This is a genomic window from Acinetobacter sp. SwsAc5 (assembly GCF_013391485.1).
Taxonomy (GTDB): domain Bacteria; phylum Pseudomonadota; class Gammaproteobacteria; order Pseudomonadales; family Moraxellaceae; genus Acinetobacter; species Acinetobacter towneri.
In genome coordinates this window covers 173,014-230,684 of the sequence record NZ_JACAXD010000002.1, presented here as the reverse complement: position 1 = coordinate 230,684, position 57,671 = coordinate 173,014, and the positions used below count along the sequence as shown (strand labels likewise).

General features: G+C 39.4%; 55 protein-coding genes (1 of these 55 running past the window's edge). 36 read left to right on the top strand and 19 right to left on the bottom strand.

Annotation, left to right across the window (positions count from 1 at the left end):
- From HYG89_RS02235 to HYG89_RS02210, 6 genes are all read left to right on the top strand, one after another.
- A protein-coding gene (locus HYG89_RS02235) for an HsdR family type I site-specific deoxyribonuclease (RefSeq protein ID WP_178865870.1) crosses the window boundary here: on the top strand, positions 1-987 show its end. Its footprint begins 2,313 nt before the window's first position; 987 of the gene's 3,300 nt are visible here — the last part of the coding sequence; its start codon lies off the left edge, out of view; the stop codon is at positions 985-987.
- A complete protein-coding gene (locus HYG89_RS02230; protein WP_178865868.1) occupies positions 987-1,685 on the top strand; it encodes a M48 family metallopeptidase in 699 nt (232 codons plus the stop codon). The genes HYG89_RS02235 and HYG89_RS02230 overlap by 1 nt, the downstream gene beginning before the upstream one ends.
- Before the next feature lie 93 nt (positions 1,686-1,778).
- Positions 1,779-3,164 carry a hypothetical protein gene (locus tag HYG89_RS02225; protein WP_178865866.1) on the top strand — a complete coding sequence of 462 codons (1,386 nt, stop codon included), beginning with the start codon at positions 1,779-1,781 and terminating at the stop codon, positions 3,162-3,164.
- Position 3,165: 1 nt separating this feature from the next.
- Positions 3,166-4,161: a hypothetical protein gene (locus HYG89_RS02220; protein WP_178865864.1), complete on the top strand. Its 996-nt coding sequence runs from the start codon at positions 3,166-3,168 to the stop codon at positions 4,159-4,161.
- Positions 4,162-4,424: 263 nt separating this feature from the next.
- Complete coding sequence (locus HYG89_RS02215; RefSeq protein WP_178865862.1) at positions 4,425-5,525, top strand: hypothetical protein; 1,101 nt, start codon at positions 4,425-4,427, stop codon at positions 5,523-5,525.
- Positions 5,526-7,229, top strand: coding sequence for a LeoA/HP0731 family dynamin-like GTPase (locus HYG89_RS02210; RefSeq protein ID WP_178865860.1), 1,704 nt, complete (start codon positions 5,526-5,528; stop codon positions 7,227-7,229).
- Positions 7,230-7,971: 742 nt separating this feature from the next.
- On the opposite strand, the gene HYG89_RS02205 is transcribed toward HYG89_RS02210, so the two are convergent.
- Entirely contained in the window at positions 7,972-8,703 is a 732-nt protein-coding gene (locus HYG89_RS02205) for a Fic family protein (RefSeq protein ID WP_178865858.1), read from the bottom strand.
- Between the two features lie 551 nt (positions 8,704-9,254).
- Between HYG89_RS02205 and HYG89_RS02200 the strand changes: the two genes are divergently transcribed.
- Positions 9,255-9,452, top strand: coding sequence for a hypothetical protein (locus HYG89_RS02200; protein ID WP_004972905.1), 198 nt, complete (start codon positions 9,255-9,257; stop codon positions 9,450-9,452).
- 533 nt (positions 9,453-9,985) lie between these two features.
- Entirely contained in the window at positions 9,986-10,204 is a 219-nt protein-coding gene (locus HYG89_RS02195; protein WP_004972907.1) for a hypothetical protein, read from the top strand.
- A 114-nt stretch (positions 10,205-10,318) separates the two neighbouring features.
- Here HYG89_RS02195 and HYG89_RS02190 read toward each other — a convergent pair whose 3' ends face one another.
- The 3 genes from HYG89_RS02190 to HYG89_RS02180 all read right to left on the bottom strand — a co-directional run bounded on the left by HYG89_RS02190 (position 10,319) and on the right by HYG89_RS02180 (position 12,440).
- Positions 10,319-10,687, bottom strand: coding sequence for a hypothetical protein (locus HYG89_RS02190; RefSeq protein ID WP_371971679.1), 369 nt, complete (start codon positions 10,685-10,687; stop codon positions 10,319-10,321).
- A gap of 229 nt (positions 10,688-10,916) precedes the next feature.
- Entirely contained in the window at positions 10,917-11,633 is a 717-nt protein-coding gene (locus HYG89_RS02185; RefSeq protein ID WP_178318921.1) for a hypothetical protein, read from the bottom strand.
- A 117-nt stretch (positions 11,634-11,750) separates the two neighbouring features.
- Positions 11,751-12,440: an exonuclease domain-containing protein gene (locus HYG89_RS02180; RefSeq protein ID WP_178865892.1), complete on the bottom strand. Its 690-nt coding sequence runs from the start codon at positions 12,438-12,440 to the stop codon at positions 11,751-11,753.
- Positions 12,441-12,691: 251 nt separating this feature from the next.
- On the opposite strand from HYG89_RS02180, the gene HYG89_RS02175 reads away from it, so the two are divergent.
- The 7 genes from HYG89_RS02175 to ahpF all read left to right on the top strand — a co-directional run bounded on the left by HYG89_RS02175 (position 12,692) and on the right by ahpF (position 20,872).
- Positions 12,692-13,954 carry an alpha/beta fold hydrolase gene (locus tag HYG89_RS02175; protein ID WP_178865856.1) on the top strand — a complete coding sequence of 421 codons (1,263 nt, stop codon included), beginning with the start codon at positions 12,692-12,694 and terminating at the stop codon, positions 13,952-13,954.
- Between the two features lie 177 nt (positions 13,955-14,131).
- Positions 14,132-15,385 carry a serine hydroxymethyltransferase gene (glyA, locus tag HYG89_RS02170; protein ID WP_178318923.1) on the top strand — a complete coding sequence of 418 codons (1,254 nt, stop codon included), beginning with the start codon at positions 14,132-14,134 and terminating at the stop codon, positions 15,383-15,385.
- A 163-nt stretch (positions 15,386-15,548) separates the two neighbouring features.
- Complete coding sequence (gene rnk / locus HYG89_RS02165; RefSeq protein WP_004972920.1) at positions 15,549-15,953, top strand: nucleoside diphosphate kinase regulator; 405 nt, start codon at positions 15,549-15,551, stop codon at positions 15,951-15,953.
- Positions 15,954-16,166: 213 nt separating this feature from the next.
- On the top strand, positions 16,167-16,958 hold the full coding sequence (locus HYG89_RS02160) for a tellurium resistance protein (protein ID WP_178318924.1): 792 nt from the start codon (positions 16,167-16,169) through the stop codon (positions 16,956-16,958).
- A 30-nt stretch (positions 16,959-16,988) separates the two neighbouring features.
- Entirely contained in the window at positions 16,989-18,116 is a 1,128-nt protein-coding gene (locus HYG89_RS02155) for a toxic anion resistance protein (protein WP_178865854.1), read from the top strand.
- Positions 18,117-18,172: 56 nt separating this feature from the next.
- On the top strand, positions 18,173-19,090 hold the full coding sequence (locus HYG89_RS02150; protein ID WP_131261786.1) for a hypothetical protein: 918 nt from the start codon (positions 18,173-18,175) through the stop codon (positions 19,088-19,090).
- A gap of 216 nt (positions 19,091-19,306) precedes the next feature.
- Complete coding sequence (gene ahpF / locus HYG89_RS02145) at positions 19,307-20,872, top strand: alkyl hydroperoxide reductase subunit F (protein WP_178865852.1); 1,566 nt, start codon at positions 19,307-19,309, stop codon at positions 20,870-20,872.
- Between the two features lie 237 nt (positions 20,873-21,109).
- Here the strand turns inward: ahpF and HYG89_RS02140 are convergent, their stop codons facing one another.
- The 3 genes from HYG89_RS02140 to arsC form a co-directional block, all read right to left on the bottom strand.
- Positions 21,110-21,379 carry a YfhL family 4Fe-4S dicluster ferredoxin gene (locus HYG89_RS02140; protein ID WP_178865851.1) on the bottom strand — a complete coding sequence of 90 codons (270 nt, stop codon included), beginning with the start codon at positions 21,377-21,379 and terminating at the stop codon, positions 21,110-21,112.
- A gap of 27 nt (positions 21,380-21,406) precedes the next feature.
- Entirely contained in the window at positions 21,407-22,789 is a 1,383-nt protein-coding gene (gene yegQ / locus HYG89_RS02135; RefSeq protein ID WP_178865850.1) for a tRNA 5-hydroxyuridine modification protein YegQ, read from the bottom strand.
- Positions 22,790-23,012: 223 nt separating this feature from the next.
- Positions 23,013-23,441 carry an arsenate reductase (glutaredoxin) gene (arsC, locus tag HYG89_RS02130; protein WP_154320582.1) on the bottom strand — a complete coding sequence of 143 codons (429 nt, stop codon included), beginning with the start codon at positions 23,439-23,441 and terminating at the stop codon, positions 23,013-23,015.
- A gap of 98 nt (positions 23,442-23,539) precedes the next feature.
- Between arsC and HYG89_RS02125 the strand changes: the two genes are divergently transcribed.
- From HYG89_RS02125 to arsH, 3 genes are all read left to right on the top strand, one after another.
- Positions 23,540-23,857 (top strand): metalloregulator ArsR/SmtB family transcription factor, encoded by a 318-nt coding sequence (locus HYG89_RS02125; RefSeq protein WP_178865849.1) that lies wholly within the window; start codon positions 23,540-23,542, stop codon positions 23,855-23,857.
- Positions 23,858-23,861: 4 nt separating this feature from the next.
- Positions 23,862-24,920 (top strand): ACR3 family arsenite efflux transporter, encoded by a 1,059-nt coding sequence (arsB, locus tag HYG89_RS02120; RefSeq protein WP_004972938.1) that lies wholly within the window; start codon positions 23,862-23,864, stop codon positions 24,918-24,920.
- Between the two features lie 72 nt (positions 24,921-24,992).
- Positions 24,993-25,694 carry an arsenical resistance protein ArsH gene (arsH, locus tag HYG89_RS02115; protein WP_178865848.1) on the top strand — a complete coding sequence of 234 codons (702 nt, stop codon included), beginning with the start codon at positions 24,993-24,995 and terminating at the stop codon, positions 25,692-25,694.
- Between the two features lie 51 nt (positions 25,695-25,745).
- Here arsH and HYG89_RS02110 read toward each other — a convergent pair whose 3' ends face one another.
- Positions 25,746-26,147, bottom strand: coding sequence for a MerR family transcriptional regulator (locus tag HYG89_RS02110; protein ID WP_178865847.1), 402 nt, complete (start codon positions 26,145-26,147; stop codon positions 25,746-25,748).
- A 75-nt stretch (positions 26,148-26,222) separates the two neighbouring features.
- Here HYG89_RS02110 and HYG89_RS02105 point away from each other — a divergent pair, with 75 nt between their 5' ends.
- The 3 genes from HYG89_RS02105 to HYG89_RS02095 all read left to right on the top strand — a co-directional run bounded on the left by HYG89_RS02105 (position 26,223) and on the right by HYG89_RS02095 (position 27,530).
- Complete coding sequence (locus tag HYG89_RS02105; RefSeq protein WP_178318927.1) at positions 26,223-26,843, top strand: cation transporter; 621 nt, start codon at positions 26,223-26,225, stop codon at positions 26,841-26,843.
- A 226-nt stretch (positions 26,844-27,069) separates the two neighbouring features.
- Positions 27,070-27,324, top strand: a complete 255-nt coding sequence (locus tag HYG89_RS02100; RefSeq protein ID WP_004972946.1) for a hypothetical protein — start codon at positions 27,070-27,072, stop codon at positions 27,322-27,324.
- A 20-nt stretch (positions 27,325-27,344) separates the two neighbouring features.
- A complete protein-coding gene (locus HYG89_RS02095; RefSeq protein WP_004972947.1) occupies positions 27,345-27,530 on the top strand; it encodes a hypothetical protein in 186 nt (61 codons plus the stop codon).
- A 59-nt stretch (positions 27,531-27,589) separates the two neighbouring features.
- Here HYG89_RS02095 and HYG89_RS02090 read toward each other — a convergent pair whose 3' ends face one another.
- On the bottom strand, positions 27,590-28,369 hold the full coding sequence (locus HYG89_RS02090; RefSeq protein ID WP_004972950.1) for a ferredoxin--NADP reductase: 780 nt from the start codon (positions 28,367-28,369) through the stop codon (positions 27,590-27,592).
- 120 nt (positions 28,370-28,489) lie between these two features.
- Here HYG89_RS02090 and tsaA point away from each other — a divergent pair, with 120 nt between their 5' ends.
- Positions 28,490-29,227, top strand: a complete 738-nt coding sequence (gene tsaA / locus HYG89_RS02085; RefSeq protein WP_218644899.1) for a tRNA (N6-threonylcarbamoyladenosine(37)-N6)-methyltransferase TrmO — start codon at positions 28,490-28,492, stop codon at positions 29,225-29,227.
- On the opposite strand, the gene HYG89_RS02080 is transcribed toward tsaA, so the two are convergent.
- Positions 29,224-30,426: a DUF4010 domain-containing protein gene (locus tag HYG89_RS02080; protein WP_178865891.1), complete on the bottom strand. Its 1,203-nt coding sequence runs from the start codon at positions 30,424-30,426 to the stop codon at positions 29,224-29,226. The two genes, tsaA and HYG89_RS02080, sit on opposite strands and share 4 nt — an antisense overlap.
- A 248-nt stretch (positions 30,427-30,674) precedes the next feature.
- Between HYG89_RS02080 and HYG89_RS02075 the strand changes: the two genes are divergently transcribed.
- The 4 genes from HYG89_RS02075 to HYG89_RS02060 all read left to right on the top strand — a co-directional run bounded on the left by HYG89_RS02075 (position 30,675) and on the right by HYG89_RS02060 (position 35,062).
- Positions 30,675-32,432 (top strand): GspE/PulE family protein, encoded by a 1,758-nt coding sequence (locus HYG89_RS02075; protein ID WP_178865845.1) that lies wholly within the window; start codon positions 30,675-30,677, stop codon positions 32,430-32,432.
- A 112-nt stretch (positions 32,433-32,544) separates the two neighbouring features.
- A complete protein-coding gene (locus HYG89_RS02070; protein ID WP_178865843.1) occupies positions 32,545-32,901 on the top strand; it encodes a NirD/YgiW/YdeI family stress tolerance protein in 357 nt (118 codons plus the stop codon).
- A gap of 131 nt (positions 32,902-33,032) precedes the next feature.
- Positions 33,033-33,695: a response regulator transcription factor gene (locus tag HYG89_RS02065; RefSeq protein WP_004972960.1), complete on the top strand. Its 663-nt coding sequence runs from the start codon at positions 33,033-33,035 to the stop codon at positions 33,693-33,695.
- Between the two features lie 17 nt (positions 33,696-33,712).
- Positions 33,713-35,062 carry a HAMP domain-containing sensor histidine kinase gene (locus HYG89_RS02060; RefSeq protein WP_178865841.1) on the top strand — a complete coding sequence of 450 codons (1,350 nt, stop codon included), beginning with the start codon at positions 33,713-33,715 and terminating at the stop codon, positions 35,060-35,062.
- A gap of 111 nt (positions 35,063-35,173) precedes the next feature.
- On the opposite strand, the gene hemP is transcribed toward HYG89_RS02060, so the two are convergent.
- Positions 35,174-35,344 carry a hemin uptake protein HemP gene (gene hemP, locus HYG89_RS02055; RefSeq protein ID WP_004972965.1) on the bottom strand — a complete coding sequence of 57 codons (171 nt, stop codon included), beginning with the start codon at positions 35,342-35,344 and terminating at the stop codon, positions 35,174-35,176.
- Positions 35,345-35,482: 138 nt separating this feature from the next.
- Between hemP and HYG89_RS02050 the strand changes: the two genes are divergently transcribed.
- A complete protein-coding gene (locus HYG89_RS02050) occupies positions 35,483-36,382 on the top strand; it encodes an NUDIX domain-containing protein (protein ID WP_096901851.1) in 900 nt (299 codons plus the stop codon).
- A 78-nt stretch (positions 36,383-36,460) separates the two neighbouring features.
- On the opposite strand, the gene HYG89_RS02045 is transcribed toward HYG89_RS02050, so the two are convergent.
- The 3 genes from HYG89_RS02045 to HYG89_RS02035 form a co-directional block, all read right to left on the bottom strand.
- Positions 36,461-36,979 carry a hypothetical protein gene (locus HYG89_RS02045; protein ID WP_096901888.1) on the bottom strand — a complete coding sequence of 173 codons (519 nt, stop codon included), beginning with the start codon at positions 36,977-36,979 and terminating at the stop codon, positions 36,461-36,463.
- Positions 36,980-37,051: 72 nt separating this feature from the next.
- Positions 37,052-39,445: a penicillin-binding protein 1B gene (gene mrcB / locus HYG89_RS02040; RefSeq protein ID WP_178865838.1), complete on the bottom strand. Its 2,394-nt coding sequence runs from the start codon at positions 39,443-39,445 to the stop codon at positions 37,052-37,054.
- 103 nt (positions 39,446-39,548) lie between these two features.
- Positions 39,549-40,079 carry a hypothetical protein gene (locus HYG89_RS02035; RefSeq protein WP_167846107.1) on the bottom strand — a complete coding sequence of 177 codons (531 nt, stop codon included), beginning with the start codon at positions 40,077-40,079 and terminating at the stop codon, positions 39,549-39,551.
- A gap of 289 nt (positions 40,080-40,368) precedes the next feature.
- Between HYG89_RS02035 and HYG89_RS02030 the strand changes: the two genes are divergently transcribed.
- Entirely contained in the window at positions 40,369-41,286 is a 918-nt protein-coding gene (locus HYG89_RS02030) for an NAD(+) kinase (RefSeq protein ID WP_207973958.1), read from the top strand.
- Positions 41,286-41,555 (top strand): YeaC family protein, encoded by a 270-nt coding sequence (locus HYG89_RS02025; protein WP_004972971.1) that lies wholly within the window; start codon positions 41,286-41,288, stop codon positions 41,553-41,555. Before HYG89_RS02030 ends, HYG89_RS02025 begins: the two co-directional genes overlap by 1 nt.
- A gap of 84 nt (positions 41,556-41,639) precedes the next feature.
- Here the strand turns inward: HYG89_RS02025 and HYG89_RS02020 are convergent, their stop codons facing one another.
- On the bottom strand, positions 41,640-42,650 hold the full coding sequence (locus HYG89_RS02020) for a glycosyl transferase family protein (protein WP_096901857.1): 1,011 nt from the start codon (positions 42,648-42,650) through the stop codon (positions 41,640-41,642).
- A 240-nt stretch (positions 42,651-42,890) separates the two neighbouring features.
- Between HYG89_RS02020 and HYG89_RS02015 the strand changes: the two genes are divergently transcribed.
- From HYG89_RS02015 to yaaA, 6 genes are all read left to right on the top strand, one after another.
- Positions 42,891-44,033, top strand: coding sequence for an acyl-CoA dehydrogenase family protein (locus HYG89_RS02015; protein WP_096901859.1), 1,143 nt, complete (start codon positions 42,891-42,893; stop codon positions 44,031-44,033).
- A 351-nt stretch (positions 44,034-44,384) separates the two neighbouring features.
- The gene (gene pheA / locus HYG89_RS02010; RefSeq protein ID WP_131261775.1) at positions 44,385-45,494 is read left to right on the top strand and encodes a prephenate dehydratase; all 1,110 of its coding nucleotides are present in this window, start codon (positions 44,385-44,387) and stop codon (positions 45,492-45,494) included.
- A 73-nt stretch (positions 45,495-45,567) separates the two neighbouring features.
- Complete coding sequence (hisC, locus tag HYG89_RS02005; protein ID WP_004972978.1) at positions 45,568-46,659, top strand: histidinol-phosphate transaminase; 1,092 nt, start codon at positions 45,568-45,570, stop codon at positions 46,657-46,659.
- A 3-nt stretch (positions 46,660-46,662) separates the two neighbouring features.
- The gene (locus HYG89_RS02000; protein ID WP_136144523.1) at positions 46,663-48,909 is read left to right on the top strand and encodes a bifunctional prephenate dehydrogenase/3-phosphoshikimate 1-carboxyvinyltransferase; all 2,247 of its coding nucleotides are present in this window, start codon (positions 46,663-46,665) and stop codon (positions 48,907-48,909) included.
- Between the two features lie 135 nt (positions 48,910-49,044).
- Positions 49,045-49,410 (top strand): hypothetical protein, encoded by a 366-nt coding sequence (locus HYG89_RS01995; RefSeq protein WP_178865836.1) that lies wholly within the window; start codon positions 49,045-49,047, stop codon positions 49,408-49,410.
- A gap of 423 nt (positions 49,411-49,833) precedes the next feature.
- On the top strand, positions 49,834-50,613 hold the full coding sequence (yaaA, locus tag HYG89_RS01990; protein WP_178865834.1) for a peroxide stress protein YaaA: 780 nt from the start codon (positions 49,834-49,836) through the stop codon (positions 50,611-50,613).
- A gap of 82 nt (positions 50,614-50,695) precedes the next feature.
- Here yaaA and HYG89_RS01985 read toward each other — a convergent pair whose 3' ends face one another.
- The 3 genes from HYG89_RS01985 to HYG89_RS01975 all read right to left on the bottom strand — a co-directional run bounded on the left by HYG89_RS01985 (position 50,696) and on the right by HYG89_RS01975 (position 54,468).
- Positions 50,696-52,138 (bottom strand): deoxyribodipyrimidine photo-lyase, encoded by a 1,443-nt coding sequence (locus HYG89_RS01985; protein WP_178865832.1) that lies wholly within the window; start codon positions 52,136-52,138, stop codon positions 50,696-50,698.
- 253 nt (positions 52,139-52,391) lie between these two features.
- A complete protein-coding gene (gene slyD / locus HYG89_RS01980; RefSeq protein ID WP_004972992.1) occupies positions 52,392-52,874 on the bottom strand; it encodes a peptidylprolyl isomerase in 483 nt (160 codons plus the stop codon).
- A 283-nt stretch (positions 52,875-53,157) separates the two neighbouring features.
- A complete protein-coding gene (locus tag HYG89_RS01975) occupies positions 53,158-54,468 on the bottom strand; it encodes a D-alanyl-D-alanine carboxypeptidase family protein (RefSeq protein WP_178865830.1) in 1,311 nt (436 codons plus the stop codon).
- 204 nt (positions 54,469-54,672) lie between these two features.
- Between HYG89_RS01975 and HYG89_RS01970 the strand changes: the two genes are divergently transcribed.
- Positions 54,673-56,376, top strand: coding sequence for a M61 family metallopeptidase (locus HYG89_RS01970; RefSeq protein WP_178865828.1), 1,704 nt, complete (start codon positions 54,673-54,675; stop codon positions 56,374-56,376).
- A 95-nt stretch (positions 56,377-56,471) separates the two neighbouring features.
- On the opposite strand, the gene HYG89_RS01965 is transcribed toward HYG89_RS01970, so the two are convergent.
- Positions 56,472-57,257, bottom strand: coding sequence for an rRNA large subunit pseudouridine synthase E (locus tag HYG89_RS01965; RefSeq protein ID WP_096901872.1), 786 nt, complete (start codon positions 57,255-57,257; stop codon positions 56,472-56,474).
- Positions 57,258-57,671 lie beyond the last annotated feature (414 nt).

The following is a 57,671-nucleotide window of genomic DNA, read 5'->3' as shown; positions in this document are numbered from 1 at the left end:
TATAGCCAAACGGATATCGAAGGCGCATTAACAAGCATTAAAGATATCTTGCCAAGTTTGAGAGATGCTTATGCGCGTGTAATAAAGTGTTTTACGACACATGGTTTAGATATCTACACTGATTTAAACGAATGCGTACATTTGTTAGAGTCAGAAAAACTGAGGGCTGAATTTACGGTGAAGCTAAAGAAAATGTTAGCTTTGCTTGATATTGTTTTACCAAGACCTGAGGGTTTAGAGTTTGTAAAAGGAGCAAAACAGCTTGCTTATATCTATGCTCGAGCACGTAATCAATACCAAATGAACAGTACACCAATTGGTAAAGATGTGGGTGCTAAGGTAAGGCAATTAATCGATGACCATGTAATTGGTATGGGAGTTGATCCAAAGATTCCACCAATAACATTGTTGGATGCTGGCTTTAGTGATTATTTAGAGCAAATTGAAAAGCAAGCAGGTAAGCGTGCGAAAGCATCTGCAATGCAACATGCTGTGCGTGCTCATGCGACTCAGAATATGGATAAAGATCCTGTTAAATATGCAAAATTAAGTGAGTATGTTGAAGAAATTCTAAAAAATATGCATGAGCATTGGGATGAGCAGATTAAAGCATTCCAAAAAATCATGGATCAAGAATTGACACAACAGACCTTTGATTTTGAAGATGAAAAACAGCCTGAAATGTCTGAAGAATACAAGCCATTTTATAATGTAGTTGTAGATGAAGTATTTAAAGATATTAAGTTAACTGAAGAACAGCAAGCTCAGATCTGTGGCGTTGTTCATGAGTTAGTTGATATGATTGCTGATGAATTAACAGAGACATTTTGGGAGTCGCATAAAGCTGCTACGCGAGAATCTTTGAAGTCTAGGATCGTACAAGATTTGTTTAAATCTAAGTTGGTACCGATTACTAAGGCTACTTCGCTTGCGAATAAAATCATGGACATTGCACAAGCGAATCATGAAGCTTTATTAAAATTGTGATGCAAATAAAAATTGGCGAGTTTGACATTCAGGTTAAACATAGCAGAATTCGAAATTCGATGTGCTTAACCGTAGAGAGAGATGGATCAATCTCTCTTGCTCTACCTCTTGAAGCGACAGAACGAGAGGTAGAGGAATTCGTCAAATCTAAGTCTTTTTGGTTATACACCAAGTTGGCAGAAAAGGAAGAATTGCGACATAAGACAATTCCTCAAAAACAATTTGTGAATGGTGAAGGCTTCTTATATTTGGGTCGCAGTTATCGCCTGAAAATAGACAAAAACTTTGATTTGCCAGTCCAGCTTAAACAAGGACGATTTGTCATGTCATCAAATTACATTGATGAAGCACAAAGTTACTTGGTTAAGTGGTACAAGAAAAAAGCCCAAAAATGGTTGGAAGCAAGATTTGAGGATTTTAAAAATCAAATAAGCGTTCAACCTGAGAATATTCATATTCGAGATTTAGGGTATCGCTGGGGCTCTTGTAGTAGAAATAAAGACTTATATTTCCATTGGAAGATTATCTTGCTGCCTAAATCCTTGATTGATTATGTGCTAGTACATGAGTTAATGCATTTAATTGAGCCTGAGCATAATGAGGCTTTCTGGAAGTTAGTGTCTTTAATTTTGCCTGATTATGAAGAGCGTAAAAATAAATTAGATAAAATTGGGATTGAAACAGATTACTGGTTTTAGAGATGGGTAATTGTGGGTAAGTTATCAGGAGACTAAGTTAGTAAAAACAATAAATTGTACTTCGAGTTAAACTGCCTTTGAGGGGGGCTGCTTTTGTCAAAGCAAATCATTCTAAAAAATATATTTACTGAGTATGACGATAGTATTCATGGGGACGGAAATATTGATCCGCTTGGAATGCTTGTCATTTGGTCCGGATTAGGCCGTGAAATTTTTAGCAGTAGAATTAGCTCTATTGCAAATGATCTAAGAAGCTATACGGTAAATCTATTGCACCACGCAGTGATAAAGTCATTAATTGAAGATTCTTCAGTAAATTTATCTAAGAAAATATCTTCAATCTATCATGATAAAAATGATCTCAAATTTAAACAATCATGTATTTTAATGTTGGAAAATATTTATATATTTTCAATGATTAAAAATTCGTTGGCTGATAAAAATGTTGCTTTACAAGGCGTTCTTGGTAGTTCTAATGGGCGAAAAATTTGGGAAAATCAATCAGCAGATCCTAAGCTCTCATTTGGTGTAGAGGTTAAGGGATCACAAGTTTTGGTACGCCAATTATTGTTGGGTGTTAATGGGCGTTATAAATCACCAATGATGTTTTTGGGCTTTTTTGATTCTAACTATCACTACAGTCAGGAGGGGCGTGCTTGGGAGTATGCATCAGAATTTATAGATAAAAACCCACAGTTATGCAAATTAAAAAAGAACCTCAAAGACTTCCTAGTAGAAAATATTTTAGCTATTGATAGTCAAAAGCCTATAATTCAATTCTCTGATATTCCTGATGAGGTCAAAGATAGTTATGGAATAAATTTTTCTACAACAAAACATATTGGAAGCTATGCGACTGATTTTTGGCTGAAGATAACCAAACTAGATCAAAATGCACCAGGCGCGTTAAGGGAGTTAATGCTTGCGAACGATGATTTGGATTATTCAGAAATCATTGGCAAAGCGATGAAGAAAACCGATTTAGCACCTGAAGAAAAGATCAAACTTGAAAATATTTATGCACTAGAGCCGTTACTGAGTGAAATCAGTCAATTATTTAGCCATCTTCTTGATAAAAAGAATCATACGGTACAGGATGTTGAAGAGACTTGGCACAGTAAATGGAATAGAAAAGTAAGGACATTAAATCAAAATGCATCAGAGATACGGCAACATCAATTACAGGAAATCAATAAGAGTGTTTCAGCTACTGCAAAACAGCGCTTAGAAAAATTACTCTTTATTGCCGAACAAACCAGTTTAGAAAAGCAAATTGAAAGCCTGATTCAGTATCATTCAGAAATCATGCAGCAACGTGGTAATACCGCATGGCTAAGATTCGTCGATAATCAAATAAAACTTTTTGTCAGACCAAGACCGCTATCGACAAAAACGCCTGATAGTACTACAAAACAGTGGGTACACCATTATTATTTGCCTGAATTCAAAAGAATGCTCGATGGAATGGGAGGCAATTAAGGTGAAATTACTGAATGAATTTACGCATGCCATGGCCAAAGCTACGGAGAATGGTAAAAAAATCCGCAAAGTATGGATGACGACATTCAATATCGATATTGGTTTTGTCGAAAAGTACATTTTACCTGTTTTGGTAGATATGGAATGTCCTCGAAATCCGATGGATTATGAAATCATGCAACACAAGTTGTTTGATCAAAAAATTGATTTTAGATTGTTCTGTGACCAAAGAATTTTAAGCGGGGATAGTGACAAATTAACGACCATTCCAATTCATACCATCAATACAAAAAGTTTTCAGAATTCAAAAAAATTTGGCAAACAATGTTTATTTCACCCCAAAGTTATCCTGATTGAGAATGATCGTAATGAGCTTCATATCGGGGCTGGAAGTGCAAATTTAACCATTTCTGGGTGGTCTAAGAATCAAGAGGTATATAGTTTCCATCAAGTTGAAACCATCGAACAATTTAAATCTATCAGACTATTCTTTAACACGCTTATCAATGTTGTTAAAAACCCTCAAATTCCACCGTTTTTAAGTCTTAGTCGTTTTAACGCTAACTCAGTACAAAAATCATCAGCGGAGTGGGATTTTGTACATACTTTTCTGAATAAGGATTTTTTAAGTTTTATACTGAGCGAAGATACTACAGCATTAAATGTTTGGTCACCCTATTTCAGTCACAATGTTCCAGGCTTAATCGAATTATTTAAGGCGACCTCTCCTGATTTAAAATCAGTGAAATTAGTCGCTGATAAAGCTAATGGTCATCATTTTAGAATCAAGTGGAGCGATGCCATAGCGCAGATGATTCAAAAAAATGAGCTCACATTTTACAGCAATCCTTTACCTCAAGATGAGCGCCTAGAAATGACCCATGCCAAAGTTTGGCAATCAATAGGCAAGCGCACGTCAAGATTTGCAATTGGCTCTTGGAATTTTACCCATCATGGTACTGCAAGGGCTTTGTTGCATAAATATGTAAGCATCTGATTTAAATAAATTTAATTTTGGATCAAAAAATAATCAAAACTTTTAAAATCATATAGTTATGAAATCTTTGTGCAACAAAGCCTGTCACAAGTAAAGATGCAGCTCCAAATGAAGGCACACTTCAAAAAATAAAAACGCACTTAGCAGATCAGACAGAAGTTTGGACTGTTTACAATAAACCAGTTACATCGCCTAGATCATTAAAAAATGGACTGATCAGTAATGATGATGAAAGAGGTGCCTTAAATGATCTGAATAAACAGATGGAATCAGCATTAGATAAACATTATAAGAATTATACTGTGGTGGCTGGACTTGCAGCATTTTATGCAGTAGCCAATTGCTTGGTGCCATTTGGTGAAAAATATCGCAATCAGGCCAAGTTTTTAAATAATTCTGATAGAGATGAATTAAAGGAAAAGTCAGGACTGAGCGCATTTCAAAACCACTTAACTGAAAAAGTCGTTGGAGATGTCACTTATAAAATTAAAGCAAGTAACTTTAATAAAGCAAATTATGTTCTAAAACAAACCGTAGAAAAGTTAAATAATGTTCATAATGGCTTTACTGATTTAAAGCTGAATATTGATAAGCAAGTAGTGGTTACTAAGCAAGAAATCGATAGCGAATACTTGGACTTAGTTCAAAGCCTGAAGACAATGATAGATAAAAATATTCAAGATTTTGAACGTGAAACACGGCAAGAAGTTTACCAAAGAATTGAAGGTAATATTAGTAATGATGATTTTAAGAGCACGTTAAAACTAAAAATTGATACAAACCTTAAAAAGGTAAGTAACGATTTGGTCGCAGGTTTTAAAAAAGAGACTTCACAGTTTGATGAAAATCTAAAGCAAAAATTACAGAAACTTTCATCACGCTTAGCCAGCATCCAAAATAATTTCAAATCAGAAAATGTGGCAGGTTTGGATAACAACGTATCATTAAAATTTGATATTAACAGTGGCATCAACAAGATGGGACTTCTTGGGGTGGGTATTGGTGTTGGTGCAGCGATGTGGTGGAACCCTGTGGGTTGGGGAGCAATCGCATTAACCGCTGCAGGGTTATTGTTTAGTTTTGCAAAAGCAATCTGGAGTTTTTTCGATTCAGACTTTAAAAAAGCTGAGCAAAAGAAAAGTGTTGATAAAAACTTATCAAACATTGTAAAAGAGCTTAAAAAAGTTGCAAAAGAAAACTTGAGTGAGGTGGAAGAAAAAATCGAACCTTCGTTATTGGATTTAAAGAAAAAGCTGAATGAACCAAGTAATCAGATTACAGGGCTTGTACAAGATATTCATCAATCAATCAAAATGTTTAATACGTTGTCAAATAATATCAGTAGTGCTTACGGGGTAAAATAAATGTCCGAAACTTTAAGAAATCATCATGATAATCAGGCCAAAGTAATCAATTTATTAAGTAAATTAGAAGGCTTTATTACTCAAGGGCAAGAGTTTGGTTTAGACGTATCAATAGATATCAAAGCTAAGTTGCAGAACTCATTAAATACCTTGCAAGGTGATAAACTCAAAATTGCACTTATCGGTGGATTCTCAGAAGGTAAAACTTCAATTGCTGCTGCTTGGTTAGGTAAAATTGACCCAGCAACCATGAATATTAGTGCTTCTGAATCGTCAAATGCTGTTAAAATTTATGATATTGATGAACAGTATCAGCTTATTGATACACCAGGATTATATGGTTATAAAGAGCAAGTGAATACAGATGCTCGAGAGATCGAAAAATATAAAGACATCACTAAAAAATATGTCAGTGAAGCACATATTATTCTCTATGTAATGAATTCTAAAAACCCGATCAAAGAAAGTCATGTTGAAGATTTGAAATGGTTGTTTAAAGATCTAAATTTACTTCCAAGAACAGTATTTGTGCTTAGTCGTTTTGATGAAGTAGCCGATGTGGAAGATGAGTTAGACTACCAAGATAAATTTAAGATTAAAGAGCAAAATGTCAAAGAAAGATTAAAGTCGATCTTATCTCTGAATGACCAAGAAACCAATAACTTACAAATAGTAGCAATTTCAGCAAATCCGTTTGATGAAGGTGTGGATTATTGGATGGAAAATCGAGCTGAATTTGAACAATTATCGCATATCAAGCTTTTACAAAATGCCACCAGCGAAATTGTGAAAAAAAGTGGTGGTTATACTGGATTAATTGAAGAAACGAGGAAGTCCATTATTAGTGATATTTTGATTAAGAAAATACCTGAAATTGAAGAGCAACAATTGCTCATGTCAAAAGAAATGGAAAAGCTGAATCAATTTTATGAACTTGAAATTGGTGCTCTTAATCTAATTTCCAAAAAAATTGTGAATGCAAAAACAAATCTAAGATCGAATTTTAATAACTATTTTGCAGATTTAGTAATGCAGGTTCAGGGTACTAGTATTGAGACTATTGGTGAGTTTTTAGTGAGAGAAATAGGTAATGAAGGCTCTATTATCTCAAGTAGAATCAATGAATATTTTCAAAATGAAACAAATCAAATCAATACCTCACTAAATACACAAGCAATTAATTTTAATGCAGAAATTGATAATATCGACACTGCTCTTGGCTCTTTAACTAAGAAAGGACTTAATCATTTAGCAAAAAATATCAAATTAGATGGAACTACAATTTTAGCAGCTCGAAATGGCTTGGTTTCAGGTGGAAAACTAATTGGCTTAAATTTGAAAGATGCATTGAAGTTTAAGCCTTGGGGAGCAATAAATTTAGCTGGAAGTATCAATAAGGCATTACCTCTGATTGGTATAGCGGTTGATGCTTGGGACACTTGGAGTCAAGCGAAGAAACAAGAAGAATTTCAGCGTGCAAAAAAAGAGTTGGTTGAAAATTTACAAACTCACCAGACTGAAATATTAAAACATATTGACGCTGATGATTTTATAAACAATTGTTTCCCGATTTTTAATGACCTAAAAGATAAAATACAAGAAATTAAGGCTACACATACAGAGCATGAATTAAAGACTAAGTCTTTTGCATCTTGGAGAAAGGAGGGGATGATTATTGAAGGTGAATTTAGAAGCTTATCATAGACTTTATCTTTGCTAATTACCTTAAAAATAATGCTGTGTTATTTGAGAATCTCCTTTTAATTTAAAGGAGATTCTACTATTTTTATATAGAGGTTATTTTGAAGGAACTGTTTTTAAATCATTTGGTTTATACATCGAGTAATCTAAAAAAGATTCTAATACTGCTTATTGTTAATATTTTGGGAATAAGTACAATACTTGGTATTCCAGTAGTAGTTATTTTTGACTTAGCATTTATTTATTATAATTTGAATAGGATTTTCAAAAATCAAGGAGGGGTTGGGTTCTTATTGAAAATAAATGATATTTTATGGTTGTTTTTTTTATTAGCAATAGTTTTTTTTATTGTGCGAGCGGCTTTGTTGCATAAATATGTAAGCATCTGATTTAAATAAATTTAATTTTGGATCAAAAAATAATCAAAACTTTTAAAATCATATAGTTATGAAATCTTTGTGCAACAAAGCCTGTGCGAGCAATTATTTAATGAGTGATGATTTTTAAATTTATATATTTTTCATAAATAATAAATCATTGGTTTTAAAATATTTTATTATAAAAAAGCTAGTTATTGCTTTAGTTCAATTTAGTTGAAAAACTTCAGAATGTTTCTAGAGCATGTAAAGTGATGGGTGTCTCTAAAAATATTTTAGTGTCTGAATGAGATTAATATCATTCGTTTATAGAAGGTGAGTCCTTCGATAAATAATTGAAATTTCAAGTAGAGGCCTAGCAGATATACTTAAATCCCCAATACAACTTGATACGGCTTAAACCCTTCCAATACAGCCTCAGAAACTAATTGGATAAATGCCTCAGTTTTTCCATAAGCCATCCATTGATCAAGAGCTTCATAATAAGCTAATCGATTTTCAACAGTGATGACACAAGGTGGATAGCCAGCTTTTAATAATTCAAGATTCATTAAGAGGCGCGAGGTACGTCCATTGCCATCGATAAATGGGTGAATGCCAACAAAGTCAGCATGTACTTTTGCAGCACGTTCGATAGGGTGAAGTGCATGTGCTTCACTGTTATACCAATCAATCAATTGAGCCATTTTATCATTGAGTAGGGTATATTCCGGTGGTGTAGTTGTAGCACCTGAAATCAATACATTTTGCTGGCGATATCGACCAGCATTATCATCGTCAATATTCTTTAAAATGAGTTGATGGATATTGCGAATTTGCCATTCAGAAAAAGGTTCTTCCTTTCTAATAATATCTTCAACATAGTAAATTGCATTTCTATGATTGATTGCTTCGAAGTGTTCTCGTAATGCTTTGCCACCAACGGTTATTCCTTCCAAAACGACTTTTGTTTCTAGCAATGTAAGTGTATTACCTTCAATCGCATTCGAGTGATATGTCCAGCGGACAATAAGATCATCTTGTAGATTTTTTACAATTGCAGGAGAAAGAGGACGATGCTGATCTAATTTTGTTTTTAAAGCATCAATATTTTCAAACATAACCTTATCCCTGAAGTTGTACTATTAAATGATACATGAAAAAAAGAAATATAAAAAAGTAATGTTATAACATTGCTTTTTATATTGAATTCACATGTGTTAAAATCAGTAACCAACATCAAATCCTAGCCGAAGATTTGAACAAAATTAGTTTTGGTATTCAATGCACGAAATCTAATTTGAGTAAAAATTGGGTAGGGAATATGTTAGATTTTACAATCATTGGTTTAGGCCTTGATTTCAATTGATACCATCTAAAAAAATCTAAATTTCTGTTAAAATAAGTTAATAGCTTTTTTACGGTATTTTTTACGGTAAAAGCTATTGTGGTTTTATTTTTTATTACTATAAATCAATAAGATGCATAGTATTTATGGTGCGCGCTGAGCGCACCAAATTAGTATATAAGCATTGAACTGTAATATAAAAAATAGTTGCAAAGTATATAAAAAATTAAGATAAACATTCGATCTTATTTGCCATAGCCTGATCACGTTTTTCAGCATATAAAACTCACATATTTTAAAACTGAAAAATCTGAGGGCAGCTTCGTGGGCTATATCGTTAAACTCATTCCAGAAAACTTATATTTTGTTCCGCATGATAATGAAATTGGTACCACGGAATTTCGCAGTAAAGCCGTCGCAGAAGGTTTGTTCTACGATTATGCTGAAGCAACAGCAATGGTAAAGCTATACAATAAAGATATGCTGCAAGATGTTGATTATGAAATTGAGTTAATTGAATAATCGTCGACTTCTTATTATTTGAAAGTATCGCCAAGTTATGCAGAAGCTAATCGCAAAGCTGGAGCTTTTAACCGCATAAAATTATGCCGTAACTGAAAATTAAATCAATTGAAATTTTGCTGTGTGAATGTGTTGAAATGTAGTGGGCTATTGCAGCAAAAAATAAGTTTCACTATATTAAAACTACAGTAGGTCATTCAATGTAATAGACGCTACGATGCAGTTGGACGGATCAATGACAGCTCGTTGAGTTTGTAACTCTTGTTCAAACAATAAAATCAGCACTAGCCTTCCAACATAAAAAAACTCGCAGCAATGCGAGTTTTTTCTGTGCTAGAATGAAAAACAAGCAAATTTACTGTGGTTTTGTAAGTTGTAAATAAAATTTTAAAAAATATGTGTTTGAATTTATTAGATAATTTAAATTTAGTTTAAAAAAAATACTACATTGTCAAACAATCTAACAACTCACTTTTTTAAAAAATTTATAAGCTATGGTATAAAAAATTTCCGTCAAGAAAAAGGGAACAACAATGACGCAAATCATCGATATTAAAGTTAAAGACCAGTTTAGCCATATTTACGAAGCAAAAGCATTGCTACGTAATATCCCAGAAACTTCATTGGCAGCGGGTTTGGCACTATTTCACAAAATTGAACACATTATTGTGGAAGGTGAAGTGATTTTACCAAGCATCGAACTTTTGTTTGAAAGCCGCGAGTCTGATAGTATTTTCCGTGTGTTGGAGTAAATATTTGTGAGACTACTTTATTTTTAGAAAAGCTCATTTCGATGAGCTTTTTTGTGCGCAGGATTTTTAAAGCACACGTAAATAAAGTGCTCATTAAGTGTAAAACATATCGCTTTAAACCGTCTGATCTTCTACAAGTTGGATATTTACATCGTATTTATCAAACTCTTGAATAATTTTTTGAATGACCGCTTGCCCAATGTCATCATCGGGTTGAAAACTCAACTCTTGATTGGTTTGACTATCAAAACATTCAATTTGCAAGATTTGCCAGAGCTGGGCATCTGTACTTTGTTGAATCACTATGCGTCGCGGTTGTAAATGTGCTGAAATTTGACGCGGCAACACATTGGTAATCGCTAACTGTATTTGGCTTTCCTGATCTTTTGGGCTTAAAAAGGTAATCACCCAATTGCCAACTTTACTGAGTTGCATTGGATTGTCATAAGCATCAAACGCTAAAAAAAATGCATGATTCATCATGACCCTGTGCCTCAACAATTCTGGAAAATACTATATCGCTGATTTTTATGAGTCGGGGCTATGCCGCTAAAGTCTTAGCTTTTATAGGGATAATGAATCTAAGGTTTAGATGTGGATTTATATGTGTTTTTAAAGTGTTGAAAAGTAATAAAAATAAATTAATCCATATATCCCTGAGCATGGTTTTAATTGTTAAAAAGACTTAAAACTAAGTAAAAAAATCTAAGCTTTAAGTCGGATTAAGCTTTTGTAGGGAGTGATTGATTTGCTGCAAAATCTGATTGAGTGCTTTTGGCGGCAAACGAGTTTCTTGTAAAGAGGTAATCCATTGCATTTGGCAGAGTTTTAAGCTGCGAATATCCTGCGCTTGTAAAATTCGCTGAATCAGTTGTTTTGCCATTAATCCACAATGACGCTGTAAAGTATCCATCATGAGAAATTTTACATCTTCAAAACTCAAGGCAGTAATTTCAGGCTGTATTTCTGCTTGTGGTTCAGGTTGTTCAGCGGGCTGTTCTGTATTAATGGCAGCTGCAACACGTGCTTCTAAATATGCAGGAACTGAATTTACTTGAAGATGTTGGGTGCGGATTGGTTCTGCCAAACTCTCAGCATGGGCTTGCGGGGTGCTGCTTGCAAGTTGGCTATGAATTTCTGTGCGCAAAGTGGTAGATGATGGCACTGGCGCTTGTTGCAGCAGAATGTTAGCCGTTTGCTCTTGTTGTTGCAATGTATCTTGCTCAAGCGCAGCAGGGGCAATTAGTTGCATATCTAATAGCTGTTCAATCAATTCAGGTGGTGCAAGACGTTGCTTGAACTGATCTCCGAGTAAATCAAAATCTTCAGTACCAATCAGTACCAATAAACGACGTTGACGTGCATTTAAATCACGTGTGCGCTGTTGTAATGCATCTAGACCGAGTTGAGTTTTTTGATAATTAAACATGAGCCTTAATTTATTTCCCCAATAAATTAAGGCAAAGCATAGACTTTGAAAATTACAATAATATGAATAATTTATGACAGGTAAATGCAATAAGATTCACTTGAAACATTTATAAAGTCAAAATGCTGGTATTTTGAGCGCCTTGCGTAAGTAAGGATCTAAATCTTCTTGTCTTAATAACCATTGCACATAATCGGCAGGAAGGTCGGCAATTGCCGTACCACGATGTTTACCAAAATTGATAATTTGTGGAATACGTGCTTCTTCTGAAGCGATATAGAGCTCTTCAATACTTTGAATTTGTAGTTGATGAACTTCATGCATCAAAATATTAGCCGTTAAAATAATATCCATATCGGCACGATGCGCTTTTTTAATCATGTCACGCGCTTTTTCGCTACCTTTGGTAATCATATAAATTAAAGCTGAAATATTGTGTGCTTCTGCATTCGGCCATACACGACGTGCAAGTGCCAAAGTACAAATGGCTTTAATTTTAGAGGTATCTACACCACATTTTTCCAGAGCGCGAATATCGTAATCAATATTATGCCCAATGATATAGGTGGTTTCGGCAGGTAATTCAAAACTGCTGTAATGCGGTTGATCAATTAAATCCGATTCTAAAATATGATGCACCGCCATCGCTGCGAATGAAATAGGCTCATCAACTTGATACAACTGATCGAAAATTTTACTTTTATCTAGACTGATTTTGCCATCTTGAATTTGAATGGGGGCGTAGGCAATCTCAATGGGTTGTCCATTTAAAGTATGGGTTTCTGTGTCGAGAATAATAGCCTGCATGTCCTGATTCGCTTGCGTCATTCAATAAAAATGCAATCTAACATTAGCCGCTGCGTATGACAAATTGAATTGAAATTTAATAGACAACTGTATATGTGATCAATTTACTGATTTTTAACGTAAGTATTTAATTTTAAATAAAATACACTTGCATATTAATTATCCAAATCTTGCCTAATACGGTAAAGAAGCGTACAAATAAAGATTGCGAAGGATGCAATCAATAAGAATATGAAGATAAGGGTAAACAAATGAAAAAAATATGGTTAAGTGTGGCTTTGGCTAGTAGCAGTTTGTTTTTAACCGCCTGTAATGATGATCATGACGATACGAGTGTTGTGGTTATTGAAGATGGCATTCCGAAATATAATTTTAGTGCCCCTATCGTAAAAACAGAGCCTTATTTGGATCAGGGTGCAAATGCGAATAATGTTTTAGATACAGTAAGTGCCTCTAAAACATTGATGACTTATAAAATGTTAGGTGTAAATGGACAGGAAACTCAGGCAACTGCACTTGTTTTTACCCCTCAAACAGTTAAACCTGCGGGCGGATGGCCACTTGTAGTATGGGCACATGGCACAACAGGCGTGGCAGATGCGTGTGCACCGAGCCGTCAAGGTTTAAAAGGAAATGAATACTTCATTGCTAAACTATTGGCGGCAGGTTATGCCGTTGTTGCACCAGATTACGAAGGTTTAGGTGAGCCGAGCGGTAAAGAATTACACCCATTCTTAAATTTAAAAAGTGCAGCTTATTCGATTACAGATGCTGTTGTCGCTGCAAGCAAGCTTTTGGGTAATACTGCAGAAACGCGCTGGAGTGTAGTTGGACATTCACAGGGTGGACATGCGGCTTTAGGTGCAGCGCAGTATGCATCGCGTGCGCAGTTAAATTATAAGGGTGCCATAGCTATCGCACCTGCATCAAATTTAGCGTTGGTATTGGCGGGTGGTGAACAAAAAGCAGCTCAGGAGCCAGATGTAATAAAGAAAGTACAGACACTTGTACCATTAGATACGTTTACTGCTCTAATTGCTGCGGGGCTAAGAAATACTGCTCCAACCTTGAAATATTCTGAAATATTTGTGTCACCAACAGATCAACTTGCTGCTCAGGCAGAGTCAATCTGTTATGAGGCATTAGGTGGGAGTATGCTTCAGCCAATGCGAGAGCACGCACAGACTTATGGAAAATTGGATGGTTATCCACGTACTCAACCGAATTTCATGACGACCATCCCTGAAGTTAAAGATTTCTTAACCCATGGTTCACAGCCATTAAAAGTGAAAATCAGTACGCCTATATTTATTTATCAAGGAACGGCTGACCCAACTGTACCGAAACAAGTCACGGATTACTTGGTTCAGTCAGCTCAAGGGATGGGAACTAAAATTCATTACGTCACTGATCAGGATTTACCTGTAGAGCAAAAATGGGATCATGGTTCGGTGTATGTGGATAATATGGATGAGATTATTAAAGATGTACAATCTTTAATGCCTATTCAGTAAGTTGTTGAATTACGATAAAGATTGATTTGACCTGATATAGCTCATGTTTTATCTGAAACATGAGCTATTTTTATGTAAAACTGAGCAAAGTTCATTCTCTCAGTTCACAAACTTTATGCTACAATACGCGCCAATCTTAGCACGGCTTAAAAGCCCTAAATTAATAGGACCTCGCTAATGTTTGCCAATATTTCTATTGCCGAATTTGATCCAGAATTAGCTCAAGCGATCACCAATGAAGATGCGCGCCAAGAAGCTCATATTGAGTTAATTGCTTCTGAAAACTACTGCTCACCTGCAGTAATGGAAGCTCAAGGTTCAAAACTTACCAATAAATATGCAGAAGGCTACCCAGGCAAACGCTACTACGGCGGTTGCGAATACGTAGATATTATTGAACAACTGGCGATTGACCGTGCTAAAGAACTCTTTGGTGCAGATTATGCTAACGTTCAACCACACGCTGGTTCACAAGCAAACTCTGCAGTTTACTTAGCTTTACTTAACCCAGGCGATACTGTGTTAGGTATGAGCTTGGCACACGGTGGTCACTTGACTCACGGTGCAAAAGTAAGCTTCTCAGGTAAAACATATAACGCTATCCAATATGGTTTAAACCCAGAAACTGGCGAAATTGATTACGAAGAAGTTGAGCGTTTAGCGCTTGAACACAAACCACGCATGATTGTTGCGGGTTTCTCTGCGTATAGCCAAATTGTAGATTGGCAGCGTTTCCGCGACATCGCAGACAAAATTGGTGCTTATTTATTTGTAGATATGGCACACGTAGCAGGTCTAGTGGCTGCAGGTGTTTATCCAAACCCTGTGCAAATTGCTGACGTAACGACTACGACAACTCACAAAACATTGCGTGGCCCACGTTCTGGTCTAATTCTTGCGAAAGCAAACGAAGAGATCGAGAAAAAATTACAATCTGCTGTGTTCCCTGGTAACCAAGGTGGTCCATTAGTACACGCAGTTGCAGCAAAAGCAATTTGCTTTAAAGAAGCAATGGCGCCTGAATACAAAGCGTATCAACAACAAGTTGTTAAAAATGCGCAAGCGATGGCTGAAGTTCTTATTGAACGTGGTTATGATGTAGTATCTGGTGGTACGAAAAACCACTTGTTCTTGCTTTCTTTAATCAAGCAAGATATTACAGGTAAAGATGCAGATGCATGGTTAGGTGCTGCGCACATTACTGTAAACAAAAACTCTGTACCAAACGATCCACGTTCTCCATTTGTAACTTCTGGTATCCGTATTGGTACTCCAGCAGTAACTACACGTGGTTTTGGTGAAGCAGAAGTGCGTGATCTTGCAGGTTGGATTGCAGACATTCTTGACAGCAAAGGTGACGAAGCTGTAATTAATACTGTAAAAGCAAAAGTTGAAGCTGTTTGCGCGAAATTCCCAGTTTACGCAAAATAAGCACAGCCTTGAGAAAAGCCCCTCAAGGGGGCTTTTTTTATGGATGTAAAAAATTGATTTTTCGTTCAATAAGCTGAATTTCTGTTATAACTTAAGCGTATTGAATATGATTGTAGGCAAGCTGATGATGACAGTATTGTCGGAATGACAGGAATAAAAGTAAATGATTAGACCAAAGATTATTATTTCAGAACAAGATTTGCACCGTTTGGAAACGATGCTTGAGCATCAACCTAAATTGACGCCAACGATGCAACATCTAGAAGATGAATTGGCACGTGCTGAAGTGGTTGCGCCACAAGATGTACCGAATAATGTGGTGAGCATGAATGCCCGCGCATTGATTACCATTGCACCTGCAAAAGAACCGACTGAAATTACCTTGGTTTATCCGCATGACTTTAAAGGTGAGAAAGGGCAGGTGAATGTGGTTGCACCTGTCGGGACTGCCATTTTAGGTTTAGCTGAAGGTCAGGAAATTGAATGGCCACAGCCCGATGGTCATATGATGAAAGTCAAAATTGAGAAGATTTTGTATCAGCCAGAGCGTGAAGGCGATTATTTATAATCTGTTTATCATCCTGCGTTAGGAACATTGAAAGCCATGTTGATCATGGCTTTTTTATGCACTGGTGTTTTGAATCAGGCATCTTGTGACTGATGTTATGCGAATCTATAAAAAAGCATTTAAGCAGATCGAAATAAAAAATTGCAAAATATTACATGACCTTAGCCGAAAAACACGTACTATAAAATCATGTAAAGAGGGTTGTGATGGTCTATGGCTCAGTTTGAAGTGTTACTGCCTTTGCAAGAGATTACGGTGGATCGTGCAGAGCTTTTGGCGATTCAACGCAATGATTTAGTTCCGTTGTTGAATGATCAATATCGTCTAAATCATTATGCAGATCAGGTGATTCAAGCGCAGTCAGTTTTATTGGATGGGGTGGATCCACATTTAACTCAGCAATTGAGTGTGACCATTGAGCAATTGATTCAGGCGCTTGGCAAATCTAAAAAAGTGTTAAAGCAACGTAAGTTTAATGCGCTGCAAAAGTGGCTAGGCATAGATTTGGAATATGGCGCGGGGCAAGTGCAATATTATAAAAACCTAGATCATTTGTTAGGGCAAGCAGACCGTTTGAGTCAAAAGCTGCAAATTGAAATTCAGAAATCACAATCACGTTTTCAGCAGTTGGTTGGTTTGCGTGAGCAAATGGCGAAATATATTCAAGCTGCCGATGAATTTTTATTGGAATATCCACGATTTGTGCGCAATCAGCATCCTTTGGATAATTTTAGCGAACGACTGGCCAAGAAAATTTATAGTTTAAAGACTTTGCAAAGTAGTAATGATATTGCGATTACTCAAATGCAACTTTCACAGCAACTCTCTTTTAGTTTGTTAGATCGCTTTAAAGAAGCGCAGCAGGTACTCATTCCTGCATGGCAATATCATGTCAAACAAAGTCAGCAAAGTGGCTCACACAGTCAGCTAGAAAAGCTGGATCAAAGTCGTGAGCATTTAATTAAGACATTAAGAAAATCCTTAGAAAAACCTGCGCAATCATAAGGCATGGTTTTGATTAGATAGAGGCGAAATATGACAACTTCTGAACAACGCAACGTCGCTGTGCAAGTGAGTGATGAACAGACTCAGCAACAATTTCAGCAACTCAATTTGCAGGAAATTGGCTTACAGCCTGATGACTTTCAGGAGGTGCTGGCTGCGCGTAAAGAATTAAGCGATCTTAGCCATCATTCGGTTGCAGAATATGGCAAAAATATCGCCACTAAAACGTCAAGTTATACCGATGAGCTTTTAGGTTTGGTGCAAAATAAGGATTTGGATGTCACAGGGCAAAAGCTGAATCAGGTGGTGCAGGTTGCACAGCAGTTAAATACCAACAGTATTTTAAATCCAAACAAAAGCAGTGGCTTTTTGGGTGGTTTATTCAATAAGTTAAAAGGCGCTAAACAAAGTTTTGATCAAAACTTTAACAGCACCAAAGCGCAAATTGATAGTCTGGTCACAGAAATTGAAAGCTCACAAAATGGTTTAAAAAACCGTGTAGATACACTGGATAAAATGTTTCATGGTGTGCAAGATGAATATAAACAATTGGGGATTTATATTGCAGCAGGTAAGTTAAAACAGCAGGAAATTCAGCAGCAAATTTCTGAATTTTCCGCGCAGCCGCAGGATCAGACCACGACTCAAAAAATTTATGATCTCAATCATCTTGCTAATAATTTAGAAAAGCGGGTGAGTGATTTGCATGTGTTGCAACAATCTGCCATGCAAACTTTGCCGATGATTCGGATTATCCAGTCCAATAATTTAATGTTGGTCGATAAATTTTATGCGATTAAAAACATTACCTTACCTGCGTGGAAAAACCAGATTAGTTTGGCGATTTCTTTAAATGAGCAGAAAAACAGTGTGCAACTGGCCAACAGTATTGATGATGCCACCAATGAATTGCTGCGCCGTAATGTAGATTTATTGCATCAAAACTCGGTTGATACTGCCAAAGCCAATCAGCGTTCGGTGATTGATATTGAAACCCTTGAACACGTACAAAATACCCTCATTAAAACAGTGAACGATGTGATCCAGGTACAAAAAGAAGGCATGCAAAAACGTGCAGAAGCGACTACGCGTTTGCGAGCCTTACAGGAGAATCTGAATCAATTGGTGATTGGTTCAAGTCAACAGTCTGGTCAATAAATGCATTTTGACAATGACTTCATTTAATCTGAAATTTACCTGATAAGGAGTCGGATTTGCCCCCACTTGATGAATATGCCATTCAGCCACAGCAGCTAAAAACAGGTGTTGTGGCATTACAGCAGCGTCAAAAAAAGCTCAGTTTTTTGGCTGTGCTGTCTATGACGGTGGTGCTTATATCGGCAATTGGCTTTTTTATTCAGCAAGATGTGATTTATAGCTTCTTTGGTTTAAGCACTGAAGTTCAGCAATTACACATGCCTGCAAGTGTCGATGCGACTTTGGCAAATTTAGGGCAGCAACCTGATTATTTTTTCAGTTTGTTGAACTGGTTGGGTTGGTTGATTTTAAAACTGTCGGTGTCATTTATTGGTGCATTCGTTCTAGTTCATCTACTCAAGAAAATTCGTTTTTTTTATATTCGCTTTCAGTCCTTTGTTTTGAAATTTGTAGCTTGGTTGCTGAGTTTTATTTTACTTTGGTCGGCATTGAGTTATGTTCAGCATGACCGACAAGATGATACGCAGCAGGTATATGCCAAAATTGTGCATTATGAAAAGCACATTCAAGAAAGTGAATTGGCGCGTTATTTACAAAATGCAGAAATGGCAGCGCCTGTTAAAGCCTATTTGTTGGCGCAAACGGCATTGATGCATCATCCCGCAGATAAAGATGCAGCCATTCCGCAAGTGTTGACCTTGGTCAAAGCAGAGCAGCAAGATCCGCAATTTTTACATTATGGATTTAAACCTGAACAATTATGGACGATGCAGCAGCAAGTTTATGGCAAAGCTTTAACGCCTATGGCGCAAAGCGTACATAAGCAAGTGCAGCAAGCACAGCAATTAAATACGCTGGTTTATTATATGAATCTCGCGGTTATGGCGCTTATGTTAATACTGTCTGCGGTACTCTGGTTTTTATCGCGACATTTACAGCAGCGTATTCTGCGGATTCAACAACAACTTGAATAAAAAATGATTAGGCTCAATTGCTTAAGGCAGACATTCAGTTTTTATGTTAATGTCTAAATTGAATAGCTTTAGGTATTTTAAATGAAATAGTAAGCTTGAAACTCACTATCATTTAAAAAAACGATCATAAATATAAAAATAAACCGTTTCCCCTATGTAACTATTTTTCGTAAGATGACATCAACAAATAAATTTACTCCCTTGGAGACGTTAGCCATGTTAGACCAAAATACTTCTACACAACTTAAAACTTTATTAGAACGTCTTGAAAGCCCAATCGAGCTTGTCGCGACTTTAGATGGTTCTGATAAATCTGCCAAAATTAAAGAATTGGTTGAAGAAATTGCAGCACTTTCGCCACAAGTTACTGCACGTTTTGACGGTAACAACGCACGTGCACCAAGTTTTGGGATTGCAAAAGTAGGTGAGCAACCGCGCGTATTCTTCGCAGGTTTACCAATGGGGCACGAGTTCACTTCATTAATTTTGGCTTTATTGCAAACTTCTGGTTATGCACCAAAAGTATCGGATGAAGTATTAACGCAAATCAAAGAATTGAATCTTTCATCTCACTTTGATGTGTTTGTATCGTTGAGCTGCCACAACTGTCCAGATGTAGTACAAGCTTTGAACCTCATTGCGATTTACAACCCTGGCACAACAGCAACCATGATTGATGGTGCATTCTTCCAAGAAGAAGTTGAGCAGCGCAAAATTATGGCTGTGCCGATGGTATTCCAAGATGGCAACCACATTGGTCAAGGTCGTATGACTTTGGAAGAAATTGTAGCTAAATTAGATACAGATTCTGCGAGCAAAGATGCAGCGAAACTGAATGCCAAAGAGGCGTTTGATGTCTTGGTAATTGGTGGCGGCCCTGCAGGGAATACATCTGCAATCTATGCAGCTCGTAAAGGTATTCGTACAGGTATTGTGGCTGAGCGCATGGGCGGTCAGGTGATGGATACCATGGATATTGAAAACTTTACTTCTATCCAAAAAACACAAGGTCCAAAGTTTGCGGCAGAAATGGAAGCGCATGTGCGTGAATATGATGTAGATATTATGAATCTACAAAAAGTATCTGCCATTAAAGGTGCTGATGAAACTGGCAATGGTTTGGTCGAAGTGACTTTGGAAAATGGCGCAACACTTGAATCGAAAACGGTGATCTTGTCTACAGGTGCACGTTGGAGAGAAATGAATGTACCTGGTGAAGCAGAATACCGTACCCGTGGCGTGGCGTACTGCCCACACTGTGATGGCCCGTTGTTTAAAGGCAAGCGTGTTGCAGTGATTGGTGGTGGTAACTCAGGTGTAGAAGCAGCAATTGACCTTGCAGGGATTGTAGAGCATGTGACTTTGGTAGAGTTTGATACTAAATTACGTGCAGACCAAGTCTTGCAAAACAAATTGAACAGCTTGCCAAATACTACAGTAATTACTAATGCATTATCGACTGAAGTAATTGGTGATGGTGCGCAAGTGACTGCGTTGAAATATAAAGACCGTGCGACAGATGCAGAGCATACTGTTGAACTTGCAGGAATTTTCGTACAAATTGGTTTATTACCAAATACGGACTTCTTAAAAGCGTCAAAAGTAGAGCTGACGAATCGTGGTGAGATTGTGATTAATGAGCGCAACGAAACCAATGTAAAAGGTGTATTTGCAGCAGGTGACTGTACAACTGTACCGTACAAGCAAATCATTATTGCAACAGGTGAAGGTGCGAAAGCATCACTTTCAGCATTCGACTACATCATTCGTTCAGGTCAATAAGTCTGAACGAATACATCTGAATACGCGGATGAACTATCCTTAAATTGTATTCGCTAAAAAGATAGCGCCTGAGTTCCCCAATACTCAGGCGCTATGTTCAGTAAAGTGCTTTATCGCACAGTATTAAAAGTTTATTTATTCTATTTTTGGTTTTAAGAACTGGGTCGGCTAACAACTCAGTTCTTTTTTTATTTTTTAGCATCCAGTTTGATTTACTGTAGTTGGATTTATCTCAGTCTAATTAGCCTTATTATTTTGTCCAAATAAATTCAGCTGATTAAACTTGTCCTGCAGTTGCTCTTTGGTTTCGACATGCTCAGGATGCGGAATAATACATTCAATTGGACAGACTGAAACGCAGGTTTGATAGTCATAAAACCCCACACATTCTGTGCAACGCGCCACATCAATTTCATATACCTTCTCGCCCTCATAAATTGCTTCATTCGGGCATTCGGGTAAGCACATATCGCAATTGATGCATTGGTCGGTAATCAGGAGTGCCATCGCAAAACTCGCTTAGTTTATTGCCACTTAGTTGGCTTGATAAGCCAACGATGAGGCGGAAATATCTGCAGTCGAATTTGGCAAGTTGCGAATCAGCAGGGCATAACGCATATCGACATCTGCAGGTACAGGGATTTCTACAATATGCCCTGAACCTTTAGCATCTTCAATCAGATTGCCTTTTTTATCTTTAATTTCAGTTAAAGTGAAATAGATATTGCCTTGTGGCGTCATCAATTCTAAAGAATCGCCCACTACAAAACGGTTTTTTACATCAATTTTAATGTAGTCACCATTACGTTCTAAGACTTCACCGCAAAATTGCTGATGATCAAAACTTGATGAACCTGTTTCGTAGTTTTGGTATTCGCTGTGCACATGACGACGCAAGAAACCTTCGGTATAACCACGGTTAGCTAAGCCTTCTAATTGAGTCATTAATGCAGGGTCAAATGGTTTGCCTGCAAGCGCATCATCAATGGCTTTACGGTAAATTTGTGCAGTACGTGCGCAGTAGAAATAAGATTTGGTGCGACCTTCAATTTTTAGTGAATGGATGCCCATTTTAGTTAAACGGTCAACGTGCTGCACTGCGCGTAAATCTTTAGAATTCATAAAATAAGTGCCGTGTTCATCTTCTTCGGCAGCAAACATATCTTCGTCATTACGTTGTAATAACACAGGCTCGTTAAATTGATGCTGTGCCTGCATGTGTTGTTCATCTGCATCGGCAGTTTCAGAAAGATTTTTGACAGGAATTACGTCACCTGTTTCATCTTCTTTTGCATCGTGAATTTTATATTCCCAACGGCAGGCATTGGTACATGCGCCTTGGTTGGCATCACGTTTATTCATATAGCCTGAAAGCATGCAACGACCTGAATAGGCCATGCACAGCGCACCATGCACAAATACTTCAATTTCCATGCCAGGCACGTTGTTTTTAATTTCTTCAATTTCATCAATCGACAATTCACGCGAAAGAATGACACGGGTTAAACCCATATTTTGCCAGAATTTCACCGTTGCCCAGTTCACCGCATTGGCTTGTACCGATAAATGTACAGGCATGTCGGGGAAATTTTCACGCACCATCATAATCAGACCTGGGTCAGACATGATCAGCGCATCGGGTTGCATGGCAACCACAGGTTCTAGGTTACGAATAAAGTTTTTGAGTTTGCTGTTATGCGGTTGGATGTTCACCACCACATAAAACTTTTTGCCTAATTCATGTGCTTCTTGAATACCAATTGCTAAGTTTTCATGATCAAATTCGTTATTACGCACGCGCAAACTGTAACGCGGCTGACCTGCATAGACTGCATCTGCACCATAAGCAAAGGCATAGCGCATGTTTTTTAAAGAACCAGCAGGAGAGAGAAGTTCGGTGACGTGGGAAATGGTCATGATCAAAAAGCAATAGCAGAAATATAGCTTTATTGTATGAATCTAAATTTAGGATTCAACCTAGTAAATAGCTCGGGATTCAGAAGAAAACTTATGCTGAAACGCTGGGGCTAATCTTGATATAGAAAGTTCCTCATCCTGAGCCATACAGAATCTAAGAGAAGGGACTTTCATACCAATTTGACTCATTGCCTATAATCAATTTCTGATGGATAAAAGCGTGTTAACGTACTCGTTGCCCATGTTCATCAATGACCACCTCACCATCTTCTTTGCTGAAGCTTTTTAATTGTGGTTGAGTGAGCAAGTCTAAGACCAGTTCAGAAGGGCGGCACAATTTCACACCTAACTCGGTCACGACAAATGGACGATTAATTAAAATCGGATGCTCGACCATCAATGCAATTAATTCCGCATCGCTGTGTGAACTACCTTCAAGTTGCAACTGTTCGTATGGTTCTACATTTTTGCGGATTGCATCGCGCACGCTTAAACCTGCTTGTTGAATCATGCTAGTAAGTTCAGCTTGTGTAGGTGGGGTTTTTAAATATTCAATAATTTCAGGTTCTTGTCCTGTATTACGAATTAATTCTAAAGTATTGCGTGACGTTCCACAGGCAGGGTTATGAAAAATTTTGATGCTGTTGCTCATGTGTAGTGACCCGTTTTAGTCCGATAAAAATTCAATATTGCATTTATATATGGATATGCGTATATTCGCAATAGTTAATATTGAAGTGCAGATAAAAAATGAATCAAACTGATTTTTTTAAATGTTTGTCAGACCCAACCCGACTGGACATTCTGAAATTGGTGATGGCTCAACACAATATTTGTGTATGCGAATTGACAGAACAATTGCAGTTAAATCAACCGAAAATATCACGTCATTTGGCGTTGTTACGGAATTTATCTATTTTGCTAGATCAACGTCAGGGGCAGTGGGTGTATTACCGTTTGAACCCAGATTTACCCGGATGGGCGTTTGCTGTTTTAAATATTATCGCGCAGCAAGATGTCAGCCCGATGAAGCACATCAACCCTACAATTGCAACACATTGCGAGTAAGCACATGGCACAGTCCAAACTTTCTTTTTTAGATCGTAATCTGACCTTATGGATTTTTATTGCCATGGGGCTAGGTGTTGCGATTGGCGTGGTATTTCCTGCAGTATCGGCAAGCTTAGATCAAATGAGTGTGGGAACAGTCAATCTTCCCATTGCGATTGGTTTGATTTTGATGATGTATCCACCATTGGCAAAAGTCGATTACGCAGCTTTGCCAGAAGTGTTTAAAGACCGCCGAACCTTGTTGTTGTCTTTGGTACAAAACTGGTTGATTGCTCCGTGTTTGATGTTCGCTTTGGCGATTATTTTCTTGCAAAACTATCCTGAATATATGACAGGTTTGATTTTAATTGGTCTGGCACGCTGTATCGCGATGGTCTTGGTCTGGAACAACTTGGCTTGTGGTGATAACCAATACGTGGCTGCATTAGTTGCGTTTAACAGTATTTTTCAGATTGTATTCTTTAGTACTTATGCATGGCTGTTTCTGAGTTTCTTGCCGCCGTATTTTGGCGTGGCAGGACAAGTGATTGATGTTGGTTTTTGGACAATCACCCAAGCTGTTTTAATCTATTTGGGTATTCCTTTTTTGATGGGCTTTTTAACACGCTTGATTTTAGTGAAAAGCAAAGGCTTAGATTGGTATCAAACGTCTTTTTTACCCAAAATTAGCCCATTTAGTCTGTTGGCATTGCTATTTACCATTGTGGCGATGTTCGCACTAAAAGGCGCAGAAGTACTGAGCTTGCCGATGGATGTTTTACGCATTTCCATTCCATTGATTATTTACTTCGTTGCCATGTTCTTTATTAGCTTCTTTATGAGCAAATGGATGGGCAATGATTATCCACGGACGACCGCCATTTCCTTTACCGCAGCAGGGAATAATTTTGAATTAGCACTTGCTGTTGCCATTGCAACGTTTGGCTTGGCTTCTCCCGTTGCATTTACCACGATTATTGGCCCTTTGGTTGAAGTGCCTGTGTTGATTGCTTTGGTGAGTGTGTCTTTATGGCTGCGTAAAAAGTTTTATCAAAATGAGTCGATTGTCAGTTCAAAGTAATTTTCTTCATTTTGAGGTTTAAGATAAAAACATGGGCATGCGTTGCCCATTTTAGTTTTAAGAGTATGCAGCATGGTATTACCCAATATTGATTTAGATTTATTGCCTACACCAAGTTTTGAACAGGTGCAGGCAAAGCCGTTGAACCATCCGCCACGTATTTTATTGATGTACGGTTCAAACCGTGAGCGTTCTTATAGTCGTTTGGCGGTACAGGAAGCGGGCAGAATTTTGGAGCACTTTGGCGCTGAGGTAAAAATTTTCCATCCCAAAGGTTTGCCTTTACCTGAAGATGGCGATGCTTCACATCCCAAAGTTCAAGAGCTGCATGAATTGTTGGCGTGGGCAGAAGGTATGGTTTGGTGTAGCCCAGAACGTCATGGTTCGATGAGCTCAATTTTTAAAGCACAAATTGACTGGATTCCACTTGCTGCAGGTGCAATTCGTGCCACACAAGGTAAAACGCTTGCTTTAATGCAAGTGTGTGGCGGGTCGCAGTCATTTAACAGCGTCAATCAATTGCGTATTTTAGGACGTTGGATGCGGATGATCACCATTCCCAATCAGTCTTCTATTCCTAAAGCCTTTTTAGAGTTTGAGGAAGATGGCCGCATGAAAGCGTCTAGCTATTACGACCGTATTGTCGATGTGATGGAAGAGTTATATAAATTTACTTTGCTGACTCGCGGGCAAGCAGCATATTTGGTAGATCGTTATTCTGAACGTGTGGAAACTGCCGAGCAGTTGTCGCAACGTGTTAATCAGAAGTCTTGATAATTCAATTTTAGATAAGCAAAACCGCATGAGAAAAGGCTGAGAGAGTGATTATTCGGCTTCGAGCCGTTTTAAAATCTGACAATCATCAATAGTTGTTTGTGTGATGCAGGCTTGTCTAAGTTGCTGAAGTTGTAGCTGAAAATGCTGCAACTCGGCAATTTTATCTTCTACATGCCTTAAATGTTCATCAATCAATTCATTCACGGCGCAGCAGTTTTGCTTTGGCTGTTTTTCTAATTCAATCAAAGCTTCAATTTCTTTTAAGTTCATATCTAAAGCACGACAACGCTTAATAAAAATCAAACGCTTGAGTGCCTCATCATTGTAATAGCGATAATTATTTTCGGCACGAAAGCTTGGGGTGAGTAAGTGTTTCTTTTCATAAAAACGAATTGTATCTGTGCTGACTCCAACTTTTTTAGCTAATTCATGAATTAAATATTGTGTCATGCTTGACCTTGGACTAAGTCTATAGTTTTAAATGAGCATAATCGAAACAGTTTCATTTTGAAAGAAGGTGTGTCTATGGCATGTACGTGTAGTCATGAACCTGCGCCAATCAAACCGAATAGTAAATTTAGAACCGCGTTATGGATTGCATTGGTGATCAATCTCAGCATGTTTTTTATCGAGTTGATAGGTGGTGCCTATGCCCATTCATCATCCCTATGGGCAGATTCACTGGATTTCTTTGGAGATGCTGTCAATTACGGGATTTCACTTGCGGTGTTAAGTGCAAGTTTGTATTGGCGTGCTACTGTGGCTTTGGTCAAAGGCATCACGATGGCCTTGTTTGGTGTGGTGGTGATGGGCAAGGTTATCTATGCCTATATACAGGGTATTCCACCTGAAGCCATAACCATGGGTATTATTGGGATCATCGCCTTATTAGCCAATGTGGTTACTGCATTGATTTTATATGCATTTCGAGATGGTGATTCGAATATGAAATCGGTGTGGTTATGTAGCCGTAATGATGCGATTGGTAATTTCGCAGTTATTTTGGCGGCAGTGGGTGTATTTGGTACGGGTAGTTTGATTCCAGATCTTGTGGTAGCCGTGATTATGGCGAGTTTGGGCTTAACAGCGGGGTATCATGTGATTCAGCAAGCTTTGGCTGAACGAAGAATAAATGTACCAGAATAAAGAATAAACGTAAAAAGCACTCCATCTGATTTGAGTGATTTAGATGGAGTGCTTTTAATTTTTTGTAGTCGCAATAATTTTAAAATTTGAAGTAAAAATAACGATAAGTTATTCCAAATTGCTATTTACAAAAAATAATATATAACTAAAATTAAAAATAAATTGATGTATTTAAAAATAATTTACACGATGAATAATATTTAATTTTTTTTAAATTGAGGGTTAAATGAAACTAATTAAATTATTTTCTATAGCAAGCCTGATTGCTTTGGCTGGCTGTAGTTCTAAAGTAGTGACTTATGATACTGCAGGGCAAGTGATTGGTTCATGTGTCGCTACACAGGGCTTTATTTTGGGGGCTAAAGCTGTGTGTTATGGTGGTGCCAACATACAAGGCATTAACTATTCTAAAGTAGATGAGCGCACGGGTTTATTGCCAACCATACCAAATAATTCGCAGATTTCACTGCAACAAGACTAATTTTTTAGAGGGGTAATACAATGAAAATTTCTAGTTTAATCGCATTAACAGCGGCTATTTTGATGACAGGTTGTGCTTCAAAAGTGACAACTTATGATTCGAGTGGTCGTATGATTGGTTCATGTCAGGCAGAGCGTGGGTTTGTAATTGGTGGTGGTGCACACTGTGAAGGACGTGCTAACCAAGAAGGTCGCAGTGTACGTTAATTGATGCTAATGACAAAAAACCGAGCTATTTAGCTCGGTTTTTTTAGATTCAACAGCTTTTATTTTTCAACGAAAGCACGTTCAATCACGTAATCGCCCAATTCACCCATACGTGGTGATTCTTTTAAACCATGTTGGTCAAGTAATGCTGCAACATCTTTTAAGAATGCAGGGCTACCACATAACATGGCACGGTCAGTTTCAGGGTTAAAACGTGGTAAACCAATTTTTTCAAAGATTTCACCCGATTCAATTGCCGTGGTCACACGTCCTTGGTTTGGATATTCTTCACGTGTAACGGTTGGGTAATATACCAGTTTTTCACGAATACCAAGTTCTTGGAAAAACTCGTGATTTGGTAATTCATTTAGAATTAAATCTTGATAAGCCAATTCAGAAATGAAACGTGTACCGTGAACCACAATCACTTTTTCAAAGCGTTCATAAGTTTCAGGGTCGCGGATGGTTGCCAAAAATGGAGCTAGACCTGTACCTGAAGAAAGTAAGTATAGGTTTTTACCAGGATTTAAATCATCCAGTACCAAAGTGCCTGTAGGTTTTTTAGAAACCAGCAATTCATCGCCCACTTTTACTTTTTGTAAAATAGACGTTAAAGGGCCATCAGGTACTTTAATTGAGAAGAATTCTAGCTCTTCTTCATAGTTAGCACTGGCAATCGAGTAAGCGCGCATTAAAGGCTTGCCATTTACTTCCAGACCAATCATCACAAATTGACCGTTTTTAAAACGTAGTGCGGTATCGCGAGTCGTTTTAAAACTGAATAAAGTGTCATTCCAGTGGTGTACGTGAGTAATCTTTTCGACGTTGAAAGCAGCCATTAAAGGTCTCAATAAATTATCAAATTAGAACAGCTTGCTATTCTAATCTAAAATCATTCTCTATAAACTGAATATATTTAATTGAGCTTATCAGAAAAAGTGATGAAGACTGATCTAAAAATGCCAATAATCGGATTTATGCACTCTCCCTACCGAGAAAAATTTGGTATTCCTCGTCAACCGAATCTGGTACAAGTCGAATCGTATATTGAAATGCAGGCGCCTTATAACGATGTGTTGGCATTTGAAGGGATCGAAGCGTTTAGTCACTTATGGTTAATCTGGCAATTTCACGACAATAAAAACCAAACCGATGCTCATCCAACCGTACAGAAACAGCAAAACCCCTGTTTTCGTGCACAAGTGCGTCCGCCACGTTTGGGTGGTAATCAAAAAATAGGTGTGTTTGCGACGCGCAGCATGTATCGACCTGCGCCCATTGGTTTATCTGTAGTGCAATTTAAACAGGTCAAAAAAGTGGGTAAGTCACTGCGAGTTTATGTGACAGGAGCAGATTTGTTGCATGGCACGCCTATTTTGGATATTAAACCTTATATTCAATATTCAGATGCTGTGCCTGATGCACAAAGTGGTTATGCGCAAGATGAACCCATAAGAAAAACAGTGCTATGGATGGACACAGCCGAAGCGCAAAAAAATCAGTTGCTCGAATCTGGCGTATTACAGCCACAGATTGCGCAGGAATTGGAACAGGTCTTGTCTTTAGATCCACGACCTGCATATCAGGATGATGCTGAACGAATTTACACCATGAATTTTGCAGATTTTGATGTCAGTTTCCGTGTCGATCAGCACGCAGTACACATCCTAAAAATTGTTTTAATCGCTGTCGATTAAACCATCATATATAAAATAGCCACCAACGCCAGCATGTGCAAAATTTGGGCAGGGGCGAAATAAAGTGCAAAGCGCAAACCACCAATGAGCGCGGCATTGACGCATTTGGCAATCGCATGTGCCACCACACCTAAAATTAAGGCATACAAAAGTACCTGCTGGCTCGGTGGACCTTGCATCACCACGGTTGCAATTGCGGCATGAACCTCAAATAACGAGGCGAGCAGGGTACCAATGATTAAACCTGCATCCCCAAGGGTTTGTTCCAAGCCGTATACCATCGCTTGAATTGCGGTCAATGTCGCCACAATAATTGCGGCTTCTTTAAGGCTAAACATACGGGTATCGGTTTCTGGCTTTGCCGTTGCCGTACTTTTATGTTTTTTGAGCAACCAGACACCCGCTACAACCAAAATCGCGATTCCGACCAAACTTGGAATAATTAATAACTTAAACCAAATCAGATTGACACCCGCCACAATAATCAACATTTGCGCTAAAGTCGCCACGCAAGACATCAGCGCTGCACCTGCGTTGGCACGTGCTTCACCACGACCTGCGCGTACTTCCATGCCTAAACTGGCAATGGTTGCTGTGCTTGATACAAAACCTGAAGCAATCGCAGACAACATGAGGGCATTGCTGCTTGAGAGTAAGCGCTTAGCGATATGCGCTAAAGCCTGCACACTTAAAATTAAAATCAATAATTTTAAAATCACATAAGGATTAAGTACATTGCCCCATAGTGCGGTATTGGGTGTCAGCGGCAAGGCAATTAACACCAAAGCCAGTAAGAACAAGCCATCACGTAGTTCAGCTTCGGTAATCCACTGACTGACAATGCCATGCATGGTATGCTTGGTCATGAGTAAACCTGTCAAAATAACCGATAAACCTGCTGCCAATGGAATATTCCATAAACACAATGCACCAATAAAATAGGTCATCACGAAGGCAAGTTCGGTGGTAGCGCCGGGGTCATCTTCCGTTTGATTTTTGAGGGAATATAAGCCAATTCCCCCAACAATCAACGCACCCACAATGGCAATGCTCGTGCCCAATAAGAAGCAAATGGCACCTAATAATGCGCAAATTCCAAAGGTACGTACGCCTGCAAAACGGTGATGTTGTCCATTTTTTTTACTGCGTTCACGCTCTAATCCAATCAGTAAGCCACAGCCAAGTGCTGCTGCAAACATGGTGAGCAGTTCGGGAAAATTGGTTGTAACCAAAGATGGAGGAGTCAGAAAATCCACAGCAACATTCCAAATACAAGGTGTTATTTTAAACATCATATATTTGAATTGTGTTTATCGCCATTTATGAATCTATTTTCACTCTAAAATTATGGCTTAATCGAACCATACAAGATTACTGTATTAAAGAAGTCATTCAGCCCTGAAAGCAAACTCTGCTATAGTAAACCCAGATTTTGGGGCATATAACAATGAATTTTAATTTTGAAATAGACAGTACTTGGTGCTTAGAACAATTAGTCAAAGATGGTAAAATTACCGAACGTGATCAGGCTTTGGTACAAACCACGCATCGTCAACGTGATCAATTAAAATGGCATCCGTTACAATGGATTGCCAACTTTAATTTGGTCGATCAAAGTCATCCCCAAACCACTTTAACTTTAAACCGTTTATGCCAATGGCTGGCTGATAAATCAGGCTTGCCATTCTATATTATTGATCCGTTAAAAGCCGATGTTGCTGCTTTAACAGCTGTGATGTCGCAGGAATTTGCACTGCGTAACCGTATTTTAGCGGTGGAAGTGACTGCAGATGCGGTGTTAATTGCGACAGATCAACCTTATAAAAAAGAATGGGTTGCCAACTTAGAACATAGTTTATTGCCCAAAAAAATTCAGCGAGTTTTACTCAGCCCAGATCAATTACAGCGTTATTTGATCGAATATTACCAAGTGAGTCGCGCAGTACACTCATCACAAAAATCTTCTGCACATGACCGTGAAAATAAAGGGGTCGAGGCTTTATTGCAATTGGGCGATACCCAAAACCCAGATGCCAATGATCAACATATTGTGAAGTTGGTGGATTGGGTGCTGCAATTTGCCTTTGAACAAGGCGCAAGTGATATTCACCTCGAACCACGTAAAGACACAGGCAAAGTACGTTTTCGTATTGATGGCGTGTTGCACACCATCTATAACATGCCTGCCAATACGCTTACCGCAGTCATCTCACGGATTAAAATTTTAGGTCGCATGAATGTCGCTGAAAAACGCAAGCCGCAAGATGGACGCTTAAAAACCCGAACACCTAAAGGACAAGAAACAGAACTGCGTTTATCGACCTTACCCACGGCATTTGGTGAAAAACTGGTCATGCGTATTTTTGACCCTGAAGTTCTGGTGCGCAGCTTTCAGCAGCTCGGTTTTGACAGTCGCTTACTGAACGAATGGTATGCACTGACGGCACATAGTCATGGCATTATTTTAGTGACAGGCCCAACAGGTTCGGGTAAAACCACCACCTTGTATTCTTCTCTGAAGCAATTGGCCACAGAAGAAGTCAATGTCTGTACCATTGAAGACCCAATTGAAATGTTAGAACCAAGTTTTAACCAAATGCAGGTCAATACCGCCATTGATCTTGGCTTTGCCGATGGGGTACGCGCCTTAATGCGTCAAGACCCTGACATTATTATGGTCGGGGAAATTCGTGATCAAGATACGGCAAACATGGCGATTCAAGCGGCGCTGACGGGGCACTTGGTTTTATCGACACTGCATACTAATGATGCACCTTCGAGTTTGACTCGTTTGCATGATTTGGGCGTGCAGCCATTTTTGACTGCTGCCACAATTTTAGGCGTTTTGGCACAGCGTTTGGTGCGTAAGCTATGTCCGCATTGTAAGCAGGAAGGCTCAATAAATGAAAAAGACTGGGAACATTTGACCTTTGACTACATTATGGAAATGCCTGCACAAGTGTTTAAACCTGTTGGATGCGATGAATGCCGTCAAACGGGCTATAAAGGTCGGGTCGGAATTTATGAGTTTATGCCGTTAAGTTTAGATACCAAACAGCTCATCAGCGCCAATGCCAATTTAAATGAATTACGTCAGCAAGCTAAAAAAGAGGGCATTGAACCGTTACGTATTGCGGGCGCGCGTAAAGTTTTAGAAGGCATGACCACTTTAGAGGAAGTGTTGCGCGTAGTGCCATTAAATTAGCAGATTCAAACTTTTTACGATGAATTTTAAAAAAATGGAAATCTTAAGATTCAGCTCATCTTGCTTTGTTTTAATCACCATAACGAAATGAGCAACACAAAAAGGTGAAGCAATGAAATTTACAATGAAAGCAATGTTGATGGCAGGTTTAATGGCAATGGCTTCAACCACCATGGCAAACGACAGCATTAACACCCAAGCACTACATCAAAATGTAACTGTAAAACAAGCTTTAAGCCTGAAAGATGACAGCAAAGTGCAGTTAAAAGGTTATGTGGTGAAATCTATTGGTGATGAAAAATATCAGTTCCGTGATAACACAGGCACTATTACGGTCGATATTGATGATGACTTATGGAATGGCAAAGCCGTTTCTGCCAAAACGCCTGTTACCTTAATTGGTGAAGTGGATATTGATCACAAGCCTGCAAAACGTATTGAAATAGATGTCGATCAGGTTCATTTCTAACATTCAATGCGTGCGCATGATTTACTTCAAGCAGCATTCATCACTGAAAAACCACATACCTCACAGGAGGGATGTGGTTTTATAATTCTTAGATTCTTAATTGAAGTACATCAAAAATAACAGAGGATGGCATGCGACTACTCTTGGCTGAAGATGATGTATCACAAGCAGAAAGTATTAAAACCTGGCTGGAAATGGATGGTTATAATGTCGATTGGGTTGAACGTGGCGATCACGCCATTTTAGCCATTCAGCAGCATCATTATGATTGTGTGTTGTTAGACCGTGGGTTGCCTAAAAATAGCGGTGATGAAATTCTGCACGCTTTACGACAGCAGCAACAGGACACACCTGTTATTTTTATTACTGCGCGCGATAGTATTCAAGATCGGGTACAGGGACTTGATTTAGGTGCCAATGATTATTTGGTCAAACCGTTTAGCCTTGAAGAACTATCGGCGCGGGTACGCAGTCAGTTACGCAGTGCGCAAAGTCATCCGACACAGCAGCTTGAATTTGCCAACTTGGTTTTAGATACGCAAAGCAAACAAGTGAAAGTGGATGATCAACAGGTCAATTTAACGGCCAAGGAATTCCAGATTTTACATAAACTGATGCAAAACCCGCAGCATGTGGTGACTCGTGAACAGCTCGAAGAGTCTTTATATGCATGGGGCGATGAAATTGAAAGTAATGCGATTGAAGTATTTATTTATCAATTACGCAAAAAAATTGGCAGTAGCCGCATTAAAACCATCCGAGGTTTAGGCTATCGTATGCAGCAAGATAACTAATTCAGTTTGATCTCCGCATGTCTAAACAGGTCATTTCTTTACAGTCCAAACTGGTTAAAAGCTCCGTTTTAAGTTCGGTCTTGGCGGGTGGACTCGCCCTGATTTTATTATTGGCGGTTGCCAGTTATCAGACCATGCGCGTGCATGATGACATTATGGATGAAATAGCCGATATGTTGCTGCGAGCAGACTTGCGTGACCATGCAGGCAATCAGGTCGATGAGTTGAGTGAGCAATTTCATATTGCCTATCAATTGGGATTAGATGATCTGATTTTGACTACCTCTGAAGATGAACATGACATTTCTCAGCTTCACTTGTCTCAGCTTGCCGTGGTATCTGAGCATGGTTTTTCATTTCACTGGCAAGATGGACAAATTTGGCGCAGCTATGTGGCAGAGGAAGATGGCTTGCATGTGATTGTCGCGCAGCCGCTTAAATATCGCTTCAAGGAAATTGCTGCAACCAGTTTAGGTTATGCCGCTATTTTATTGCTGTTGTGGTTGCTGCAATGGGCCATTGTGCATTTTATGATTGGTCGTCAATTTAAGCGGATTCAGCAACTCTCCCAACAAATTGCAGAAAAAAATCAACATGATTTGACGCCAATTATCCCCACACAACCTGAATTGAAAGAACTGCAACCCATGCTGCAGCAATTGAATAAATTGTTGGGGCGAGTAGAGCAGTCTTTAATTGCAGAACAGCGATTTACAGCAGATGCTTCGCATGAATTACGCTCTCCTTTATCTGCCATTCAATTGCGTTTGCAGGTGCTAAAACGTAAATACCAACAACAACCTGAGTTGGCACAAGATTTAGAGCAAATTCAGCGTGATGTCAGTCGTGGTACACAAGTATTGGAAAATTTGCTGTTATTGGCACGTTTAGACCCGACAGATGCGGCATCGTTAAATAAAAGTGCTGTATTTATAGCAGACTTGGTGCAGGAAGTTTTACAAAGTCTGACGCCGTTTATTCAGGAAAAAGCCATTCAGATTCAGTCAGATATTCAACCGATACAAGTGCAAGGCAATCCTGAATTGCTATTTAGCTGCCTGCGCAACTTGATTGACAACGCAGTGCGTTATGCAGCACCTCAAGGACGTATTTGGATTGAAGCGAAACCGCATGAATTGATGCAGGAAATTTGCATCGCCGACAATGGTCATGCAGTGACTGATGACGTTTTGGCACGTTTGGGCGAACGCTTTTACCGTGCTTTAGGCAGTAAAACTCAAGGTTCTGGTTTAGGACTGTCGATTTGTAAGAAAATTATAGAGTTGCATGCAGGAAAAATTGAATTTTCACGTGCTGAACAAGGTGGTTTAAAAGTGCGTATTTTGTTGCCTAAAGCCCAGTTGTAAATATGATTGGTTTTAGGAAGCAAGTTAAAATTAAACAAGTCAGAACTTAAAAGCAGTATGCGCTGATTCATACTGCTGTTTCCACGTTTATTATTGTGTTGATTATTTTAATTATTTTGTGAGAATAAGACGATTGTTACGGGTTAAGCGTAAACGATATTCTTCGCCTGCATGCAAAATACGAATTTCGCGTCCTAGCGCGAACAAGTTATTTGAATGTAACATAGGTAGGGCATGCTGAGTGTCTGAATGACGTGAAAATAAGTTAAATGGGGCGTTCATTTTGAGTTACTCCGTGGTGTGTAAGAATTGTTTTAAATGATAATCATTATCATGTAAACCTGTCAACGGATTATTTTTAATTTTATAAAAGTCTACAATTTGCAGTAAAACGTACATTGCAAAAAAGGAATCGGGTTCATGTCCAAGCCAAATATTCATGTGGCAATTGCGCTGTTATTTCATCAAAACAAAGTGTTGGTGGGTTGGCGCGAAGCCAAACAACATCAGGGCAATAAACACGAATTTCCAGGTGGGAAAGTGGAAGCAGGCGAAACTCCTGTAGATGCTTGCCGCCGTGAAGTGTTTGAAGAAGTTGGTGTTGGCATACAGCATTGGCATGCTTTTGATATTATTTGCCATGAATATGATGATGTGATTGTCAATCTGCATATTTTTCAGGCTGCTGTACCCGCAGCTTTATTAAAAGATATTCAAGTGCCTTGGACATGGTTTAGCCGTCCGCAACTTTTAGAGCTGAATTTTCCACAAGCCAATCGTGCAATTGTGCAACGACTAGTGTGGCAACAGGCAATTAAAGTCAGTGAAGATTTAAAACATTTAGCAAATTTGCCTAAGCAAAAACTGCTGTATTGGCGGGTTGAACCCAATGCTGCATGCAAGGTCGAATTGTCAGAATATTGCATTGAGCAACTGGGGCAAGTGATTGTCAATTTGGAATTGTGGAAGCAATTAAATACGATTCAGCAACACGCCATTGCAGCAATTCATTTAAAACAATCGCAACTGATGCAATTACAAAAGGGCGATTTAAAAGTTGGGCAGCGTTATATTGCAGCGTGTCATGATATTGTTTCGGCACAACATGCACAGCAAATTGGTTGTGAAGCAATTTTACTCAGTCCTGTTTTAGTAACCACCACGCATCATGATGCCACACCTTTAGGATGGGAAAAATTCCAGCAGATCGCTGAATTTGTCGATATTCCTGTTTTTGCTTTGGGTGGCTTAACTCAAGATGATTTAACTACCGCAGAGCAGCATCATGCCTATGGCATTGCAGGTGTACGTTTTATTTGATTTTTTCTAGTTTGCGCAAATAAAAAAATCGCTGATGTAATCACACTCAGCGATTTTTAGTTTATTAAATTATCGTCCTTACAAATCTTTCAAAGCTTGTTGGGCTTGCGCAAGGCTTTTGGCATTATTTTGTTGCTGTGCTGCTTTTTGAATGACTAGCCATAATTGACGTTTCATGGCATCGCTTTGTGCATAGCTTAAACCACGACGTGCCAAGGCTTCTGCATTAGCGGGTTGCTTCTTTTGGTTGGCAATTAAAGCCAAATATAAATAGGTTTCAGCCGCTTGCGGGGCAAGTCGCTGCGCTTGCAAAGCTGCTGTTTCGGCCTGATTGAATTGACCTTGTTTATAAGCGGTCTGGGTTTGCTGCATCAACTTTTGAAAAGCAGGCAAACTACGACCATCCTCTAATTTTTGTTGCACGGTTTGTTGTGGCACCACCACTTGTAACGATTGACGCTTAATTTCTTCACGTTCATAAGGACGAATCACCACACCTTCTGGTGTCGTCACAGTTTTAGGTTTTTCAGGCACAGGCTGAGGAGCAGGCGGTTCAGGTAAACTCTGGCAAGCTACAATCGTTGCCATCGCACCCATAGCGAATGTGGTGAAAAAAACTTGTCTTAAACGTGATAATTTCATAAGCGTAACTGACCGATATCCTCAAGTTTAATTGATATAACTGCCACTTGAGATGACACGACCATCGGTATTGTCATCTGTTACGGGTTCAGTTTCACGGATATAATTTTCGATACTGTCACTGGTTTCAGGAGCTGTTTGCTGAGTTTCAGTATCTGGTTGGTAAACGGGTTCAACTTGATAGTGTGAAAAACCACATGCGGTTGCCTGACGCGGTACATTATTACGATTCACTGGAATATACATCGCACCTTCACAGCCTTGTGCAGATAAATGCCCAGAACTGCGGTCAATCCAATGCCATTGAATTTGTTCGGTCTGACGTAAGTTGACAGGTTTTTGACGCAATTGCTGCATCACATTACTCCAGACAGGCAAAGCACCAGACGAGCCTGTTAAGCCTGTGACTTTATTGTCATCTAAACCAAGCCATACAACGGCTAAATAATTGCCTGAATAGCCCGCAAACCATGAATCACGAGTATCATTGGTTGTACCTGATTTGCCTGCCAATTTTAAATCTGTCGATAAGCTATTGTAAGCTGAACGACCTGTACCAGAACTCATCACTTGCTGTAAGCCATAATTCAAAATATAGGCGGCAGAAGGATCAATAGTTTGTTGTACGGTTAAACCATAACGATCCAGTAAACGTCCATTGGCATCGACTACGGTGCGAATCGCTTTGGTCGGATATTTAAAACCACCTGTGGCAAAGTTACCGTAAATGTCCATCACTTGCATTGGTGATAAATCTACCGCACCCAAGAAAATAGATGGATATTGCGGAACCGCATCACTTGGTACACCAAATTTAATGAGGTGATTACGGAAGGTAGATAATCCAAACTCCTGTCCCAAACGAACTGCAGATAGGTTATAAGACTGAGATAGGGCTTGTGACATAGACACAATCCCATGATCGCTGCCGCTATAATTACGTGGTGTCCAAGATTTACCATCAATTGGGATGCTGATTTGGCTGTCTTCTACAGGACTTGCCCAGTTATATCGACCAGACTCAATCGCACTTAAATAAATAATTGGTTTGAGCAGTGAGCCAACTTGACGTTTGGCATCCAAGGCACGGTTAAAACCCGTAAAATCTTGCGTAGAACCTACCGCTGCCACTAACTCGCCATTTTCAGGATGAGAAATTAGCACCGCGCCTTGTAATTCTTTTAAACTCTTTGGATTGGCTTTGCTTAAACGCTCAACCGATGCTTTAAAAGCATTTTGTACGTTGGTTTGTGCAATCGGATCAAGCGTCGTGAAGATACGCAAACCCTGATTGGTCAAATCTCCTTCTTGATATTCAGTACGTAATTGACGGCGGACAATATCTAAAAAGTCAGGGAAACGGGCAGGGCCAATGGTCGGTTTTGTAATGACATTTAAGGGACGCGCAGTTTCTTTTTCATATTGTTCTTGGTTTAAATAACCCATCACCAACATATTGTTTAGTACAATGTCACGACGTTTTTTGGCAGCTTCAGGGTTGCGCCAAGGATTATATAATGATGGACCTTGTACCAAACCGACCAAAAAGGCTTGTTGTGAAATGTTTAGCTCACGCAATGGCATACCAAAATAAAACTGTGAAGCCAGACCATAACCATTAATAGAATAGTTACCATTTTGACCTAAATTCACTTCATTTAAATAGGCTTCTAAAATTTCATCTTTGCTGTAATGCAACTCAATCAGCATAGCCATGAGTGCTTCATTGGCTTTACGTTTTAAAGTGCGCTCTGGGCTTAAATAAAAGTTTTTCACCAATTGCTGTGTAAGGGTAGAACCACCCTGACGTTTGCCACCCGTGACGTTGCTGACAATGGCACGTGCAGTACCACGAATTGAAACGCCGTGGTGTTGATAGAAATTACGATCTTCAGTGGCAATAAGAGCTTCAATGAGTGGTTTAGGTACTTTATTCAGTTTAATCAGCACACGATCTTCATTGTGCTGTGGATAGATTCCGCCAATCAACATCGGTTCTAAACGTGCAATGCCTGTATTAGAAGGCTTGGTGGCACTCACCTCACTAATTTGATTATTGGCAAAGCTGACTTTTAAAACCTGTTCAGGTTCAACACTATCGCCAAAGTCAAAACCACGGGTATGCACAAATAAAGTATTACCATCGCTGACATAACTGCCTGATTTAGCGTAATTATCTGTATTTTTATAGCCAAGCAGTTTTAGTTCTTGAGTAAAGTCGGTCTGGCTGACAGGTGCATTGTTATACACTTCTAATGGGCGTGCAAAAACCTTGGCTGGAATATCCCAGCGCTGTCCTTCAAATTTGTCTCTGACAATATTATCCAGACGAATCAAGTAGATACTAAATGCAATAAATCCACCAATAACGATGATGCAAAATAGTAATGCAATTATGCCTATGCCACGCTCAGACTTCATAAATCGCGATAAGATCCTGATAAATTTTGCTAATCATGCGAAGCTTTTACTGAATTTGCAATAATTAATCTGTGACTGAAGGGAAAAATTATGCTCAATTTAATTAAATAGTATTAGCTTGTTGTAAACCTTCGCAGTGATTAAGGTTGGTGCTTAAGTCCAAGATACGATTCATGTGTAGGTCAAAAAATTTATAAGTAAAACTAAAACCTGCATTTAAATAGGGTTGCAAATATTCATCATTACAATTGGTTTCAGTAATCAAGCGAATATATTCTGCGGTAAAATCAGATTTTGTTAGCGGGGTAATAATGGTATAGGCAACATCTTTATCTATGAGAATTACATCTATAAAGGTTGATTTATCTTCATTTTGCAAAGGGAAGGACAGTTTTGTATCTTCTATATCTACTTTAAGTTGTTCCAAAAGATTTTTGTCTGACTGATTTGGTAGGGTATTTTGAGAAAGACTAACCTTGTTTTCAATAGGCTGAACAAAACTTACGGGTTTATTAGTGTTAAATTCTTGCGCTTTTTCTTGATAGAAATTTAAGTAATCATGTTTAGCCAAAAACATAAGTCCAGCAAAAAATATTCCTGCTCCGTAAATGGCTAAATATTTATTAAGATTCATAAAAATGACCGATATATTCTTTAGAATTTAAGAGTAAAAAAAGATGTGGTTAGAAGTGTGTAGCATACAGATTTTTTATTGTTTTAGCTTGTTAGAAATTTTAAATATATTTGATTTTTCTCGTTTTATAGTTATCTTATTTTGCGAAAAATTTGTGTATGAAAAAGTTTGATAATATAACGATAAATGATGAGAAATAGTGTACTAAAAAATTAGAATTTTGAATCACTAAAGTTTTTTTAAATCAACTAGGTTAGTGCTATGATAGGCGTCGAATCGTAGCGGAGCGATATCGCAGGTGCAAATTTCACATAAGAACTTTCGGAACATTGGACTGATTGGTCGTCCAGACAAATATTCTGTTGTAGAAACATTATGTCTGATTCACGACCATATTTTAGGATTGGGTTTGCATCCCGTTTTTGATTCTGACACTGCTCAACTTGTACCTTATAACAATACCCAAACAGTTAGCCGTGCTTTATTAGGCGAAGTGGTCGATTTGGTGATTGTGGTGGGTGGTGATGGTTCATTGCTGCATGCAGCACGCGCTTTGGTTAAATACAATACCCCTGTAATTGGTGTGAACCGCGGGCGTTTAGGCTTTTTAACCGATATTAAACCGACAGAAGTAATCTTTAAACTTGATCAGGTTTTGCAAGGGCATTTTCAGTCAGACCGCCGTTTTTTACTGGAAATGGAAGTGCGCTCTAAAGGCGAAATCATTTATGAAGCCATTGCCTTAAATGATGTGGTGCTACATTCGGGTAAGTCGGTTCACATGATTGACTTTGAACTGAATATTGATGGGCAATATGTCTATCGTCAGCACAGTGATGGTTTAATCGTTTCGACCCCAACAGGTTCAACGGCTTATGCTTTGTCGGGTGGTGGCCCAATTGTGCATCCGAGCATGGATGCAATTGCATTGGTGCCTATGCATCCACATACCTTGTCTTCACGCCCAATTGTGGTGGGTGGGCACAGCGAAATTAAAATCAATATTCGTGAAAACCGTGTGTTGCCGATGGTCAGTGCCGATGGTCAACATAGTGTTTCATTAAATGTTGGAGATAGTTTGCATATCCGCAAACATCCTTATAAATTAAATTTATTACATCCACCAGGTTATGACTTCTATATGGCTTGTCGAACCAAGTTAGGGTGGAATCAAGATTTTGAATCAATGCAACAGCAGGATGAATGATGAATATTGAACAAATGCTTGCCGTACTCGATCCTGAAATTGTTGGACGTTTAAAAACGGCAATTGAAATTGGCAAGTGGCCTAATGGTGTTGCGCTGACCCAAGAGCAACGTCAAATTTGTATGCAAGCAGTGTATGCGTGGGAAATGAAAAACCTGCCTGAAACTGAGCGTAGTGGCTATATTGACCGTGGCACTAAAGAAGAAGGCGAGCAGTGTGATGACGATCATCACAAGCATGAAGAATTTAAACCGATTCGTTTTGTTTAAATGATGCAAAACTGCTTTCATGAAAATTGAAAGATGAAAAAGACACCTGAGATGGGTGTCTTTTTTTGTATCTTCAATGACGTTTTAGTTGTGACGATTTTGCCAAAGCTGCTGTGCATTTTGCATTGCTGCCGCATAATCATCACAAACACCCATGGTATATAAAGCAATACCCATGGTTTCAGTAATGGCGACTTCACCATACTCATGAGTTTGCTGACCTAGCCAGACGGCTTTAAATACTGCCAAATCCAATTCTTCTTCTACAGGGCTACGGTTATCGGTCAGTTTAGGCAGTTCGTGTTCATATAAAGCGCCATTTTTGATGCCACAAATTAATGTCTTGGCATCAGGGTTGCGCTCAAATTCACCGCCTTCGCCTTTAATTACTGCACTGTTTTGATAACCCAACTGAAATGCGGCTTGTTGATGCGAGCTGCGATAAGCGGGGTGGAAGATCGCCTGCATGGTGGCTTTGGCATTAAAAGGATTGATTAAACGGGCAAGGGTATGAATAGGAGAACGTAAACCCATCACATTGCGTAAATTAATCAACTCACTCAAAATCGGTGAAATAACATCTAAAGGTAAATAAGCAAAATTACGCTGCGCTAATTGTTGCTCAACGTCTAGGTCATTTTGGCAAATTGGATAATCTAAATATTGCAGTGCTTGTTCGGTATATAAACGGTTGATGGTATGCCCAGAAGCACCATGCATCACCACTTTATAGCCATGTTTTGCTAAAGTCAGCGCTGCCAATAAAAACCACGGATAATGTCTGCGTTTACCTGCATAAGATGACCAGTCTAAATCGACCTGAAGCGGTTTAAATTGCAGTTGATCACGGGTAGCTTGTACAAAACCTGCCAACTCCTCTACAGATTCTTCCTTCACACGCAGCAACATTAAAAAAGCACCCAATTGCACATCCAACACTTCATTGCGCAAAATCATAGAAAAAGCTTGATAGGCCTCGTCATAGGTCAGTGAACGTGCGCCTGTTTTGCCTTTGCCAATAATTCGAATAAATTGTGCGAATGGATGTTCTGCATCTTTATAAATATTTCTTTTATTGGGGTTTGTATTTGGCATAAGCGAGTTCACACACATCTTTAGTTAGTATACTAGTGTATAAACTTCGGCAACAGTTTGCAGCACTATTCACAGCTTCAGCTTGTACGAGCTGCCACAAGTTTCATTGCATATCTGAAATGACGACTAAAGTTTGACTGTAAAGTAAGACAATCTGTAGGGATAACACATGACAGCCTGTATAAAAATGCATAGCATGGATACTATTGAAAACAACAATTGAAAAATAAAGGATTGGATATGCTGGCTTATGATGCTGATTTAGAATTATTTAGAGATAACTTTCGACGTTTTATGCAGGAGCATATTGCACCGCATTATGCTGCGTGGGAACGTGAGGGCATCATGCCGCGCAGCGTGTGGAATCTGTTAGGTGAAAATGGCTTTTTATGTATTGATGTGCCTGAAGAATATGGCGGCTATGGTGTTCCAACGCATTATTCCCTAATGTTGGTCGAAGAATCGGCACGTGCAGGTTATAGCGCACTTTCTACAGGTATTTCCTGTCATTCTGAAATTGCTGCGCCGTACATTTTGCATATTGGTACAGAAGAACAAAAACAATACTGGCTGCCTAAAATGGTATCGGGTGAAGTGGTTGGTGCAATTGGCATGACCGAGCCAGGCGCGGGTTCAGACTTACAAGCCATGCGTACCAATGCCATTTTGCAAGATGATCATTATGTACTGAATGGTTCTAAAACCTTTATTTCCAATGGTCAGCATGCAGATTTGGTGGTTTTGGCAGTAAAAACTGATCCGCAAGCACGTGCCAAAGGCGTATCGCTCATGTTGGTCGATACTCATTTAGAAGGCTTTAAAAAAGGCACCAATTTGGAAAAAATTGGTTTGCATTCACAAGACACGTCAGAGCTATTCTTTGACAATGTCAAAGTGCCGAAAAATCAATTGTTAGGACAGGCAGGGCATGGTTTTGCCTATTTAATGCAAGAATTGCCACGTGAACGTACTGCGATTGCAGCTACTGCATTGGGTGCTATTCGAGGTTCAATTGATGTGACCACACAATATGTGCAAGAGCGTCAGGCGTTTGGACAAGCCATTGGTCAGTTCCAGAATACCCGTTTTGTTTTGGCACAGGCTAAAATTGATGAATTGGCAACCGCTGCTTTTTATAATCAAAACGTCGAATTGTATATGCAAGGCAAACTGGACGTCGAAACTGCAGCCGCTTTAAAAAGCTTTGCGACAGATATGCAAATGAAAATTGCCGATCAATTGCTGCAACTGTTTGGCGGTTATGGCTATATGACGGAATACCCGATTTCTCGTTTCTTTGTCGATGCGCGAATCCAGCGAATTTACGGTGGAACCAATGAAATTATGAAAGAAATTGTCGCGCGTGGTTTATTGGGGCGTTAAAACAATGCCTAAAAGTCCAATTGAATAAAGATCAAGGATCATCTCCAGAGTCAGCCCAGTGCTGGCTCTTTTTTTATGAATTTGATCAGACTTAAAAGCAATGAGCTGATTGATAATTACACTTAAAAATAAAATTACACCGCTTAGAATTAGAGATGCAAAAAAGAAAAGCATAGTTGCCCAGTTTTAAGCGGTACGTTGTGCAAAGTTGCGGCTTAAATGTATAGATTGGTGATGCTTTGATCAACTGTATGTTTTTAAATCTGAAACACTGAAAGTTGTATTGCGCAACATTTGAAAGCTAACTATTGTTATACTATTTGCAAAATGTTTATGAAGGGCGACATAACAATGATCCAAGACGATCAGAACACAACGACTTCTCTTGATCTCGCTAAAATCCGTGAAGATATTGACTCTGTAGATCAACAGATTCAGCAGCTGATTAACCGTCGAGCACGACTTGCTGAAGCGGTGGCGAAAGCAAAATTTGCAGCAGAAGAGAACCCGTTGTTTTACCGTCCTGAACGTGAAGCGCAAGTTTTACGTAATGTTATGGAGCGCAACGAAGGGCCGTTGTCTGATGTGACCATGGCACGTTTATTCCGTGAAATTATGTCGGCATGTTTGGCACTTGAAGCGCCACAAAGTATCGCGTTTTTAGGGCCAATTGGTACTTATACGCATTCCGCAGTACTTAAACATTTTGGTCAAGATGCGATTGTGCGTCCTTTGCCTACTATTGATGAAGTTTTCCGTGAAGTGGAAGCAGGCAGTGCACACTATGGTTTAGTACCTGTCGAAAACTCATCTGAAGGTGTGGTGAACCATACTTTAGATTGCTTTAAATCATCGCCATTAAATGTGATTGGTGAAGTAGAATTGCGTATTCATCACCAATTCCTTGTGTCAGAAAACACTCGTAAAGACAGCATTAAACAAATTTATGCGCATCAGCAAACTTTGGCACAATGCCGTAAATGGTTAGATGTGCATTATCCGGGTGTAGAACGTGTGGCACTCAGCTCCAATGCAGAAGCAGCGCGCCGTATTCGTAATGAATGGCATTCTGCTGCAATTGCTTCTGAAATTGCGGCCAATATTTACGAACTCGAAATTTTACATAGCAATATTGAAGATAACCCAGAAAATACCACACGTTTCTTGGTGATTGGTCGTGAGAAAGTTCCACCAAGTGGCAATGATAAAACTTCATTGTTGGTGTCTGCACATGACCGCGCAGGGGCATTGCTTGAGATTCTTGCACCATTTGCGAAGCACAATATTAGCTTGACCAGTATTGAAACACGTCCTGCCTTACCAGAAAAATGGGCCTATGTATTCTTCATTGACCTAGAGGGGCATGTCGAGCAAGACAATGTACGTGCAGCGATTGAAGAAATCCGTCCATTGGTGAAAGAAATTCGTGTCTTGGGTTCTTATCCTGCTGCCGTGTTATAACCGTATTTAATTTAGTGGTGTGCATGTTTGTCATGCGCGCCACATTCACCACCTAGTCAACTGGAAGTGTAAAATGTCGTTTGTCCCAGCCAATGAAGGCATCTCGAAGTTAAAGCCTTATCAACCAGGTAAACCAATCAGTGAACTTGAGCGTGAGTTGGGGATTACAGATATCGTCAAACTTGCTTCAAATGAAAACCCATTGGGCTGTTCAGACAAAGTCAAAGAAGCCGTTGCAGCAGAAATTGCTGAAATTGGTCGCTATCCAGATGGTGGTGGTTTTATTTTAAAAGACCAAATTCAAAAACAATTTGGCTTTGCGCATGACCGTATTACTTTGGGTAATGGTTCAAACGATTTGCTAGAAATGTTTGCTCGCGCATTCGTTTCAGATCAAGATTCAGTGTTGTATAGCCAACATGCCTTTGCAGTATATGCTTTGGTAACGCAAGCGATTAATGCTCAAGCGATTGAAGTGCCTGCCAAAGGTTTTTCACATGACTTGGATGCTATGGCGGCAGCAATTCAAGACAACACCAAGTTAATCTTTATTGCCAACCCAAATAACCCAACAGGCACATGGTTTGAAGAGGCTGAATTTGAAGCCTTTATGCAAAAAGTTCCTGCACGGGTGATTGTGGTATTAGATGAAGCCTATGTGGAATATTTTCCAGAGAACTTCAATAGCCTTAAATTCCTTGAGCAATATCCAAACTTAATCGTGAGCCGTACTTTATCTAAGTGCTATGGTTTGGCGGCGCTGCGCGTTGGTTTTGCTTTAGCTTCTGCAGAAGTGACCGATTATTTAAACCGTATTCGTCAACCATTTAACGTCAATCACTTGGCAATGGTGGCTGCGGTTGCGGCATTAAAAGACGAAGATTTTATCGAAAAATCACGTATTGCCAACAAAGCAGGCATGGCGCAATTGGAAGCAGGCTTTAAAGCATTGGGTCTGAATTATGTGCCTTCACGTGCTAACTTTATTTTGGTAGATGTAGAAGCCGATCCGGGTCAAACTTTTAATGCCTTATTGAAAGAAGGTGTAATTGTACGTCCTGTGGGTATTACGACCCATTTACGTGTTTCAATTGGCACAGAAGCAGAAAATGCCAAGTTCCTGCGTGCATTAGCCAAAGTATTGGGCAAGGAAGCGAAGGCATAAAACATGGCGCAACCATTGTTTGAAAAAGTTGCATTTATCGGACTCGGGCTAATAGGCTCGAGTTTGGCACGTGTAATGCTGGCAGAAAACTTAAGTCGGCATATTGTGGCATCGACCCGTTCTGAAAAAACGCTGCAAGATGCTTTGGAATTAGGATTAATTGAACAAGGCTTTAACAATCCTGTAGATGCGGTACAAGGCGCAGATTTAGTGGTGTTGGCGCTACCTGTGCAAGCCACAGAAAAAGTCTTGCGATTAATTCAGCCACATTTGGCAGATAATGTAATTCTGACCGATGTAGGCAGCACCAAAGGCAGTGTCGTGGCTGCAGCCAAAGCGGTTTTTGGAGAACATTTACCTGCAGGTTTTGTACCCGGGCATCCAATTGCTGGGGCAGAGCATACAGGCGTGCATGCAGGCAAGGTTGATTTATTTGCCAATCACAAAGTCATTTTGACACCATTGCCAAGCAGTGCGCCGTGGGCAGTCAATAAACTGATTCAAATGTGGGAAAGCGCCAAAGCCGAAGTAATTTGCATGGATGTGGAAAAACATGATGAGGTATTGGCGTATACCAGTCATCTTCCACATTTAATGGCCTTTAATTTGGTCGAACAATTGGCAAATCGGGAAGATAATTTAGACATTTTCCGCTATGCTGCAGGTGGCTTTCGTGACTTCTCACGTATTGCTGCCAGCGATCCACAAATGTGGCATGACATTTTCTTGGCCAATAAAACTGCATTGTTAAAAGCGGTGGATGGCTTTGAAAGTCAACTCGCGATTATTCGCCAACTGATTGAACAAGAAGACTCGCATGCTTTAATGGGCTTGCTTGGACATGCACAAGCGGCACGACAGCATTTTAATCATATGCTCGCCAAGAAACCTTTTATGGAGAACAATAACGTGACACAACAATTTACGATTTTGCCAGGTGCTAAGACTTTCCAAGGTAAATTTACCGTACCGGGTGACAAATCTGTGTCACATCGTTCAATTATGTTTGGTGCAATTGCCGAAGGCACTACGCATGTGACAGGTTTCCTTGAAGGTGAAGATGCATTGGCGACTTTGCAAGCATTTCGTGATATGGGTGTGAGCATTGAAGGCCCTAAAAATGGTGAAGTCACCATTCATGGCGTAGGCATGCAAGGTTTAAAAGCACCTGCAAGCGCAATTTATATGGGCAACTCAGGCACATCTATGCGTTTGTTGGCAGGCATGTTATCTGCACAGCAGTTTGATTCTGTTATGACAGGTGATGCGTCATTGACCAAGCGTCCAATGGAACGTATTGCTAAACCATTGCGTGAAATGGGTGCACAAATTCAAACGACGGGTGAACGTGGCACACCGCCAGTATCGATTACAGGTGCGCAAGCGCTGAAAGGTATTCACTATGATTTGCCAATGGCATCTGCACAGGTGAAATCTGGTATTTTATTGGCAGGGCTTTGGGCAGAAGGTGAAACTTCAGTGACTGAGCCTGAACCAACGCGTGACCATACCGAACGTATGTTACGAGCATTTGGTTATGAAGTGAAAACTGAAGGTAACCGTATTTCATTGCAAGGCGGCGGTAAATTGGTGGGTACAGATATTCAAGTACCTTCTGATATTTCATCTGCGGCATTCTTCATGGTGGGTGCAGCCATTACAGAAAATTCAGATGTAACCTTAGAAGCGGTGGGCATTAACCCAACCCGTACAGGTGTGATTGAAATTCTGAAACAAATGGGTGCAGACCTGAGCGTGGAAAATGAACGTATTGCAGGCGGTGAACCAATTGCAGATATTCGTATTCGTGGTTCACGTACTTTAAAAGGGATTCATGTTCCTGAAGATCAAGTGCCATTGGCGATTGATGAATTTCCTGCATTGTTCATTGCTGCAGCTTGTGCTGAAGGTCAAACTGTACTGACAGGTGCTGCAGAATTGCGCGTAAAAGAATCAGACCGTATTCAAGTGATGGCAGATGGTTTAAAAACCATGGGCATTGACTGCACACCCACTGACGATGGCATCATCATTCAGGGTAAAGGCAAAGCAGGCGACTGGTCAGCGATATTTACAGGCGGCGAGATTGAATCACATCATGACCATCGTATCGCCATGAGTTTCTCTATGGCAGGCTTGCGTACTTCTGGTGAAATTAAAATTGTAGGTACAGAAACAGTAGCAACAAGTTTCCCTACCTTTACTGAGCTTGCAGGTGTGGCAGGTCTGAATATTCAAGTGACAGAATAAGCCAAAACGATACGGGCTGCGATGACAAATCGCAAAGCCTAGACTTTATGCTGAAACAGCCAAGCTTTTGCTTGGCTGTTTGCGTTTTATTGCTTATGCTAAACCCATACAAGAAAAAAGCCTTTGGGTTCGAGCATGCGCAAATTAAAATTTATGGCGAATTGTGAAAATAAACAAGAGTTACAAGATTGCACTTTGGCACAGAATTATGTGGCGAATTTACTTTCACAAAACTTATCTCACTATGGCTTTCAAACGTTGCCGCAGAGTGGTGCACAAGTCGCTGTAAGTGTAGATCAACATGCGCTGCCTTTGGCTGTGAACTGTCAAAGCCGTGGTGAAGATGGACATCTTGTTTGTGAAATTACTTCATACCCCAATGAAGAACAAGACTGGCTAGAACGGATTACAGAGCAAAGTTTATTAAATCAATTGGCGCAAGCGGTAGAAAATACTCTGAAAGAAGACCAATCTTTTAGTGAATTTGAGTGGAAAGCTTAAACTAGGACGATATGTGTTGGATGTTTAAAATCTATACATGATTTTTAAATCAAAATCATTCGTTTTTTAATTGATGTGTCATCTAAATGACACATCACAACCGTATATTAAGCAGCAAGAACAATACAACAAAATAGTTTTTATTTAACCCGCTTAATTTGGGAGAGTTAAGTGGGTTTTTTATTGCCTAGAGAAAAGTTGTAAGTACTGAAAAAAACCTCAACTGATTAGAGAGAACCAATGTTTTTAAAAGCATGCACTAAAATAAAAGCACCTCATCCTCCACGTTGGATTGATCTAATCGATCATCGTAAGGAAACACGTACTGAACGTGTTTTCCCATAAGGGTAAACAAAAACGCGCATTGGAGTTTGTTGAAAGCTGCTGCTATAGTGAGCGCAGTATTTTTTATTTAGGTGGTTTATGCTCGCTTTAATTTCTCCAGCCAAGACTTTAGATTATGAAACTGCATTACCAAGCGATGAATATACTCAACCTAGATTACTTCAACATTCACAAGAGTTAATTGATGTAGCACGTAAACTTTCTGCTACAGAAATTGCCAGTTTAATGAGTGTCAGTGAAAAAATTGCCACTTTGAATGTCGAGCGTTTTCGTGACTGGCAAGCAGAGTTTGATCTTGCCAATGCACGTCAGGCCATGTTTGCTTTTAAAGGTGATGTGTACACAGGCTTAGATGCTTATAGTTTGTCTGCTGCAGATATTGAGTTTGCTCAACAACACCTGCGTATGCTTTCTGGCTTATATGGCTTATTGCGTCCTTTAGATTTAATGATGCCGTATCGTTTGGAAATGGGCACTAAGTTGCATAATGCGCGCGGTGAAAATTTGTATCGTTTCTGGGACGATATCATCACCAATTTAATTAACCAAGATTTAAAACATAACCAGTCGGCATTATTAGTTAATCTAGCTTCCGATGAATATTATAAGTCGGTGCAGGAAGCAAAAATTCAGGCTGAAATTATTAAACCTGTATTTTTAGATCAGAAAAATGGTAAATATAAAGTCATCAGTTTTTATGCCAAAAAAGCCCGTGGTTTGATGGCACGTTTTATCATCGAGAATAAATTAGAACGCGCAGAAGACTTAAAAGCATTCAATAGTGAAGGTTATTATTTCGATGCAGACAGTTCTTTAAAAGGCGAATTGGTCTTTAAACGTGACGAGCAAGCCGCCTAACTGTCGGTTTAATCGTTGAATCTCCCATCATGCTAACCTATGGCAGATGGGGGCGAGACTGACCAATCTCCTGTTTGTACTCTTAAAGCTGTTTAAAGGCTTCTATGGCACGTAATCGGCTAAGTTTTAAATCTACAATTGGATGCGGATAATCCAGTTTTAGATTTGGATTTTTCGCATATGGTTCATGAATATTTTTGGCATCTAAATGAGCCAGTTTAGGTAGCCATGTGCGAATATAATCACCATTGGGGTCAAACTTTTGTGATTGGCTCACAGGGTTGAAAATCCTAAAATAGGGCACTGCATCTGTACCAGTCGAGGCACACCATTGCCAGCCACCGTTATTGGCAGCCAAATCACCATCAATTAAATGTTGCATAAACCACTGTTCGCCCAAGCGCCAGTCAATTAACAGGTTTTTGCACAGAAACATTGCGCAAATCATTCTGACTCGATTATGCATCCAGCCCGTTTGCAAAAGTTGTTGCATGCCTGCATCCACAATGGGGATGCCTGTTTTTCCTTGTTGCCATGCTGCTAAACCTGCAGGATCATTTCGCCACGCCACCTGTGCGGTCTGATCTTTAAAAGGGCGGTGCTTTGAAACTTTGGGATAATCAAACAAAATATGTTGATAAAACTCACGCCACAGTAATTCATCTAACCAAGTTTGTTGCCCTGTATTTTCAAGATGAAAATGTCCTTGTGAATGCGCAAAAACCGCAGCCAGACATTGCCGAATGGAGAGAATGCCACAGTTTAAATACGCAGATAATTGGCTGGTACCAGACAACGCAGGAAAATCACGCTGTTGCTGATAATCTTGCATTTGTTCACGCGTAAAATCATCCAACAATTGCTGTGCATGTTGTTCCGTGACTGCCCATAAATTTTGTTGTGCCGTTGGAAGTGGGTCGAAACCTAAGTGTTCTAAACTTGGTACAGTAGAGAGATATTGTTCAGGAAGTTGAATCGACGTTTGAGCTTGTGGCAGAGGAAAGCAACGCGGAATACTGACACTCAACTGTTGATAGGCATACTTTTTAAATGCACTGAATACCTGATAAGGTTTCATGCTCTGATTGCGCACCGTACCCACAGGAAAAAGCGTACGGTCATGGTACAAAATCAAGTCCTGACCGTGTTGGTTTAAGGTTTGTTGAACTTCAAGATCACGTTTTAGTTCATTCACTCCTAATTCAATATTGGCATAAATATTTTGAATCGGATGAGAGTCCTTCAATGTTTGGCATAGTTGGAGCAGTGTTTGTGCAATGTCAGCCCAAGATGGTGTAATTTGAACAATCAGTGGGATATTGAGTTGTGCGAGTTCGTCTTTTAGTGCATTTAATTGACGCAAGTAAAAGTCAATTTTAATGGGCGCATCGTGATGTAAACGATATTGCTGAGGCGAAAGAATCACCACGCCAATACAAGCTCCTGCTTGGCTAGCATGCCAAAGTGCGGTGTGATCTGAAATTCTTAAATCTTGTCGGAACCAAACTAAATTATAGTTTTGCATGGGAAGAATGCTTGAGGTGAGCGCTGGAAAAGTGATTTCATTATAAGCATGGCTGGGTCGCATTGTCTTAAATGTGAAGGATTTATTTGACCAATAAAACAACAATGTGCTGTGTTGATTTTTCCTGTAACGATCTTTCCGCAATAGCCTGCCTGAAAGGATCTTTCAGTAATGTGCTTATCCTAAATTTTAGAATGGCAAACAAAAAAGCAAAGTAAAAATACTTTGCCTTTTGCTTCGATCAATACTGATCTTAGTGGTGATGACCACCCGCACCGTGTACGTGACCGTGATCTAATTCTTCTTGAGAAGCTTCACGGATTTCAACGATTTCTACTTCAAACGTTAAATCTTGACCAGCAAGTGGGAAGTTTGCATCAACAATTACGTTGTCACCTTCAACTGCTTTTACAGTTACGATTTGAACGCCATCATCAGTTTGCGCTTGGAACTGCATGCCTGCTTGGATGTTGTCTACACCTTGGAACATTTGTGCAGGAACTTCTTGTACTAAGTCTGGGTTGTATTCGCCATAACCTTCAGCTGCAGGTACGTTTACAGTAAATTTTTCACCTACTGTTTTACCTTCTAACGCTTTTTCTAAACCAGGGATGATATTACCTGCACCATGCAAATAGGCAAGTGGTTCACCTTGAGATTTGTCGAGAGTTTCACCCTCTGCGTTAGTCAATGTGTAGTGGAAAGAAACCACGAGGTCATTTGCAATAGCAGTCATGTTATTGATCCATTCAATTTTTTAAGGGTACATCATAAAGTGAAACGTGGAATTTGTTATAGACATTTCTGCAAATTCTTCACTTTTCCGAGTTTTTTATGACATTTTTTAGTTAATCGGGGCAATTTTTATAATTTCAATGCAAATTTGTGCGTCATACCTATAAATTTGCAGATTTTATTGCAGGCTCATTTTAAGCCCTTTGTATGATGTGTAGATGACAATAAAAAAGATGGGACATTGCCCATCTTGGTGATATTTAATTCTTGAGGATCATCGGCTTCTAACCGAGTGAAGTTTTCTCATCTTCTATAGGTTGATGGCTAAAGAAATTAAACAAACTGCCAAACCACATCATGATTCTTTCAAAAATATTGGCTTCAACAATGTTGACCTGTTCTTCAATCGCAAAGCTGTTAATCAATTGATTATTTTGATAAACGTGTACGGTTGCAAGTTTCATGACCTGTGCCAATGGCGCAGTCAGCAATTTTTCAGACAATTCAATATTGACATGCGTTTGTGTACGCTGTGCAGGTTCAAGTGTTTCTAATCCGCCTTGTTCATTCACAAGTTGTAGACGTTGAGTACTTTGATCAAACTGCGACAAGTTAATTGCATATGGCTGTTCATACAGCGATGTCGTCACAAACTTTGGCTGACTGCTTTCAATCTTAAACATGCGTAAAGTCGATTTCACCACAGGCAATTCTGCAATCATTTGTTTGGGTTTAATCGCGACTTCATTACGGGTATAGCTATAGGCTAAATTTAATAATTGATGTGCCACCTCAGCGCGTTTTTGCGCACTCTTGGTTCCCATCACCACCACCACCAAACGACGTTCAGGTGCATCACTGTCCAGTGTTGGGCGGTTTGCGGTTAGGGCAAGGTTGTAGCCTGCAGCTTTGGTGAAGCCTGTTTTTAATCCATCTACACTTGGGTCTTGTTTTAATAAAATATTGGTCGCACGGTGAAAGTGCTGATTATAGGTAAAACTGGTCTGTTTTGAATAAGCCAAATAATCGGGTGTTTCAGTCACTATCGCTTGTGCCAAACGTGCCATATCTGCCGCAGAAGAATAATGGTTTGGCATGGTCACACCAGACGGATTCTGAAAATGTGTGTCTTGCATACCCAAAGCTTGCGCTTCCTGATTCATTCGGGCAATAAACTGCGGCACACCACCTGCAACACGTTCACCTAAAGTGAGTGCAGCATCGTTAGCAGACATAATAATTAAGCCTGCCAATAATTGATCTACCGAAATCTGCTCACCTGCTTTTAGATACATTTGTGATTCATCCCACATCACTTGTTCTACCACAGGTGTTGCGGTCAAAATTTCATGTCGGTCTAATTTACCTGCCTGAATATCTTTCAGCACAATATAGGCCACCATCATTTTAGTGAGTGAAGCAGGTGCACGTTGTACGTGACTATTGTGTTCTGCAATCACTTGCCCAGATTGTGGGTCTAAAATTGCCCATGCTTCGGCTTCGACACTTTCAGCTTGAATATTCAATAATGCGGCATGCGTGATTGCGCTGCAGAGCCAGCAGAGCGCCGCAATCAGATAGATAACACGTTTCAAAGAAGTTCCTTATTTACACCAATCCATTGGTGTCACAATGGTTTTAAGCAGCAAAAACAATAACAATTGACTAGGGAATGCTATGCCTTTTTTGCTCAGATGGCTACCCATAAATGCAGACAAATCTCATCTTGACGCATCAATTGCTAAAAAAATGTTAAGCTTGTTGCCAAGTTCTTATTTATACATTTTGTATTGCCCATTATGTTGCATTATCAAATCGAATTTGACGATTATCGTCAGCATCTTATTCATGTCACCGTGCGTTTTTTGGCTAATCCTACTCAGGTTTTATCTCTACCCACTTGGATTCCAGGCAGCTATTTAATTCGTGAATTTTCCAAACATCTTGAGTCGGTACGTGCTTATGATGAAGCGGGGCGTATCCTCAAAATTCAGAAATTTGAAAAGAATAAATGGCGCTTATTTAATATCGATCATGAATTGATTACGGTGGAATATGATGTCTACGCTTATGATTTGTCAGTGCGTGGCGCTTATGTCGATCAAACCCGTTTATACGTCAATCCTGCCTGTGCCTGTTTGGGCTTAGATGGGCAAGAAGATAAAGCTATTGAAGTTGAATTATTTTTACCAGACGAGCTGAAGCATTTTCAGCTTGCGACAGGTTTGGCAGCAAAAAGTTTGGTGAAAGGGCGTTATACCTTAAAAGCCAAAAACTATGCCGAACTGATTGATGCACCGTTTGAATTGGCAGAACAAACCCGTTTTAGTTTTACCGCAGCAGATATTCCACACGAATTTGTGGTTTCGGGCAAACATGCAATGAACGCTGCGCGTATGCAGCAAGATATTGAAAAAATTTGTGCTACACAAATTACCATGTTTGGTTCTGCGCCATTTGAAAACTATACCTTTATGACCATGGCAACAGGCAATAGCTATGGCGGTTTAGAGCATCCAAACAGTACCAGTTTAATTACACCTCGTGATGATTTGCCGAGAGCTAACGAACCTGAACAACCTTCTAAAGATTATCAGCGCTTTTTAGGTCTGTGCAGCCATGAGTATTTTCATAGTTGGTTGGTGAAATTCATTCGTCCTGAAAGCTTTGTGAATTATGATCTGAATCAGGAAGGTTATACATCGCTGTTATGGATTTTTGAAGGCTTTACGTCTTATTACGATGATTTGTTATTGCTGCGTAGTGGTGTAATTGATCTGGCGGCTTATTTGGAGTTGCTCAAAGCACAAATTGATCGTTATTTGCAAAATCCGGGTCGTGCGATTCAAACGGTAGCAGAATCTAGTTTTGATGCTTGGGTTAAGTTCTATCGTCAAGATGAAAACTCGAACAATGCAGGAACCAGCTACTATAACAAAGGCTGTTTGGTGGCTTTATGTTTAGATTTGGGCTTGCGTTTACGTGGTTCAAGCTTAGATGCCTTAATGCAGAAATTGTACGCTAATGCGCAACAGGGCATTCAAGTGCATGAGCGCACTATCTTTGAATTATGTAAAGAATTGACAGGAGATGATTGGTCGGAGCAAATCCATCACTTAATTAACACGACTGATGAATTGCCGCTCGATCAGTTATTGCCTGAATTTGGCGTTGATTATCAGCTAAAACAGGATAAGTCTTTGCCGTTTGGTTTAAAATTGGCAGATAAACCTGAAGGGGTGTTGGTACAAGCTGCCCATCGTGAAGGTGCTGCGGCAAAAGCAGGACTTTCTGCGCTTGATGTGATTGTTGCGATTGATGGCTTAAAGGCATCTGTAAAATCACTTGAGCAATATGCCAAACAGGATGCAGCTTATACTGTTCATGCATTCCGCCGTGATGAGTTGATGACTTTTGAACTGAATGCTGCGCAGATTGAATTGCCAGAAGTGGCATTAAGCGTTACAGATCAGGCAAAAGTAGAACAGTGGTTAAAAGGCTGAGTTAAAGTTTAATTTAAAGTTCAGCTATAAAAAAATGGATGCTTCGGCATCCATTTTTGTATCTTGAACAAGTTGAGTTTTGACTCACCAACTCATTAACGTGCCCGACGTCCACGGCTTTTGGTATTAGGGCGTGTAGTACCATTGGTCTTACGACGAGGTTTCTCACTTTCTTCCATTTGCCAAATACGTGGCGTACCTGATTTTTTCTTGGTAGTGCCATCTTTATTTTTCTTTTGATGGATTGGCTTGCCACCCGTACCACCAGGTTTTTTCACATAAGAACGCGAGCGATACGGTTCAGCAGCAGGCACATCTTTAAAATCAGGATACAACAACGGTTCGATTTCTTTAGTTTCACCGGGTTGTAAACCCAATTGTACCAAGTCAATTGAACCAATTTTGGTGCGGATTAAACGCAAAGTTGGAAAACCAACCGCAGCCGTCATACGACGCACTTGGCGGTTGCGACCTTCACAAATTGAAATTTCAATCCACGAAGTAGGTACAGAAGCACGGAAACGTACAGGAGGATCACGCTCCCACAACCATTCAGGCTCATCGACTTTATACGCTTGCGCAGGCAAAGTCATGCCATCTTTCAGTTCCACGCCTTTACGCAATTGTGCCAAGGCATCTTCAGTGACATCACCATCGACTTGAACCAAATAGGTTTTGTATTTTTTATTGGCTGGATTGGTAATAAACTGATTCAAGCCGCCATGATCAGTCAAGAACACCAAGCCTTCCGAATCCATATCTAAACGACCAGCTAAACGTAAGTCTGGATCATCAACAAAAGCCGACATGGTGAGATGTTTTTCATCTTCACGGAATTGAGAGAGAACGTCATATGGTTTATTTAAGATGACGATTTTCATAAGAAATGCTTCTTTAAATTCAATAAATTGGGAAAATTGAGAGTATTTAAAAGGAAAAACGGGCGATTTCCAATTAAATCGCAAATACAGTGCGTTTGAGATGGCTCTATTATGCGATAAGAATGGGGGAAAGTATTGCTTATTGATAAATATTTTTTTGGTGTGCTTGCCAAAATGAGCAGCGGTATCACAACGATTAAAAACTAGAAAGCTAAGCGCTAAAAAGCCCAATGTTGGGCTAAAGAAGACAGCTTTTACAAACTTGGCATCACAGCCAATAACATACTTCCCTGATACTACTGCTCGCTTTATGCCGAATTAGTCCAAAATCAACCCGCTTGGCAGATTGAAAGTACAGAAATTGGCTAGGCACTTATAGTGAAAAGAACTTAAGATGAAATAAGTGTATATATT

Excerpts from the sequence above, each read along its gene's own strand:
- HYG89_RS02230 (WP_178865868.1), top strand. The coding sequence starts at position 987 with ATGCAAATAAAAATTGGCGAGTTTGACATTCAGGTTAAACATAGCAGA.
- HYG89_RS02215 (WP_178865862.1), top strand. The coding sequence starts at position 4,425 with ATGGAATCAGCATTAGATAAACATTATAAGAATTATACTGTGGTGGCT.
- HYG89_RS02210 (WP_178865860.1), top strand. The coding sequence starts at position 5,526 with ATGTCCGAAACTTTAAGAAATCATCATGATAATCAGGCCAAAGTAATC.
- HYG89_RS02205 (WP_178865858.1), bottom strand. The coding sequence starts at position 8,703 with ATGTTTGAAAATATTGATGCTTTAAAAACAAAATTAGATCAGCATCGT.
- HYG89_RS02195 (WP_004972907.1), top strand. The coding sequence starts at position 9,986 with ATGACGCAAATCATCGATATTAAAGTTAAAGACCAGTTTAGCCATATT.
- HYG89_RS02190 (WP_371971679.1), bottom strand. The coding sequence starts at position 10,687 with ATGATGAATCATGCATTTTTTTTAGCGTTTGATGCTTATGACAATCCA.
- HYG89_RS02185 (WP_178318921.1), bottom strand. The coding sequence starts at position 11,633 with ATGTTTAATTATCAAAAAACTCAACTCGGTCTAGATGCATTACAACAG.
- HYG89_RS02180 (WP_178865892.1), bottom strand. The coding sequence starts at position 12,440 with ATGCAGGCTATTATTCTCGACACAGAAACCCATACTTTAAATGGACAA.
- HYG89_RS02175 (WP_178865856.1), top strand. The coding sequence starts at position 12,692 with ATGAAAAAAATATGGTTAAGTGTGGCTTTGGCTAGTAGCAGTTTGTTT.
- glyA (WP_178318923.1), top strand. The coding sequence starts at position 14,132 with ATGTTTGCCAATATTTCTATTGCCGAATTTGATCCAGAATTAGCTCAA.
- rnk (WP_004972920.1), top strand. The coding sequence starts at position 15,549 with ATGATTAGACCAAAGATTATTATTTCAGAACAAGATTTGCACCGTTTG.
- HYG89_RS02160 (WP_178318924.1), top strand. The coding sequence starts at position 16,167 with ATGGCTCAGTTTGAAGTGTTACTGCCTTTGCAAGAGATTACGGTGGAT.
- HYG89_RS02155 (WP_178865854.1), top strand. The coding sequence starts at position 16,989 with ATGACAACTTCTGAACAACGCAACGTCGCTGTGCAAGTGAGTGATGAA.
- ahpF (WP_178865852.1), top strand. The coding sequence starts at position 19,307 with ATGTTAGACCAAAATACTTCTACACAACTTAAAACTTTATTAGAACGT.
- HYG89_RS02140 (WP_178865851.1), bottom strand. The coding sequence starts at position 21,379 with ATGGCACTCCTGATTACCGACCAATGCATCAATTGCGATATGTGCTTA.
- yegQ (WP_178865850.1), bottom strand. The coding sequence starts at position 22,789 with ATGACCATTTCCCACGTCACCGAACTTCTCTCTCCTGCTGGTTCTTTA.
- arsC (WP_154320582.1), bottom strand. The coding sequence starts at position 23,441 with ATGAGCAACAGCATCAAAATTTTTCATAACCCTGCCTGTGGAACGTCA.
- HYG89_RS02125 (WP_178865849.1), top strand. The coding sequence starts at position 23,540 with ATGAATCAAACTGATTTTTTTAAATGTTTGTCAGACCCAACCCGACTG.
- arsB (WP_004972938.1), top strand. The coding sequence starts at position 23,862 with ATGGCACAGTCCAAACTTTCTTTTTTAGATCGTAATCTGACCTTATGG.
- arsH (WP_178865848.1), top strand. The coding sequence starts at position 24,993 with ATGGTATTACCCAATATTGATTTAGATTTATTGCCTACACCAAGTTTT.
- HYG89_RS02110 (WP_178865847.1), bottom strand. The coding sequence starts at position 26,147 with ATGACACAATATTTAATTCATGAATTAGCTAAAAAAGTTGGAGTCAGC.
- HYG89_RS02105 (WP_178318927.1), top strand. The coding sequence starts at position 26,223 with ATGGCATGTACGTGTAGTCATGAACCTGCGCCAATCAAACCGAATAGT.
- HYG89_RS02100 (WP_004972946.1), top strand. The coding sequence starts at position 27,070 with ATGAAACTAATTAAATTATTTTCTATAGCAAGCCTGATTGCTTTGGCT.
- HYG89_RS02095 (WP_004972947.1), top strand. The coding sequence starts at position 27,345 with ATGAAAATTTCTAGTTTAATCGCATTAACAGCGGCTATTTTGATGACA.
- HYG89_RS02090 (WP_004972950.1), bottom strand. The coding sequence starts at position 28,369 with ATGGCTGCTTTCAACGTCGAAAAGATTACTCACGTACACCACTGGAAT.
- tsaA (WP_218644899.1), top strand. The coding sequence starts at position 28,490 with ATGCCAATAATCGGATTTATGCACTCTCCCTACCGAGAAAAATTTGGT.
- HYG89_RS02080 (WP_178865891.1), bottom strand. The coding sequence starts at position 30,426 with ATGTTTGCAGCAGCACTTGGCTGTGGCTTACTGATTGGATTAGAGCGT.
- HYG89_RS02075 (WP_178865845.1), top strand. The coding sequence starts at position 30,675 with ATGAATTTTAATTTTGAAATAGACAGTACTTGGTGCTTAGAACAATTA.
- HYG89_RS02070 (WP_178865843.1), top strand. The coding sequence starts at position 32,545 with ATGAAATTTACAATGAAAGCAATGTTGATGGCAGGTTTAATGGCAATG.
- HYG89_RS02065 (WP_004972960.1), top strand. The coding sequence starts at position 33,033 with ATGCGACTACTCTTGGCTGAAGATGATGTATCACAAGCAGAAAGTATT.
- HYG89_RS02060 (WP_178865841.1), top strand. The coding sequence starts at position 33,713 with ATGTCTAAACAGGTCATTTCTTTACAGTCCAAACTGGTTAAAAGCTCC.
- hemP (WP_004972965.1), bottom strand. The coding sequence starts at position 35,344 with ATGAACGCCCCATTTAACTTATTTTCACGTCATTCAGACACTCAGCAT.
- HYG89_RS02050 (WP_096901851.1), top strand. The coding sequence starts at position 35,483 with ATGTCCAAGCCAAATATTCATGTGGCAATTGCGCTGTTATTTCATCAA.
- HYG89_RS02045 (WP_096901888.1), bottom strand. The coding sequence starts at position 36,979 with ATGGGTGCGATGGCAACGATTGTAGCTTGCCAGAGTTTACCTGAACCG.
- mrcB (WP_178865838.1), bottom strand. The coding sequence starts at position 39,445 with ATGAAGTCTGAGCGTGGCATAGGCATAATTGCATTACTATTTTGCATC.
- HYG89_RS02035 (WP_167846107.1), bottom strand. The coding sequence starts at position 40,079 with ATGAATCTTAATAAATATTTAGCCATTTACGGAGCAGGAATATTTTTT.
- HYG89_RS02025 (WP_004972971.1), top strand. The coding sequence starts at position 41,286 with ATGAATATTGAACAAATGCTTGCCGTACTCGATCCTGAAATTGTTGGA.
- HYG89_RS02020 (WP_096901857.1), bottom strand. The coding sequence starts at position 42,650 with ATGCCAAATACAAACCCCAATAAAAGAAATATTTATAAAGATGCAGAA.
- HYG89_RS02015 (WP_096901859.1), top strand. The coding sequence starts at position 42,891 with ATGCTGGCTTATGATGCTGATTTAGAATTATTTAGAGATAACTTTCGA.
- pheA (WP_131261775.1), top strand. The coding sequence starts at position 44,385 with ATGATCCAAGACGATCAGAACACAACGACTTCTCTTGATCTCGCTAAA.
- hisC (WP_004972978.1), top strand. The coding sequence starts at position 45,568 with ATGTCGTTTGTCCCAGCCAATGAAGGCATCTCGAAGTTAAAGCCTTAT.
- HYG89_RS02000 (WP_136144523.1), top strand. The coding sequence starts at position 46,663 with ATGGCGCAACCATTGTTTGAAAAAGTTGCATTTATCGGACTCGGGCTA.
- HYG89_RS01995 (WP_178865836.1), top strand. The coding sequence starts at position 49,045 with ATGCGCAAATTAAAATTTATGGCGAATTGTGAAAATAAACAAGAGTTA.
- yaaA (WP_178865834.1), top strand. The coding sequence starts at position 49,834 with ATGCTCGCTTTAATTTCTCCAGCCAAGACTTTAGATTATGAAACTGCA.
- HYG89_RS01985 (WP_178865832.1), bottom strand. The coding sequence starts at position 52,138 with ATGCAAAACTATAATTTAGTTTGGTTCCGACAAGATTTAAGAATTTCA.
- slyD (WP_004972992.1), bottom strand. The coding sequence starts at position 52,874 with ATGACTGCTATTGCAAATGACCTCGTGGTTTCTTTCCACTACACATTG.
- HYG89_RS01970 (WP_178865828.1), top strand. The coding sequence starts at position 54,673 with ATGTTGCATTATCAAATCGAATTTGACGATTATCGTCAGCATCTTATT.
- HYG89_RS01965 (WP_096901872.1), bottom strand. The coding sequence starts at position 57,257 with ATGAAAATCGTCATCTTAAATAAACCATATGACGTTCTCTCTCAATTC.